Source organism: Nitrospirota bacterium, from assembly GCA_035516965.1.
In the GTDB taxonomy this organism is placed as follows: Bacteria; Nitrospirota; UBA9217; order UBA9217; family UBA9217; genus MHEA01.
Map to the genome: position 1 here is coordinate 1 of DATIZR010000028.1, position 41,745 is coordinate 41,745.

The 41,745-nt window shown below is 59.6% G+C and carries 30 protein-coding genes; 20 read left to right on the top strand and 10 right to left on the bottom strand.

The window, feature by feature from the left end; translation table 11 throughout:
- From VL197_03465 to VL197_03485, 5 genes are all read left to right on the top strand, one after another.
- A partial coding sequence (locus tag VL197_03465) for a hypothetical protein (protein HUJ17029.1) occupies positions 1 to 1,404 on the top strand: 1,404 nt, incomplete at its 5' end.
- 43 nt (positions 1,405 to 1,447) lie between these two features.
- Positions 1,448 to 1,939, top strand: a complete 492-nt coding sequence (locus tag VL197_03470; protein HUJ17030.1) for a hypothetical protein — start codon at positions 1,448 to 1,450, stop codon at positions 1,937 to 1,939.
- A gap of 205 nt (positions 1,940 to 2,144) precedes the next feature.
- Positions 2,145 to 3,224, top strand: coding sequence for a hypothetical protein (locus VL197_03475; protein HUJ17031.1), 1,080 nt, complete (start codon positions 2,145 to 2,147; stop codon positions 3,222 to 3,224).
- 52 nt (positions 3,225 to 3,276) lie between these two features.
- Positions 3,277 to 9,234 (top strand): OmpA family protein, encoded by a 5,958-nt coding sequence (locus tag VL197_03480; GenBank protein HUJ17032.1) that lies wholly within the window; start codon positions 3,277 to 3,279, stop codon positions 9,232 to 9,234.
- A gap of 195 nt (positions 9,235 to 9,429) precedes the next feature.
- Entirely contained in the window at positions 9,430 to 10,722 is a 1,293-nt protein-coding gene (locus VL197_03485) for a diguanylate cyclase (GenBank protein ID HUJ17033.1), read from the top strand.
- A gap of 177 nt (positions 10,723 to 10,899) precedes the next feature.
- Here the strand turns inward: VL197_03485 and ribD are convergent, their stop codons facing one another.
- A complete protein-coding gene (ribD, locus tag VL197_03490; protein HUJ17034.1) occupies positions 10,900 to 12,015 on the bottom strand; it encodes a bifunctional diaminohydroxyphosphoribosylaminopyrimidine deaminase/5-amino-6-(5-phosphoribosylamino)uracil reductase RibD in 1,116 nt (371 codons plus the stop codon).
- A gap of 273 nt (positions 12,016 to 12,288) precedes the next feature.
- On the opposite strand from ribD, the gene VL197_03495 reads away from it, so the two are divergent.
- Positions 12,289 to 12,738, top strand: coding sequence for a YbhB/YbcL family Raf kinase inhibitor-like protein (locus VL197_03495; GenBank protein HUJ17035.1), 450 nt, complete (start codon positions 12,289 to 12,291; stop codon positions 12,736 to 12,738).
- A 202-nt stretch (positions 12,739 to 12,940) separates the two neighbouring features.
- Here VL197_03495 and ppdK read toward each other — a convergent pair whose 3' ends face one another.
- From ppdK to VL197_03530, 7 genes are all read right to left on the bottom strand, one after another.
- On the bottom strand, positions 12,941 to 15,625 hold the full coding sequence (gene ppdK, locus VL197_03500) for a pyruvate, phosphate dikinase (protein ID HUJ17036.1): 2,685 nt from the start codon (positions 15,623 to 15,625) through the stop codon (positions 12,941 to 12,943).
- 135 nt (positions 15,626 to 15,760) lie between these two features.
- Positions 15,761 to 17,839, bottom strand: a complete 2,079-nt coding sequence (gene glyS / locus VL197_03505) for a glycine--tRNA ligase subunit beta (GenBank protein ID HUJ17037.1) — start codon at positions 17,837 to 17,839, stop codon at positions 15,761 to 15,763.
- A 289-nt stretch (positions 17,840 to 18,128) separates the two neighbouring features.
- Positions 18,129 to 18,998, bottom strand: coding sequence for a glycine--tRNA ligase subunit alpha (locus VL197_03510; GenBank protein ID HUJ17038.1), 870 nt, complete (start codon positions 18,996 to 18,998; stop codon positions 18,129 to 18,131).
- Positions 18,999 to 19,161: 163 nt separating this feature from the next.
- Positions 19,162 to 21,366, bottom strand: a complete 2,205-nt coding sequence (locus VL197_03515; protein HUJ17039.1) for a glycoside hydrolase family 57 protein — start codon at positions 21,364 to 21,366, stop codon at positions 19,162 to 19,164.
- Between the two features lie 142 nt (positions 21,367 to 21,508).
- Entirely contained in the window at positions 21,509 to 21,835 is a 327-nt protein-coding gene (locus VL197_03520; protein ID HUJ17040.1) for a septum formation initiator family protein, read from the bottom strand.
- Positions 21,836 to 22,343: 508 nt separating this feature from the next.
- Positions 22,344 to 22,826 (bottom strand): HEPN domain-containing protein, encoded by a 483-nt coding sequence (locus VL197_03525; protein ID HUJ17041.1) that lies wholly within the window; start codon positions 22,824 to 22,826, stop codon positions 22,344 to 22,346.
- Positions 22,816 to 23,382, bottom strand: coding sequence for a nucleotidyltransferase domain-containing protein (locus VL197_03530; protein ID HUJ17042.1), 567 nt, complete (start codon positions 23,380 to 23,382; stop codon positions 22,816 to 22,818). The genes VL197_03525 and VL197_03530 overlap by 11 nt, the downstream gene beginning before the upstream one ends.
- A 530-nt stretch (positions 23,383 to 23,912) precedes the next feature.
- Here VL197_03530 and VL197_03535 point away from each other — a divergent pair.
- The 5 genes from VL197_03535 to VL197_03555 all read left to right on the top strand — a co-directional run bounded on the left by VL197_03535 (position 23,913) and on the right by VL197_03555 (position 32,028).
- Positions 23,913 to 25,172 (top strand): DEAD/DEAH box helicase, encoded by a 1,260-nt coding sequence (locus VL197_03535; protein HUJ17043.1) that lies wholly within the window; start codon positions 23,913 to 23,915, stop codon positions 25,170 to 25,172.
- A 104-nt stretch (positions 25,173 to 25,276) separates the two neighbouring features.
- Complete coding sequence (locus VL197_03540) at positions 25,277 to 26,974, top strand: long-chain fatty acid--CoA ligase (GenBank protein HUJ17044.1); 1,698 nt, start codon at positions 25,277 to 25,279, stop codon at positions 26,972 to 26,974.
- Positions 26,975 to 27,101: 127 nt separating this feature from the next.
- Positions 27,102 to 28,385 (top strand): thiolase family protein, encoded by a 1,284-nt coding sequence (locus tag VL197_03545; GenBank protein HUJ17045.1) that lies wholly within the window; start codon positions 27,102 to 27,104, stop codon positions 28,383 to 28,385.
- Between the two features lie 149 nt (positions 28,386 to 28,534).
- Complete coding sequence (locus tag VL197_03550) at positions 28,535 to 30,670, top strand: 3-hydroxyacyl-CoA dehydrogenase NAD-binding domain-containing protein (GenBank protein ID HUJ17046.1); 2,136 nt, start codon at positions 28,535 to 28,537, stop codon at positions 30,668 to 30,670.
- 14 nt (positions 30,671 to 30,684) lie between these two features.
- A complete protein-coding gene (locus VL197_03555) occupies positions 30,685 to 32,028 on the top strand; it encodes an alpha/beta fold hydrolase (GenBank protein HUJ17047.1) in 1,344 nt (447 codons plus the stop codon).
- Between the two features lie 192 nt (positions 32,029 to 32,220).
- Here VL197_03555 and VL197_03560 read toward each other — a convergent pair whose 3' ends face one another.
- Together VL197_03560 and VL197_03565 are read right to left on the bottom strand one after the other, a co-directional pair.
- Complete coding sequence (locus VL197_03560) at positions 32,221 to 32,808, bottom strand: tetratricopeptide repeat protein (GenBank protein HUJ17048.1); 588 nt, start codon at positions 32,806 to 32,808, stop codon at positions 32,221 to 32,223.
- Between the two features lie 188 nt (positions 32,809 to 32,996).
- Positions 32,997 to 33,740, bottom strand: a complete 744-nt coding sequence (locus VL197_03565; GenBank protein ID HUJ17049.1) for a DUF5714 domain-containing protein — start codon at positions 33,738 to 33,740, stop codon at positions 32,997 to 32,999.
- Between the two features lie 204 nt (positions 33,741 to 33,944).
- On the opposite strand from VL197_03565, the gene VL197_03570 reads away from it, so the two are divergent.
- From VL197_03570 to VL197_03610, 9 genes are all read left to right on the top strand, one after another.
- Positions 33,945 to 34,733 (top strand): SCO family protein, encoded by a 789-nt coding sequence (locus VL197_03570; GenBank protein ID HUJ17050.1) that lies wholly within the window; start codon positions 33,945 to 33,947, stop codon positions 34,731 to 34,733.
- 100 nt (positions 34,734 to 34,833) lie between these two features.
- Positions 34,834 to 36,423 carry a cytochrome c oxidase subunit I gene (gene ctaD / locus VL197_03575; GenBank protein HUJ17051.1) on the top strand — a complete coding sequence of 530 codons (1,590 nt, stop codon included), beginning with the start codon at positions 34,834 to 34,836 and terminating at the stop codon, positions 36,421 to 36,423.
- 53 nt (positions 36,424 to 36,476) lie between these two features.
- A complete protein-coding gene (locus tag VL197_03580; GenBank protein HUJ17052.1) occupies positions 36,477 to 37,088 on the top strand; it encodes a cytochrome c oxidase subunit 3 family protein in 612 nt (203 codons plus the stop codon).
- A 19-nt stretch (positions 37,089 to 37,107) separates the two neighbouring features.
- Positions 37,108 to 37,392, top strand: a complete 285-nt coding sequence (locus VL197_03585) for a cytochrome C oxidase subunit IV family protein (protein HUJ17053.1) — start codon at positions 37,108 to 37,110, stop codon at positions 37,390 to 37,392.
- A 114-nt stretch (positions 37,393 to 37,506) separates the two neighbouring features.
- A complete protein-coding gene (gene coxB / locus VL197_03590) occupies positions 37,507 to 38,463 on the top strand; it encodes a cytochrome c oxidase subunit II (protein HUJ17054.1) in 957 nt (318 codons plus the stop codon).
- Positions 38,460 to 39,335 carry a protoheme IX farnesyltransferase gene (locus VL197_03595; GenBank protein ID HUJ17055.1) on the top strand — a complete coding sequence of 292 codons (876 nt, stop codon included), beginning with the start codon at positions 38,460 to 38,462 and terminating at the stop codon, positions 39,333 to 39,335. Before coxB ends, VL197_03595 begins: the two co-directional genes overlap by 4 nt.
- Complete coding sequence (locus tag VL197_03600) at positions 39,332 to 39,724, top strand: hypothetical protein (GenBank protein HUJ17056.1); 393 nt, start codon at positions 39,332 to 39,334, stop codon at positions 39,722 to 39,724. The genes VL197_03595 and VL197_03600 overlap by 4 nt, the downstream gene beginning before the upstream one ends.
- A gap of 114 nt (positions 39,725 to 39,838) precedes the next feature.
- The gene (locus VL197_03605; protein ID HUJ17057.1) at positions 39,839 to 41,224 is read left to right on the top strand and encodes a cytochrome ubiquinol oxidase subunit I; all 1,386 of its coding nucleotides are present in this window, start codon (positions 39,839 to 39,841) and stop codon (positions 41,222 to 41,224) included.
- 263 nt (positions 41,225 to 41,487) lie between these two features.
- On the top strand, positions 41,488 to 41,745 hold a 258-nt coding region (locus tag VL197_03610), incomplete at its 3' end, for a cytochrome d ubiquinol oxidase subunit II (protein ID HUJ17058.1).

Consider the following 41,745-nt stretch of genomic DNA (forward strand, 5'->3'; position numbering starts at 1 on the left):
GTAACCATCGCGAACGGGACCGCTGCGGGCACGCTGATCAACAACTCAGCAACAATCAGCAACCCGGGAAACATCGGAGGGACGCCTACAGCACCAACGATCACGGTCTCGGTCTCACAGGTACCGTCGACTGGAAACAAATCGCTCTACCTGTATGACAGCACATCCACACCGGCCTACAAACTTTCGCGAACGCCGGTCCCGACGAACCCCGTGCCGGGGAATATTGCACTTGCTTCAGGCGCAACTCAGACATGGACGCTGAGTCCCGTACTCCAGTCCCAGGAGACCCTCGCCACCTCGATCAGCAACACGATTCCCGTCACGCTCTACCTGACGAGCACCGCCGCCACGACCGTCGCGGTTTCCCTGGCATGCTCTTCCGGCGGCACGTCGATCTCGAGCGGCAGCCTCAGCATCGCCGCCCTGGGAACGCAGACGGCCGAGGTATTCAGCCTGTCGCTGAACGGAGTGAATCAGACCTGCCCTACGGGCAGTTCCTGGAAACTCGGCGTAAAGAACAATACGGCGGGAACCGTCAGGGTCTACCCTGCCTATGGTTCCAGCCGATCCCTCATCAACCTGCCGTGCCAGAACGTCATCACGGTCATGAGCGTCAACGCGTACAGCACGGCCTATCCCGGCACAACGGTACCCGCCTACTTCAGCCCCGGCACCACGATCTACACACGCGCGACCGTAAGCGACCCCTTCGGGAGCTACGACATTACCTCGGCAACGGTCACGATCAAGAACACCAATAACACGGTCGTGGTGAACAATGCCGTCATGACCCAGGTGTTCGACTCGGGAGCGGCGACCAAGGTCTTTGAATACGCGTACACCACCCTCCCATCCTCGGGGCCCAACGGGTCGTGGACGTTTACCGTAACCGCGCAGGAAGGCCTGCTCACGGAAATCCCGGTGCCTCCCTCGGACAACAGGACCGGTACGTTCCCCGTGGTAGCCCTGTTCCCGAGCCTCGTGGTCGTGAAATCGGTCGTGGTCAGCTCGGATCCCATCAACGGCACGAGCAACCCCAAGGCCATCCCCGGAGCGGTGATGCTCTATACGATCACCGTCACGAACAGCGGCTCGGGCACTGCGGACAGCAGCTCCATAGCGATGACCGATCCGATACCTGCCAATACCACGATGTACATCGACCCGACTCCTTCCAACTCAGTGACCTTCTCATGCAGTGCCGCGCCCGCTTGCGGGCTGACATGGAACTACGCAACGAATGTAACGTACTCGAACCAGGCCGGCGGCGGACCGCCGTTCACGTATACGCCATCGACCGGCTATGACCCGAACATCAAAGGCGTCCAGATCATCCCGACGGGGGTTCTGAACGGCGGCAACGCCAATTTTACCGTGACCTACAAGGTGCAGGTGAATTGAACACGGTGTCCATATGGAAAAAATACTAAAGGAGGGATACAAGATGAAAACAGTTGTGCAGGCGGCAATAGTAGTTCTACTTCTCATGCCCGCGGCGGCCTTCGCCCAGAAAAGCGCGATCCAGCTGAAATCAGCGGCGGAAGTCGATGTCATGGAGAAGAACGCGAAGGGCGAAATGGAGACGAAGCGGAAGGACGTTTCCCAGGTAAAGGTCATCCCCGGCGACGTCGTCATCTTCACCACGACGTACACGAATACGGGAAAAGATCCGGCAACAGGCGTGGTCGTCACCAACCCCGTTCCCGAGCACATGGTCTACGTGGCAGGGTCAGCGGAGGGAAAGGACTGCCGCATCGAATTCTCGGCGGACAACGGCAAGACCTTCGCTTCCGTGGACAAGCTCACGGTGACCGCGAAGGACGGCAAGGTGCGCAGCGCCGGCGCGGAGGACATCACGAACATCAGATGGACCCTGCTCAAGCCCCTGGCTCCAGGCGCAGCAGGCAGCGCTGCGTTCCGCGCAAGGCTCAAATAAGGGTTGTCTGAAAAATAACAACCGATATTGAAATGGAGGATTACGCCATGGAAAAGAGAACAGAGAACGCGAGGAGGTGGAGGCCCAATCATATTTATGAGAACGATCCCTGAACAATAAAACGAAGGAGGACAGACATGAACGATTTCGAACACAAGGAACGGAATACGAGAACGATTCTCAACTATAAAAAAAGGAGACAGACATGAGAACGATGCATTTGAATAAGCTGGCGATCGTCCTTTGTATAGCAGCCTTCGCCCTCATCATGCCGCAGCTGGCCCAGGCGGCGGGGACGGCAGCCAACACGACGATCAGCAATACCGCGACCGTGAGCTATGTGGTCAGCGGCGTCACCCAGAGCGCAGTGAGCGGGTCCACGTCCTTCAAAGTGGACATCAAGGTCAACCAGACCGTGAAGAATATCACGGGCTCCAACATCGTGGCAGGCCAGACAGGCACGACCGCCGTCATGGTATTTACCGTTACGAACAACGGCAATGCGACCCAGAACTACGCTCTTTCAGCCGTTGCGCTGGGGAATACCATGAACAATATCAGGTTCTACAAGGACAACAACAATAACGGCCTGGTGGATGGCGGTGATACGCTGTATGCCGATGCAACCACCTTCGGCAGTCTCGCCTCCGACGCGACCTACACGGTGCTGCTCGTAGCGGATGCTCCTGCAACCGGCTGGACCCAGACGAACGGGAGCACGGCGCCTTATGCACTGGTTGCTCAGACCACGAACGCCGGCACGACAACGGTAACGACCCAGCCGGGCGGCGCTGCCGGAAGCGGAACGGCCGTTGTGTTTGCCGATGCTGCCGGTACGTCTGACGCCCTTCATGACGGTCAGCACTCAGCGACCGGGACGTATACCGTATCAACGGCAACCATAGCCGTAACGAAGACGTCGGTCGTGTACTCCGATCCGATCAACGGGACCTCGAGCCCCAAGGCGATTCCCGGGGCAGTCCTTACCTACACCGTGCAGGTCTCGAACACGGGCTCCCAGCCGGCGACGAGCGTGGCCATCTCGGACAATCTGAATACGGAAATCACCAACGGGCACATCGCTTTTAATACGGCTTTTCTCGATGGCAGCAACAACTGCGGCGCGGGGTTAGGAGTCGTCGTGAATGCTGTGTGCAAAACGAACACCAACGATGGAGACGGCGTCGACTTCGGCATAACCGGTGCTAATACCGTGACCGTGTCAGGCCTCACCATTCCTGCCAGCAGCAGCGCGACCATCAAGTACCAGGTGGTCATCCAGTAGGAGGCTTAGCGCTCCCTGCCCTTTTCCGGGGCAGGGAGCATGATGTCTATCCATGCGGGGCCGGCTTCTGAAATACAGGGCAGCACTGGCGGCGCTTATAGCCCGAACAGGCGCAGTGCGCCCTGAATCGGGAGCGGCCCCCCGTTTTTCATCCGCACTCATTTTCTTATTCGTCTTTATACTTGCATTTACTTCTCTGCTCCATTCCAACGCCGGCGCAGCAACCCCTGCCGGCACGGTCATCAACAATGTCGCGACGGTCACGTTCATGTATGGGTCCCTGGGCGGCCCGCTAACGGCCAATTCCAACATGACATCGGTTACCACCATCGCGTCACGAACCACGGCAACAATCGAACTCATGCAGTATGCTCCTTCCGCGCCCGGCGCCCAGAATGTCGTGGTCGGGCCGACCGCGTACAGCACCAGCGGTGCGTCAGCCGGCCCCTTTGTCCCTGAGGCGCCGCCGATGGCCGCCGGAGGCGCGCCGATCAATCTCGCAAACCCGCTCCCCCTGGTCCCGGTGACACTGTACCACGCTGGCGAGCCCGTGTTCATCCGCTTGACCGACCATGACCAAAACCTCAACCCCGCAGTTGCGGACACGGTGATCGTCACGATCCGGGACAACGCGACCGGCGACAGCGAGGTGCTCCGGATCACGGAGACAGGTCCGAACACCGGCGTGTTCACCGGATATATCCAGACAGGTCCTGGACCCTCCGCGAGCGGAAACGGCACCCTGAACGTAACTACGGCCTCGATGGTGACCGCCTCCTACACCGACGTCGCCGACAACACGGATGCCCATTCCGCATGGGCGCTGGTCGACCCTCTCGGCCTGGTCTTCGACAGCATGACGGGCCAGCCGGTGAATGGGGCGACAGTCACGATCATCGACTCGGCAACCAATCTGCCGGCGACCGTGTTCGGCGATGACGGTGTTTCATCCTTCCCGTCGAGCGTCATCTCGGGAGGCTCCGCCGCGGACAGCAGCGGCAAGGCGTATGTGTTTACGCCGGGGGGGTTCCGCTTCCCGTTCATCAGGCCCGGCCAGTACCGCCTGACCGTCACGCCGCCCAATGGATACCGGGCGCCGTCGGGCGTTCCCACATCGTTCATCCAGACTTTGCCGGGAGGCCCCTTCGCGATCGTGCCAGGTTCGCGGGGCGACGCATTTATCGTGAATGCGGGCCCGGCCGTCCGCATCGATGTTCCCATCGACCCTGTTTCGGGAGGTCTGTGGCTTATGAAGACAGCCGGCAAGGCCACCGCGGCAACCGGCGATTTCGTCCCCTACACGCTCATTCTGGAGAATACCGTCTCCTCCGCAATCGCGCCTGCTGTGTCCGTTGTTGACCGGCTCGCTCCGGGGTTCCGGTATCAGAAGGGATCGGCCCGTATAAACGGCGTGCTGCTCGCCGACCCTGCTGTCTCCCCCGACGGCCGCGGCCTCACCTTTGCGGTCGGAGACCTCGCTCCGTCAGCCACGGCAACGATCACCTATGTGACCGGGGTCACGGCAGGAGCCAGGCCCGGGACGGCGATCAACATGGCCTCTGCCGTCAGTTCCCTGGGGGCCTCCTCGAATATTGCGACAGCAACGGTCCAGATCGTCGAGGACCTCTTCCATAGCACGGCTACCATTGCCGGCCGCGTGGTCATAGACGGATGCGGCGACCCGGCGCTCCCGGGAGACGGCCTGGCCGGCGTCAGGATCTACCTCGAGGACGGCACGTCGGTCGTGAGCGACAAGAACGGACAGTTCCATTTCCCTGCCGTAAAACCCGGGTCCCACGTGGTGCAGCTCGACACAGTGACCGTCCCGGAAGAGTATGAGGTCGGGCTCTGCGAGGACAACACGGCCTTCTCCAACCGGGCTTTCTCGCAGTTCGTCGACCTCCAGGGCGGCACGCTCTGGCGCGCCGATTTTCATCTTGTACCGAAGCCGGACACCACGGGCGAGATCGGCATCGAGCTCCGCTCGGCCCTGAAGACGGGCGGCACCGGCACGCGCGCCGAGGCCGGCAAGGAAGTCATCTCCTACGCGGTCCCGCTCCATGCGGGTTCAGTGCCGGCACGGGACCTGCGCGTGACCGTCATGCTGCCGGAGGGAGCAACCTACCTTCCAGCGACCAGCGCGCTGAACGCCTCTCCCGTCGACGACCCGCAGATCACGGGGGGGGCGGTCACGTTCAGGATACCCGAGGCAACCGCAGGCTGGGAAGGAACGATCCGGTTCGAAGCGCTGGTCCCGGTCGGGGGCCCCGCCGGAGAACTGACCACGCGGGCCGTGCTCATGGCGGACACGCCAAGGGCCAGGAACGTGCGCACACCTGTCGTGGAAACGACGATCAATCGCGTCATGATCGAACAGCATCAATCCGTGCCCGACATCGTGCTCCGTCCCCGCTTCGCTTCGCTCAGCGCTGCGCTTACGGAGGCGGACAGGAAACAGCTCGACAGCATCGCCAAGAACATGGACCGCATCGTCGTGGAGCGCATCACGGTGACCGGTCACACCGATTCTCTGCCGATCCTCCACGGCGGCAGGAAAAAATTCGCGGACAATTACGTCCTGTCGCGCGCGCGCGCCGAGACTATCGCAGCGTATCTTGCAAAGGCCCTCGGACTCCCGGACGACCGGGTCACGATCATCGGGAAGGGACCCGATGAGCCCGTGGCGACGAACAAGACCACAAAGGGACGCACGCTGAATCGCCGCGTCGAGCTGCAGGTCGAAACGAAACAGATCATCTATACCGCGGAGCTGCATGGCAACAATGACAGCAGCGGCATGAAAGTTGTTGCCACCCGGGGCCTGCCGGCCGGCCGGGCTTGGAAGTCCGCGGCCCCCGGTGTTGACCCGCCCGCGATGGACCCGAAGACGATGCCGGAATACGATGCCGCATGGCTCGAGACCGCACAGCCCGGAACGGCGTGGCTCTGGCCTGCTGAGGGACGTCTTCCCGTGATCGCAAACACAAAGATCGCGATCAAGCATGATCCGGGCTCGCGCGTCAGGCTCCTGCAAAACGGGGCTGAGGTGGAGGGAATCTACTTCGAGGGAACCGCAAGAAAGGCGGACAACACGCTGGCGGTCAGCGTCTGGAAGGGCATCCATCTCTTTGACGGGGACAACCGGTTCGAGGCCGTCCTGCTCGATGCGTCCGGTGCGGAAACGGGCCGCGTAGAGCGTATCATCCATTATTCCGGCCGGCCGGTACGGGCGGAGCTCGTGCCCGAACGCTCCCGCCTGATCGCCGACGGCAGAACTCCGTCGGTGATCGCCGTCCGTCTGTTCGACAAGGACAGCCGTCCTGCGCTGGAGGGAATCCGGGAAGACTACGTGGTGGACCCGCCCTATCTGCCGCAGAAGCGGGTCCAGGAACTCCAACAGTCTCCCCTCACGGCCGCGGCCACGGACCGGTTGAAGTATGAAGTGGGCGAAAACGGCATCGCGCTCATCGAACTCGCCCCCACGACCCAGACCGGCCAGGCGGTCCTGCGGTTGACCTTCGAGAATAGCACCCAGGAACTGCGCGTCTGGCTCAAACCCGAAGTCCGCGACTGGATCCTCGTGGGCCTTGCAGAAGGCACCGCGGGGTACAACCGGGTGACGGGCAACATGGAGACCATGGCCAACTCGGGGGCAGAAGACCGGTACTATAACGACGGCAGGGTGGCGTTCTATGCCAAGGGCCAGATCAAGGGTGAGTGGCTGCTGACGGCGGCCTACGAAAGCTCAGCGGCGAACGCGACGGGCAACCGGAGCATGTACCAGACCATCGATCCCAACAAGTACTACACGCTCTACGGCGATTCCACGGATACGCACTACGACGCGGCGAGCGCCAAACGCATCTACATCAAGCTCGAGCGCGACCAGTTCTACGCGCTCTTCGGCGATTACGACACCGGACTCACGGTCACCGAGCTCTCCCGGTACAGCAGGAACTTCACGGGGTTCAAGTCCGAGTTGAAGAGCGACAAGGCGGACGCCACCGTGTTCGCGAGCGAGACGAACCAGGCCTTCGTCCGGGACGAGATCCCCGGCGACGGAACGTCCGGCCTGTACCGGCTTTCGCGCAGGAACATCGTCATCAACTCGGAAACGATCGTTATCGAGACCCGTGACCGTTTCCACAGTGAGGTGATCCTCTCCACCCAGCAGCTCAGCCGTTATCTTGACTACACGATCGACTACGACTCGGGCACGCTATTCTTCAAGTCGCCGGTCTTCAACCGGGACAGCAACTTTAACCCCATTTACATCGTGGCAGCCTACGAGTCATTCGACGCATCGGACCTGTCCTATAATTATGGAGGCCGGGGCGCGGTCCGGCTCATGGACAACCGCGTCGAAGTTGGCGGCACGTACATCCACGAGGGTCAGGTCGGGGGAGCCTCGGACCTGATCGGGACCGATGCGACCGTGAAATTGAGCGAGACGACAAAAGCCAGGGCCGAGATCGCCGAGACGAGAAACAACGATCCCCTGGCCGGCGGTACGGCCTCCGCGTATCTTACGGAAGTGACCCACCAGTCTGCCCGGTTCGACGGTAAGGTCTACGTGCGCGAGGAGGAGCAGGGCTTCGGCCTGGGACAGCAGAATGTGAGTGAATCCGGAACGCGCAAGATGGGCGTCGATCTCGCCTACCGCTTCACGGAAGCGGCCAGCCTCAGGAGCTCGGCCTTCCGGCAGGAGACCCTGAGCACCGGCGCCGTCCGCGACGTCGGCGAGCTTCAGGGCAGGTACGCCGCCTCGGGCTCGGAATACTTCGCCGGGCTGCGGCATGCCGAGGATTCCTTCAGCACCGGCATGGTCGAGGAGTCGGACCAGATATTCGGAGGGATCCGGTACCGCGCGAATGACCGCCTGACCCTGCGACTCCAGCACGATGAGACGGTTGGCGGCCGCGGCGAGAACGCCGATTACCCCACGCGGACGACCATGGGAGCCGACTACAGGCTGAATACGAGCTCGACCCTCTTCGTCGACGAGGAACTCACCAGGGGCGACGATCGGAGCACGGCGACGACGCGGGTGGGTCTGCGATCCTCGCCCTGGACGGGCGCACAGATCGGTTCGACCATGGAGCAGCAGGCGACCGAATCCGGGACCCGGCTCTTTTCCACCACGGGGCTCAAACAGAGCTGGCAGATCAGCAAGGAATGGAGCGTTGATGCCGGGCTCGACAGGTCGTCTACGATCCATCATTCGGAAACGTTCCTGCCGAACCCCAACGTGCCGCCCGCTTCAGGAGGCGAAGACTTTACGGCCGTGACGCTCGGCGCGGGATACCGCCAGGAACACTGGTCCTGGACCGGCAGGATCGAACACCGCGTCTCGGACCTTGAACGGAGGATCGGAATGTTCACGGGTGCCAACGGCGAGCTGATGCCGGGATGGGGATTGGCCGGAGCGTTCCAGGGATTCCGGACCGACGGAATAACGGGATCCAGCAAAAAGAACGAGGACCTGCGTCTGGGCTTCGCCTACCGCCCGCCCCAGGCCCGATGGATCATCCTCGACCGCCTTGATCTCATTGTTGAAGAGCAGGAGGACTTCGTGTCCGCAGCGTACAACAACCGCCGCGTGGTCAACAACCTGAGTGCAAACTACAAGGTTCCCAACATGGGGCAGGTCTCACTGCAGTACGGAGCAAAGTACGTCGGAGAAACCATAGACAGCCAGGACTTCCATGGCTATACGGACCTGATCGGTCTGGAGGGCCGTTACGACATCACCAAGCGCTTGGATGTGGGTCTCCGCGGCAGCACGCTCCGCTCGTGGAGTGCCGACCAGAAGCAGTATGGAAGCGCCCTCTCGGTGGGCGTGACCTTAAGCACCAACCTGTGGATGAGCATCGGATATAACATGACCGGATATAGGGACCGTGATTTTTCGAAATCCGAGTTCACCGCCGCCGGCCCGTTCATCAAACTGCGGCTCAAGTTCGACCAGGCAACGGTGCGGGAAGCCGCCAAGTGGGCCACCGGACAGTAGTGCAGGATGGATTGCCGTAGTACCCTGAAAATACCCCATCAAATATATTGACAATTAAAGTTTGTTTATGGTATTTTTTATGTGTTTCTATTCGCCCCGTGCGCTTTTGAACAGCCTGCCCCCGTCGCCAACACCGCGTTCTTCCGAAGTGACGATGGGAGTGAGGAATTCGCTGGGGCTTCATGAGCCGATCACATGCAAAAGCAAACTATCCTGCTTATACAATCTACACTGACGCGGGGAAATGACACCCAGCGCCTCCTTGAGGGGAACGGCTACAAGGTTTTCGTGAGCGGTTCTGTCCTTACTGCGCTCACAATAACTCGGCAGGAAGTCATCGATCTGATCCTCCTCGATGTTGCGCTCCCCGACATCGAGGGCCTTGATCTCTGCCATCGGTTCAGGAAGCGGCCTGATACACGCTCCATTCCGATCATCCTGATCACCGCGCGGGGGTATACGCCGGAGCATATGGCAGACAAAGCGTATGGTCCCGACGATTATCTGGCGAAACCGTACACCGGAAGCGAACTCAGGAACCGCATCGCGTGTGTGCTCAACGGAAAGACGGTCGCTGTGGAGCAGGATGTGAAACAGCGCCTGAGACCGATGCCGACCGTTGATGCCACACAACAGGGTTCGAACGGGGCAACAATCCAGTTCCCGGAGCCGCGTCCGGCCCTGATCACCGTGATGCAGCAGACACCCAAGCCGAATCTGAAACTCGTTCCGAATGCGCCGCCGGCCCACCGTTCTCAGCCTGCATCAGCAGCGGCACGGAAACGGGAATTGACACCCGAACAAAACGTGAAGCCCGGCCCCTTTCTTCATGCAGTGCCTCCGGCTGACTTGATGCTGATCTCCAAACAGGGCCCGGAAGACATTCGAAAACCTGAACCGGCGCCCTCTCACGGACGAGGATCGAATCCGGAAAAACAGTCAGAGTTACATCAGGATAATCGGTCGCCTCCGATTCTTTCGTTCGCTGGCACGGGAGATACTGTCGACGATCCCGCGACGGGACTGTTCGGGCGTCCACAATTCGAGGCGATGTTTTCTAAGGAGTTCAAGAGGGCCGTACGCTTTCAACAGCAGATGAGCTGCATGCTGATCAACCTGGACGGTCAGAAGATGATGCGCAGGGCCGACGAAGGCCTGGTTAAGGCGATCATCGGGCTTGTTCAGAAAACGATACGGGAAGTGGATACCGCTGCGTGGTGGTCTGGAGAAGCCTTCATCGTGCTGCTTCCGAACACGATCCGCAACGATGCACTCCAGGCCGCGGCACGGATCCTCGAGGCCGTGGCGAACCACCCGTTTACGTGGCCCGACGCAACGAACGTCACTATGAGCATCGGAGTCGTGGGTCTGCCCGACCATAAGATCGACAGCGAACAAAAGATGATCGATGCTGCCGATGCGGTCTGCCGGCGGGCCCAGGAGCTGATGGTGCCGCCGCCAATCGACATGTCATCCATGAAACGCTGATCGCCCGGGCCTCCTCCCGCCTTGAGAACGAACGCAAATGATCCCCGTCTTCCTGTACCTGGATCCCTTCCTGCAGTCTTTCTCGGTCGAACTCACCGTTGGACATTCATAAAGAATGCTGGGCTATTCACGTGACAACACGGGAACGGCTGTCAGACCCGCATGTCCTGCCGTCCTTTACTCAGCTCTCGTTCCTGGATACCGCGTGTAGCCTTCGATCATCAGGTCGTCGCCGACCTTGCTGCAGGAAAGGTCCCTGAGCCTTACCGCATGAGCAAGCCTCAGGGGCGACGAACCGCCGACCGAGCAGATCGAATCGCTCCCGGTCATGAGTATCGGGGCTACGAACAGGACGACCTTATCCACGATGCCCGCCTTCAACGCCGAAGCATTGACCTCGGACCCGCCTTCGATGAGAATGCTCATGATGCCCATCCTGCCCAGCTTCCGCATGAGATCCCGCAGGTCCACGCGGCCGTTCTTGCTCCTGGCCCGGATAACTTCCGCGCCGGACTTTCGCAGCTTGCCGATCTTGCGTGTCGATCCGGAGAGCGTCGCAAGAACCGTTCTGGCCGGAGACTTCTGGGTCAGCACGCGGGCATTCAGCGGGATGCGGAGCGAGCTGTCGACGATGACGCGGACCGGGTCTTTCCCGCCCGGGACCCTGGTAGTGAGCGATGGATCATCGCTCAGGACGGTATTGATCCCGACCAGAATGGCATCATGAGAATCGCGAAGCTTGTGTCCTTCCTTGCGGGCCTGCTCTCCGGTGATCCATTTCGATTCTCCTGACGAGGTCGCGATCTTGCCATCCAGGGTCTGGGCCAGCTTGAGTGTCACAAAGGGCATGCGCGACGACACATGCTTGACAAAGGCCTCGTTCAGTTTTTTTGCCTCGGACTCAAGCACGCCCGTCGTAACCTGGATGCCCTCTTTCCTGAGCCGCCGGATGCCGTCTCCGGATACGTTCGGATTGGGATCGATCATCGCCACGACGACCCGCTTGATCCCCGTTTCAACAACGAGCGGACAACAGGGGGGCGTTCGCTTGTTCGTATGCGAGCACGGTTCGAGCGTGACATACAAGGTCGAGCCTTTTGCCGAAGAGCCGGCTCTCATGAGCGCGTTCGCCTCGGCATGGGGTTCGCCCGCCTTCCGGTGATAGCCCGAGGCGATCACCCTGCCGTTCTTGACGATTACGGCGCCGACCATGGGATTCGGACTGGTCCGTCCCCTGGCCTTCTCGGCAATCCGGAGCGCCATGCGCATGTATTTTTCGTCGGGAATCATCATGACCTCTCTGAACCGCACACCAGTATACCATAAGCCGGGACGGCTGTAAAAGAGCGGACAGAGAAATGGACTTTGAGATCCCCTCCCTCTGCCCTTGGGATGTACGGTGCGCGAAGGTCGGTGGCTGCCGTAATTCGTTCCGGAGTGTGCTATCATTCAGGTAAGAAGGAAAAAGGAGAACGGGAACCCATGCGGGCGACCGACATCGCATTCGTGCTTCAGCTTCTCGCTGTTCACCTTACGGCAGGCACCCTGCCCACGGAGGGTATCGCAATGGAACCGCTTACGATCACGAGCCCGGCCTTCAGGACCGGAGAGCTCATCCCGTCAAAGTTCACCTGTGACGGCCAGGATGTGAACCCCGCCCTGGCCATAGGCAATGTCCCTGCGGGGACGAAGTCCCTGGCGCTCATCATGGATGATCCTGACGCTCCGAACGGCACCTGGGTCCACTGGGTCCTTTGGAACATTGACCCGGCGATGCGGGAAATCAAGGAGAACAGCGTGCCAGCCGGCGCGAAGCCGGGGACCAATGATTTCCGGAAGACCTCGTACGGCGGCCCCTGTCCTCCTCCGGGAACGCACCGTTATTTCTTCAAAATGTATGCATTGGATACCATGCTGGACCTCGGCTCCGGCGCAACGAAGGCGGCTCTGGAGAAGGCGATGAAGGGCCACGTCCTCGCGCAGGGGGAACTGATGGGCCGGTACAAGCGGAGATAACCGCTTCCCCGGACGCCATTGCCTATCAGGGGCTCGTCCGCTCGTTGAATTCCTTGCGGCCGCAGTTTTTCTCCATTCGCGTCTGTCCGCGTCTGATCCGGTTTTTCGCCGCGCCCCTTCGCCTCCGTGGCACATCCTTTTCATGAACAAAAAAAGGGCGGCTTATTCAGCCGCCCTTCGATCCATTTCCTGCACGCATCGCTTACTTCGATACCGATCCGCCCACTCCCTTTTCCTTGAGCTTGGCATGGGCCGCCGCGAGCCGCGCAATCGGCACGCGGAAGGGGGAGCAACTCACATAGTTGAGCCCGGTCTTGTAGCAGAACTCGACGCTGACCGGATCGCCGCCATGTTCGCCGCAGATGCCGACCTTGAGGTTGGGCCTGGTCTTGCGGCCTTTCTCGACGCCCATTCTGACAAGGACGCCCACGCCTTCCTGGTCCAGGGTCTGGAAGGGGTCCTTCTCGAGGATATTGTTCTCCGTGTAGTAGCCGATGAATTTGCCGGCATCGTCGCGGCTGAAGCCGAAGGTGGTCTGGGTCAGGTCATTCGTGCCGAAAGAGAAGAACTCGGCCTCCTTCGCGATCTCGTCGGCGATGACGGCCGCGCGAGGCAGCTCGATCATGGTGCCGATCAGATACTCTACCCTCACGCCCTTCTTCTCCATCACCTCTTCGGCGGTCTTCTTGATCAGTTCCTTCTGGTTCTGGAGCTCCTTCTTGATGCCCACGAGCGGCACCATGATCTCGGGTACCACCTTCTTGCCCTTCTTGACGACCTCGCAGGCCGCCTCGATGATGGCCCGCGTCTGCATGCGCGTGATCTCCGGAAAGACGATGCCGAGGCGGCAGCCGCGGTGGCCGAGCATGGGGTTCAGCTCATGGAGCGCCTCGACGCGCTGGAGCAGCTTCTCCTTCTTCGTGATCGACGCTTGGGGCGCCTTCTTGGCCTGCATCACCGCGACTTCGACCATGAGGTCCTCGCGCTTCGGCAGGAATTCATGGAGCGGCGGGTCGAGGAGGCGCACGGTGACCGGGTACCCGTCCATGGTCTCGAAGAGGCCCTTGAAATCCGAACGCTGCATGGGCAGGAGCTTGGCCAGCGCCTTCTCGCGCGCTTCCGTGGTATCGGCGAGGATCATCTGCTGCACGATGGGCAGGCGCTCCTCGGCGAAGAACATGTGCTCCGTGCGGCAGAGCCCGATGCCCTCGGCGCCGAACTGGCGTGCCATCTTGGCGTCGCGCGGGATGTCCGCGTTCGCCCGGACGCCCATGGTCCTGATCCCGTCGACCCATTGCATGAGCGTTCCGAAGTCGCCGCTCACCTCGGGGTCCTTGGTCGGCACCTTGCCGAGAATGACGCGGCCCGTGCCGCCGTCGATCGTGATGTAATCGCCCACCTTGACCGTGTGTTTCCCGACGGTGAATCTCTCGGCCTTGAGGTCGACCTTGACGGACTCGCAGCCGGCCACGCAGGGCTTGCCCATGCCGCGGGCCACGACCGCCGCGTGGGAGGTCATGCCGCCGCGTGCCGTCAGGATGCCCTTTGCCGCGTCCATACCGTGAATGTCGTCGGGCGTCGTTTCAGGCCTGACCAGGATGACCGGGCGCTTCTTGGCCCACTTCACGGCCTCGTCTGCAGTGAAGACCGCCGTCCCGGAAGCGGCGCCGGGAGACGCGGGTAGGCCCTTGGCGATCACCGTTATCTTCGCCTTGGGATCGATGATCGGATGGAGCAGCTGGTCCAGCGAGGCGGGCTCGACGCGGAGCACGGCCTCCTCCTTGGAGATGAGGCCCTCGCTCACCATGTCAACAGCGATCTTGATCGCCGCCTGGGCGGTGCGCTTTCCCGTGCGGGTCTGGAGCATGAAGAGCTTGCCTTCCTGCACGGTGAACTCAAAGTCCTGCACATCACGGTAGTGCTTCTCGAGCCGTGACGTGATGTCCCGGAGCTGCCGGTATACCTGGGGCATCTCCTTCTCGAGGTCAGCGATCGGGTGGGGCGTCCGGATGCCGGCCACCACGTCCTCGCCCTGGGCGTTCGTCAGGTACTCGCCGTAGAACTCCTTGGCGCCCGTGGAAGGGTCCCGCGTGAAGCCCACGCCCGTCGCCGACGTATCGCCCATGTTGCCGAACACCATGGCCTGAACGTTCACGGCCGTTCCGAGATTTCCCGGGATGTCGTTCAGCTTGCGGTAGGTGATGGCGCGCGGATTGTTCCATGAGCCGAAGACCGCGTCCCTGGCCATCATGAGCTGCTCCCAGGGATCCTGCGGGAACTCGCGCTTCGTAATCTGCTTCACCTTTGTTTTGAACTTGTCGACGAGCCCCTTCAGGTCCTCGGCGTTCAGATCGATGTCGAGGCTCACCCGCTTCTTTTTCTTGACTTCGTGGATGATGTGCTCGAACTGGTCCTTCTCGATGCCCATCACCACGTTCCCGAACATCTGGATGAACCGGCGGTAGGCGTCCCAGGCAAACCGCTCGTTGCCGGTCCTTCGGATCAGACCCTGGATGGTCTGGTTGTTCAAGCCCAGGTTCAGAACCGTGTCCATCATGCCCGGCATGGAGAACTTCGAGCCCGAGCGTACCGACACCAGCAGCGGGCGGGCGGTGTCGCCGAACAGGAAGCTTCCGCTCAGCGCGTTCTCGACCTTCTTCATGTACTCGCGCATTTCCCCGTCAAGGCCGTTGGGCACCTTCTTGCCCAGCTCATAGAAGAGGTTGCAGACCTCGGTGGTGATCGTAAAGCCCGGAGGCACGGGAACTCCGGCGTTGGTCATCTCCGCGAGGCCGGCGCCTTTCCCGCCGAGCTGGTCTTTCATCGCCCCCGTCCCGTCAGCTTTTCCGCTGCCGAAAAAATATACGTATTTCTTCGCCGTAGCCATGTGACTGTCCCTCCCTGGAAATAGTTAGCAACCGCAGACGAACTCAGCAAGACAGAAAATCAACAAAGCTTCCTGGGAATCCCTTTTGTCGACATCCCTGCTTATCCGTGTTCATCCATGATTACCATAGATGATCTATTTTTCTTCCGTGCTCAACACGAGCCGTGAGAAATCGGCGATCCCCGAGAACAGGCCCGTGATGCCCGCGAGGAGCGCCAGGCGGTTGTTCTTCACGTCAGCGTCCTTGTCCATGACCATCACCGTGTCAAAGAAGGAGTCAACGTGCCTGCGGAGCGATGCGATGTCCGTCAGGGCGCCGCGAAAATCAAGATCCGCCGTCTTCTCCTTCACCTGGTCCCTGATCTGCATGAACGCCTCGTAGAGCGCTTTCTCCGCATCGAGCTTGAGCAGGCTCTTCTTGACGGCGCCCTCGAAGGGCCTGGGAAGAATATTCCCGGCGCGCTTGAGCGCCGTGACGAGGGGCTGATAATCTTCCGACGTCCTGAGCGCATCGAGGGCCCTCACCTTCTCGCGCCCGATTAGAGGGTCGTCAAAATCAACGGATAAGGCGGCATCCACGACGTCTGAGCGGAATCCCTCGGAAGCAAGCAGGCCGGCCAGCCGCTGACGAATGAAGTCGAGCGTGTCCGCCGCGATCTTTACCGCATCCTGTTTTTTCGCGCCATATGCTCTTATCGACTCGCCAACAAGTCCCTTGAGCGACAGCCGGAGTCCGCGATCGAACAGCATGTTCAGGATCGCAACGGACTGTCGGCGCAGCCCATAGGGGTCCATGGACCCGCTCGGTATGAGCCCCGCGGAGAAGCAGCCGGTGATCGTGTCGATCCGGTCGGCAATGCCGACGCAGACGCCTTCCAGCGATGAAGGCAACCGGTCCCCTGCGGAGCGCGGAAGATAATGCTCCAGGATCGCTTCCGCCGTGCGCGGGTCCTCGTCCGAACGCAGCGCATACTCCCTGCCCATCACGCCCTGAAGCTTGGGGAACTCCCCGACAACGCCGGTCAACAGGTCCGCCTTGCAGAGATGAGCAGCCCGCTGGGCGACTGCGTGGTCGGCCTTGAACAGGCGGGCAAGGTACACCGCCAGCGTCATGATGCGCTCCGTCTTGTCATAGAGCGTGCCGAGCTTTTCCTGGTAGGTGACCTTCTTCAGCCCCTCGACGCGGTCCTCGAGCGAATGCTGCAGGTCATGGTCGAAGAAGTATGCCGCATCGGAAAGACGGGCTGCGAGCACGCGTTCGTTCCCGGCACGGACTACCTCCATATCCTCGGCGCGCGTGTTGCTGATCGTGATGAAGCAGGGCAGCAGGCTGCCCTGTCCGTCGATAACGCTGAAATACCGCTGGTGTTCGCGCATCGCGGTGATCAGGACATCCTTCGGCACCCGGAGATAGTCCTTATTGAAGCCCCCCATGACGGCAACGGGATATTCCACGAGATTCGCCACCTCGTCGAGGAGGCCCGGATCGTCGAGCACGGCACCGCCCTTTGATTCTGCGAGCTCCCTGACCTGCTTCATGATGCGCTGTTTTCGCACTTCCGGATCGATCACTATGTAGTTCGGCTCGGTCTGCAGCTGGTAGGACTTGAAATCCTTAACGAGGAACGCGCCCGGGCTCATGAACCGGTGGCCGCGCGAGACGTTGCCGGACTTGATCCCGTTCAGCTGAAAATCTATTATCGAACCGCCCCAGAGGGCAAGGACCCAGTGGATCGGTCGTGCGAACCGGATGTCCTTGTCCATCCAGCGCATGCTCTTGGGGAACGGGATTGAGAGAATGAACCCCGGCAGCGCCTGCCTGAGCCAGTCCGCCGTGTCTCCGCCCTTCTCATCGATCCGTGCGGCCAGGTATTCACCCTTGTCCGTCGTTTTTACGGAAAGGGACTCCACGGGGACGCCGTTCTTCTCGGCAAAGACCTGGGCGGCCCTGGTCGGCCTGCCCTCGGCGTCAAAAGCGATCTTCCGGGGAGGCCCCACGACCTCTCTTGAGACGTCATCCTGCTGCTCACCGAGTTCGGGAGCGTACAGGACGAGACGGCGCGGCGTGCCGTATGCCTTGATCTCTCCGCCCGGAGATACGCGGCCCGAAGCAAGAAGCGCGGCAAAGAGCTCTTTCATCTTCAGGAGGGCCGGCTCGATGAACCGCGACGGGATCTCCTCGGTGCCGATCTCTAATAAGAATTCTTTAGCCAAGATAACTCCAGATCAATAGCTACGGAAACCACGGATGAACACGGCAAGGCGAAAACCGATTTATAATCACAGATGAACACAGGTTAACACAGATTTTAAAAAGACATACGATAAGTCAGGAACAAACGTTATTTATCATTACAGGTCAACACGGATTAACAAAGGAGACGGTATAAAGAACCACTAACATGTCACATCTGATCTATTGCTTTTATCCGTGTTCATCTGTGGTAAAAAAAATTTATGATTCATTTCTTTAACCGTGTTCATCCGTGGTTATACCCGTTCTTTATTTCTTCAGCATCGGGAAGCCCTTCGCCTCCCGGTCGGCCAGGTACGCGTGAGCGCAGAGCCGGGCCAGCTTCCGCACGCGCCCAATGTAGCCCGTTCGCTCGGTCACGCTGATCGCGCCCGCTGCATCGAGCAGGTTGAAGGTATGCGAGCATTTCAAACAGTAGTCATACGCCGGGAACACCACACCCGCCTTGATCAGCTTCTCGCTTTCCTTTTCATAGGACTCAAACTGCCGGAAGAGCATCTCGCGGTCAGAGAGCTCGAAGTTGTATTTGGAGAACTGCACCTCGGTGTCGTGATGCACATCGCCGTACTTCACATTCCTGGTCCATGCGAGGTCGTAGACGTTGTTGACGCCCTGGAGATACATGGCAAGCCGCTCGATGCCGTAGGTAAGCTCGGCAGAGATGGGTTTCAGATCAATGCCGCCGACCTGCTGGAAATAGGTGAACTGCGTGACCTCCATGCCGTTCAGCCAGACCTCCCAGCCGAGCCCCCAGGCGCCGAGGGTCGGCGATTCCCAGTCGTCCTCCACAAAACGGATGTCGTGCTTCATTGGGTTGATCCCGAGCTGCAACAGGCTATCGAGGTAGAGATCCTGGACATTCTCGGGATGGGGCTTCAGGATGACCTGGAACTGGTAGTAGTGCTGCATCCGGTTCGGGTTTTCTCCGTAGCGTCCGTCGGTCGGCCTGCGGGAGGGCTGCACATACGCTGCACTCCAGGGCTCGGGCCCGAGGACTCTCAGAAACGTTGCGGGATGGAAGGTGCCCGCACCAACCTCCGTATCATAGGGCTGGTGGATGACACATCCCCTCGAGGCCCAGTAATTCTGCAGGGTGAGTATAAGATCCTGAAATGTCAAATGATTGCCTCTGTCCGGAATGCCGCGAGAAAATAGAAATGTGCGAAAAAAACAGAGTGTTATTATACAAAAATGCCTGTTCTTGTCAAGAAAATATAATGTTATTTAAAGGACTTATGGGGATGTATCTGGTGAGGAGAAGGCGGGGAAAAACGGAATGGGTCTATACCTGCCACATCATTGCTTCGAAGTCATCGGTCGGAACCTTGAACTGGATGAATCCCCGATACGGCCACTTCTCGACCTCGGAGCCCGAGCGTTCCACGGTGACAAAGATCTGAACATCGTCATTCGGCTTCACCCCCAGCATTTCGAATGGTACAGCCAGCTCGATGATCTCGTTGGCGGCGACGGTGTTGACCTGACCAACTGGCGTCCTTGTCCCGTTTTCTCCCCGATGGAAAGCCGCCGTCACGCGCCGCTCCTGAGGAACGACCCTGATCTCGATATCGTAGCCCTTGGGGTTCAGAAAATTGACGAAGAATGCCAGGTCGGACACCTTCTCGTCCCTGAGGCTCCCGCTGGGATCGAGGCGGATGAACAGGTTCTTCAGGTCGAACCCGTAGTAGATGTGCGTGATGATCGAAGCGCCGCGGTGCATGGCGCCTCCCCCCTGGCTTACATCGTAGAACCCCGCCGGCAGCCATTCGAAATAGTTCGTTACCTGGCCGTCGATGACGGGCGAGATGAAGGCCGTCAGTTCAACCGTCGGCAGCGCATGCCGGTCCTCGCGCAGGATCGATATCTGCAGTTCGTCGGGAATGTCCCTGCCGATGAGGCGATAGACGTTCATGAGATGGGTCCTGAACAGGAGGTCGAACTCCTCATCGTTCTCCGAATAATGATCGTCGCCGTACCACCAGCACCAGTCGCTCCCTTCGGCAATGTATATCTCCTCCCAGGCGCTGGCTGTTTTCACCGGATCGCCGTCCTGCGATGCATACTCGGCGAGGGCCTGTCGCGTCTGGGTCAGAAGGTCCCATGCCCGGTTGTCCTCCTCGTGACCGATCCAGATCCGGTAATTGGCGTTGATCCAGGACCCCGCATGCAGCCGTTCGATCACGTCCTGGGCCGGGTGCTCCTTCAGGTACTCATTGACGCTGACGCACTTGAGCCCTTCCTCGCGGCTCAGCTTCTCGTAGAGATACAGGAAAAAATCCCTGCCATCGTTCTGGTAATACTCCCAGGCGTTCTCGCCGTCGAGGATGATCGAGACCAGGTGCGGCGCGTTGCTGACGCTGCGACGCACGCGGTGCAGACGATCTATGAGATCGTGGACCGCGTTCTTGTAGTCCCATTTCGAGTACACGAAGCCGACCAGGTCCGACAGGGTGTGATCGCGGAAGATGACAGAGACGCGCTGGTCGCCTTTCCCGGCAAGATAGGGCCTGTAGAGCACCTCCGGGTTCTTCATGATTCCGGCAAAGTCCCTCTCGATGTGGACGCCCAGGGAGCGGGCAAGGACCCCCTCATCGGTCCCGATCCATTTGATCCCTGCGCCCGCGATCAACGGCACCACTTCCTCCGCCACGGACCCTTCGGAGGGCCACATCCCGGCCGGCCGGGAACCGAACAGCTTCTCGTGATACTCGATTGCGCGTTCGATCTGGGCGCGGGCGTCCTCGGGATGGGCGAAGCGGTTGACCGGCAGGTGAATATCGGGGGTCGCGATCTTTGCCAGGTCCGTATCATAGAGGAGCGGAAGGATCGGGTGATAAAAGGGCGTCGTCGTAAGTTCGATCCGGCCCATGTCGGCAAGTTTCCGGTACTCTCCGATGATGAGCGCCATAACCTCGCGCTGTTTCTGCACGAGGAGTGCCTTCTCGTTCTCGGTGAAGCCCGAGCCTTTCTGGATCAGGTCTTTCAGCAGCGGGTCGTTCTGCTTGAAGAGCGGGTCGAACCAGGTCAGGTTGAACCAGACTTGGAGATCGCGATAGTCCTGGACCGTGTAGTAGCGGGTCGCGTTCTGAAGGTCGTTGGGAGAAACACTCTGTCCCCGGCGGTCGAGCAGGTCCCAATAGGCCGGATAGGGCCTTATCATGGTGTCCCAGTTCGCCATGAAAGAGTTCTTGAGCAGGAAGAGCTTGTCTTCAGGAGCGAGGTCGGCGGCCGGCTTGAGGGTAAGGAGGAGAAACTTGTCCGTCGCGTTGTTCTCGACGTAGTCCCTGATCTGTTTCAGGAGGGACGGCACCAGATTGAAGGTCTGATGGATGGCCGGGAAATCGGTCAGGAGCGCCGGCATGTCGTAGTAGTCCTTGATCCCGTGTAACCGGACCCAGGGGAGGATGTAGGAGCCGGTGATGTCGTCCTTATAGTACGGCTGGTGCATGTGCCAGACAAAGGCTATGGATAGTGGTTGGTCGGACATAGTAACGAGGGGAACGAAGTATTGAAAGAGAACCGCTGTACCAGCATCAGACAACGTTCCGGGGCCGGCGGCTCCTGGTCAGAAAAACATTCCTTCACGGAGTTCAGTATGAGATGAGATACGGCCTGGCATAATCCGGCAATCAGTTCGATTTGTAATAGTACACTATCTCCCCGGGACGCGCAAGCCCCAGTTTATCCCGCGCGATACGCTCAATGCAGGCCGGGTCGGTTTTCAGGTTCTGGACCTCTCGTTGAAGCTTTGCATTGTCCTGTCTCAGTCGCGCGATATCCCCCGCAAGGGCCTCGTGCTGCGCCTTCATCCGGTAGTACTTGACCAGTCCCATTTCTCCGAAGACAAGGGACACGAGGAGATAGCCAGCCGCGATGACTCCCGCCGCGATCAGGAGTTTTATTCTGATCGCCGACCGGGAGCCCCGCGCCGCCTTTATGTGGTTACGTTTCCGCATGGAATGGAAAGGGTTATGGTCCCTGCTGCAGAGATGCTCTCCAGCTGCCTCCGGACACGCCCCCTGGCAACGGTCTGCAGGTCGAAAAAACAAAACCACGAAGACCTGTTCTTCGTGGCAGAGGTGCGCGGCTTGCGTTCATGGGGAATGATGCCCGCCCGATGGCAGTCCGGATTATTTCTTCTTGGTGGTCTTTTTCGCCTTCTTTGCCGGAGCCTTCTTTGTCGCCATGTGTGGTTCACCCCCTTTCATCATGAGAACGGATGGGATCAACGTATGGTACGATACCCCGACGGAATCAATGAAACGGGTTCATACAGGAGACGATGAAAGGTAAAATTCGCCGGGGGCTTCACACCCCCGGCGGGCCCCCACTGAGGGGACACACTACAAAACTACTTCTTTTTGGTTGCTTTCTTCTTGGTTGCTTTCTTCTTGGCCTTCTTCTTGGCTGCCATTATTTGTCCACCCCCTTTCGGCATACCGCATTCAGACTGAGCGGCCTTATTTATCTTGAAACAAGCTGAGGAACATCGTTCAGCAGTGACATCTGCGAGAATTTTTCTCTGATACGGCCATTCACCAGCGCATTGAATTCTTCCGCATCCTTGATCGCCTGGTTTGCTTCATACCGGGTGATGATCCTGCCCGGTTCTTCCATGAAGTTCTGGTATTTTCTGCGCATCCGGTCGAACTTGTTGATCATGCTTTTGTACTGGTCGCCCAGAAGTATGCCGGAGGCGGTCACCACCGTCTTATGGGTATCCCTGCGGGAGCTTTTTGGCCTGAAACCCTCGGACAGGATCAGCGCCCTTGCGGACCTTGCCATCGCCTGGTACGCAGCGGCGAATGCCCACTCTTCATCCTTGTCCTGGAGGAGCCGGCTCGTGGAGAGATCCCGCTCCGCCCGGGTGACGAGTGAAATCACTTCGGCCACTTCAGCCGTCCGCTCCTCGACGATCCCCATTTCTTTGAGGGTGCTATAGTTCATCTTCTTTGCCTACCAGGAATATTTTCTTGCCTTTCAATATCTCCCGGATGAACGGGTCCCGTGATTCTTTTCGCTTGCGGTATTCCTGCTCGTCAAAGACCAGGTAATCGATTTCCCGCTTCAGCTTTTCCTCCAGCCCCATCACCATGTCGTTCAGTTCCGTGATGTTGGCCTGTCCGATGACCATCAGGTTGATGTTGCTGTCTTCTTTCTCGGTTCCCTTTGCATAGGACCCATAGATGAGCGCCGCCCGGACGCCCTTCAGCCTCGAGAGGGATGCCTTCATCGCGCCCTGGGCCCCCGTCGTCTTGAAGATCAGCCCCTTCATTTCCGAGAAGATCGGCGATCCCTTGTTCACGAAATAGTATTTCTGTACGCCCCGGTTCTCTTTCGCCAAGAGCCCGATCTTCACGAGGTTGTCAAGTTCTCTCTTGATCCCGGCTGCATCCTTGCCGATATGCCGGGCGATTTCCCTCAGGTAGAACTTGTCATCCGGATTGTTAAAGAACAGGCCTAAAAGCTCCGCTCTTGTAGAAGAGAAGAGTTTTGTAAGCACGTTTCGTTCTCCTCGTGGACAAATATACAACGATAGTGTATCTTTTGTCAACATAAAAAAATAAGAAATTATCTTTCGTGTAGTTAGACAATTTGTCAACATGCTCTAATCGCATTTTTTAAATGGTCACAAAAATAAAATTAATATATCCAAAATAACCATTTTTACTTGTTGAGCGCTGTTCTCCGGCGATGACAAAAATTCCGCGCTCTCCGGTGTCCGCACTCAGTGAAGCAGCATGTCCTCGCGATCATTTCGTCAGTTTTCCCCTGCAAACAGGCATGCACGTGTGCAAAACGCGAATACTTCATTCCGGACCGCAGACGCTGAAAATCGTCCAGCGGCAAGAAATCGGAGCACGTCTTCCTCATGCCCATGCTCGTTCCCGGTTGTAATTTGTCATCATCGCCCCCGGCTCCGTTTCCGTTCAAACATTCTCCGCTGATTTCTCTTCCTCTCAACTAGCATCTTATGGTATATTACTACGATCGGATACATTGACATATTGTCCTCACCTCGATTGGAGATGTATGAACTTTAGCGAACTGGACTTACCCTACGAAGTGCGTCAGGGCATTGAGAAGTCGGGATTCACCGCATGCACGCCGGTGCAGGAGGAGGTAATCCCGCGCGCTGTCCGCGGAGAAGATATTGCGGCGCAGGCGCAGACCGGCACGGGCAAGACCGCTGCTTTCCTGATTTCGCTCTTTTCGCGCATGACGCGCAATCCCGTCCAGGATTGCAGTGAATCGCCGCAGGCCCTCATCATCGCTCCAACCCGCGAACTGGCCGACCAGATATTTCATGAGGCGGAACGACTGGGGCAGTTCACCGGCTTCCGATTCCTTGCCGTGTACGGCGGGGTCGACTACCAGAAGCAGATGGATATTCTCCAGAAAGGCGTCGATGTCCTGATAGGGACGCCGGGCAGGCTGATCGATTATTTCAAACAGCACGTCTACAGCCTGAAAAAGACGCGCTACCTCATCATCGACGAGGCCGATCGCATGTTCGACATGGGCTTTATCGACGACCTGCGGTATCTCATCAAGAAGATGCCGCCCTATGCCAAACGGCAGTCCATGCTCTTTTCCGCGACGCTCTCCTACCGCGTCATGGAACTGGCCTATGAGCACATGAACCTGCCTGAGAAGATATCGATCACGCCCGAAAAAGTCACCGTGGAGCGCGTCGAGCAGGTCCTGTACCACGTGGGCAAGCACGAGAAACTGTCGCTGCTGCTCGGGATCCTGAAAAAAGAAGCGCCCGAACGGGCGCTCATCTTCGTAAACACGCGCCGCGCCGCCGACATGGTAGTTGAGCGCCTGAACCGCAATGGCTGGAACGTAGCGGCCATCACGGGCGACATCATCCAGAAGAAGCGGCTCAGGCTGCTTGCGGATTTCAAGGACGGAACGCTGCCGGTCCTCGTGGCCACCGATGTGGCGAGCCGCGGCATCCACGTTGAAGGGGTGACCCACGTGATCAACTACGACCTCCCCCAGGACGCGGAGGACTATGTGCACCGGATCGGCCGCACCGGCCGCGCCGGAGCCAGCGGCAGAGCCGTCAGCCTGGCCGACGAGGAATACGTCTACTCGCTGGAGGAAATAGAAAAGTACATCGGGATGAAGATACCCGTCGAATGGGCCGACGCGAGCCTCTATGTCCGGGAGATCAGAAGAACCCAGGAAGAGAAGGCCCAGAGCGACAAACTGCGCGCCGCCCTTCCGCCGCAGCCGAACCGGAACAGACGACGCTCCCCTCCCCGAGCCAGCCAGCGGTCCTGAGCACAACCGTGCTATACTTGAAGTAAGAGAATCAGGACTTCTTTGGTCCTTCATGGGCCGTGCACCTCTCTGCCGCCGAACTGATTCTTCCGGAGGAGGTGTTTATGACATTCATCATGCAACCCACCGAACGTCCCTGGACCAGGTTTTACGAAGCAGGTGTCGCGTCGAGCCTGACCTATCCCCGTATAACGCTTGGCGGTGCCCTTTCGGAGACCGCGCGGAAATTCCCCGACCAGACAGCGCTCCTCTTCTACGGCAGGAAGCTTTCCTATGCGGAACTCGACCGGCTTGCGAACCGCTTCGCCCGCGCGCTGGCGCGCCTTGGCGTGAAAAAAGGCGACCGGGTAGCGCTCATGCTTCCGAACACGCCGCACATGGTCATCGCCTATTATGGCACGCTCAGGACCGGCGCCGTCGCCGTGCCGACCAACCCGCTCTATCACGAGCATGAACTCGAGGTGCAGCTCCGGGACAGCGGCGCTGAGACGCTCGTCGCGCTCGATCTGTTCTACCCGGTCATCTCCCATGCCCTGCCTCGGACGCCGGTCAAACAGCTGCTCCTGGGCAGTGTGAAGGATTTCCTCCCCTTTCCGAAAAACCTTCTGTACCCGATCAAGGCACGGTTGGACAAACAATGGGTCAGCGTCAGGCGGGCTGGAGGGGTCCTCGATTTTGTCGGGACAATGCAGCGCGAGCCTGATACGCCGTTCGAGGCCGACGTGCAACATGACGATGTCGCGCTGCTGCAGTACACCGGCGGCACAACAGGTATCCCCAAGGGCACGATCCTGACGCACCGTAACCTGATCGTGAACGCAGTCCAGAGCAGGGCATGGCTCACGCTCCGCGACGAGGAGAAGACCGCCATTCTTGCCGTGATCCCCTTCTTTCATGTCTATGGCATGACCACGGCGATGAACCTGGGCGTGCTGATCGGCGCAGAACTGATACTCCTGCCCAAGTTCCATACGAAAGAGGTCATCCGGGTCATCGAGAAGGAGCGCCCGAAGATATTCCCCGGGATCCAGGCCATGTATCTTGCGATCGGCCATTATCCCGGCATCGAGAAGCACGACCTGTCGTCCCTCAAGGTCGCCATTAGCGGCGCGGGGCCGCTCATGCGCGAAGTACAGGAGCGGTTCGAACAGGTCACCGGAGGCAGGATCATCGAAGGCTATGGGCTGTCCGAGGCCTCTCCCGTGACCCATGCCAACCCGCTCTTTGGCAGCAGGAAGGTCGGCAGCATCGGACTCCCCTGGCCGGACACGGATGCGCGCATCGTGGACCTGGAGACCGGAGTGAAAAACCTGCAACCGGGAGAGGTTGGTGAACTGGTGGTCAGAGGCCCGCAGGTGATGCAGGGTTACTGGAACAAGCCGGAAGAAACGGCACAGGCCCTGCGCAACGGCTGGCTCCACACCGGCGACATCGCCAGGATGGACGAGGACGGTTACTTCTACATCGTCGACCGGATCAAGGACATGATCAAGACCGTGGGTGAGAATGTCTATCCCCGCGAGGTGGAGGAGGTCCTGTATACGTACCCGAAGGTGAAGGAAGCAGTCGTGATCGGCGTCCCGCAGGAGTTCCTGGGCGAGGAGATCAAGGCATTCATCGTGCTCAAGGACGGCGTGACCGCGAATGCCGAGGAGATCATCGCATACTGCCGGGAGCAGCTTTCGAAGTTCAAGGTGCCGAAAGAGGTCGAGTTCCGGAAGGAGCTTCCGAAGACGCTCGTGGGCAAGGTCCTGAGACGGGTGCTCAAGGACCAGGAACTGAAGAAAATAGAAAAGGCATAGCACGGGGGACGCGGATATCCGCAGAGAGAGGCTGATCAGAGGAAAGGTGCAGTGAACCGGCTTTGGGATTGTTCGATCGGCGCTCGTCTGTGTTCATCCGCGTCCCCCGCTCGAGCTTGAGGTCAACATGAAAGAAGTGGTCATCATAGACGGTTTCCGCACCCCTTACGCCAAGGCCGGCACGGCATTCAAGGATGTCCACCCGGTCGACCTGGGAGCAGCAGTTGCGAAGGAGGTTATAGCCAGGACCGGCATCGACTCTGCGCTGATCGACGAGGTGATCGTCGGGAATGCCGGCATGCCCGCCGACGCTGCGAACATAGCCCGCGTCATCGCGCTCCGCGCCGGCATCCCCGAACGGACCCCCGCCTACAGCGTCCAGCGGAACTGCGCTTCCGGGATGCAGGCCGTGGCAAGCGCGTACGCCCAGATCCTGGCCGGCATGAGCGGGATCGTGCTGGCAGGCGGCGTGGAATCCATGTCTTCCTACGATTATTACATGTCCCGCAGGCTCCGGGACGCGATCACCGCCGTGCGGCGCGGCAGGACGGCGGGCTCGCGGATCAAGGCAGTCCTCTCCCTCAGGCCGAAGGATTTTCTGCCGGTCATAGGCCTCATCCAGGGGTTGACCGACCCGATCTCCGGGCTGATCATGGGTGAGACCGCGGAAGTCCTCGTCCGCGACTTCGGCATCACGCGCACGGAGCAGGATGAGTATGCCCTCACGAGCCATCAGCGGTGGACGGCCGCGAACGCCGCGGGGAAATTCAGGAACGAGGTGGTCCCGTTCTACGTGCCGCCGAAATTCGAAGCGGTTGAGGAGGACATCGGCCCGCGAAAGAACCAGACCCGGGAGGCGCTCGCGAAGCTGCCCCCCTACTTCGACAAGCGGACCGGGACCGTCACGGCGGGCAATTCATCGCCGATCACCGACGGCGCGGCAGCGGCGATCGTCATGATCGCCGACAGGGCGGCAGCGCTGGGATACAGGCCCCTCGGTCATATCAGGGCCGTGGCGTTCGCGGGCTTCGACCCTTCGCGCATGGGCATCAGCCCGCTCTATGCCACGCACAAGGTGTTGAAGCTCGCCGGAATGACCATGAAGGACATCGAGCTGATCGAACTGAACGAGGCCTTCGCCGCGCAGGTGATCGCTGTCGAGCGGGCGGCCGTGTCGCGGGAGTATTTCGCACGCCATCTGCCGGGCGAAGAGCCGATCGGCGAGTTCCGCCGCGACATCATGAACGTGAACGGCGGCGCCATCGCGGTAGGGCATCCGGTGGGCTCGTCGGGGCTCAGGATCATCATCACGCTCCTCAAGGAGATGGAGCGCCGGGGCCTCGGGACCGGCCTTGCCACACTCTGCATCGGCGGCGGCCAGGGCGGAGCCATGATCTTGGAGAGAAAGTAAGTGCAAACCGAGAACGGAATCCAACCGCGAAGCCGCCAAGAATGCGAAGGAAATCTAAGATGCTTTTATTCCCCTTCTTGGCGACCTTCCCGCCTTCGCGGGGAGGCTTCGGGGTTCAATGTTTGTATGATATATAAGGAATAGGGTACATGTCAGCCTTCAGCTATGAAATAGACAAAGACGGCATCGCGGTGCTCTCGTTCGACCTTCCCGGCGAAAAAGTGAATAAGCTGATGATGGCGGTCATGGACGAACTGGACCGGCTGCTCGATGAGCTCGCGCACAAGGACGGGGTCCGGGCCATGGTTATCCGGAGCGGCAAGGACGGGCACTTTATCGTCGGCGCCGACATCGCCGAGATCAGGGACATCAGGGATAGCGCGTCAGGCGAAGAACTCGCCCGGAGAGGCCAGGCGGTGTTCGCGAAGCTCGAAGCCCTGACCTTTCCGACCGTTGCCGCGGTGCACGGCCCCTGCATGGGCGGCGGACTGGAGCTCGCCCTCGCCTGCACGTACCGGGTCATCAGCAATGACCAGAGAACCGCCCTCGCCCTTCCCGAAGTGAAGCTCGGCATCATCCCCGGCTTCGGCGGGACGCAGCGGCTGCCGAGGCTGGTCGGGATCGCGAATGCCCTCGACATGATCCTGACGGGCAAGCCAACGCACGCACGGAAGGCAAGGCAGATCGGGCTTGCCGACGAGGTGACCTATAAGGAGATGCTGCTGGAGCGCTCGCTCTCCCTGGCACGGAAGGCTATGGGCTTGCCGAGGCCGTCTGGAGTACGGTCAAGGCAACGGATGTTCGCCGGATTAACTGAAGGAAATCCCCTGACAAGGGCCATCATCTTCCGGACCGCCGAGAAGAACGTTCTCGCTGAGACGCGGGGCAACTACCCCGCCCCGCTCGCAGCGCTCGACGCCGTCCGATACGGATTCTCGCATACGCGGGAAGAAGGCTACCGCCATGAAGCCGAACTGCTCGGCAGGCTGGCCCCGACCGGGGTCTCGAAAAACCTGATCTCCGTCTTTTACCTGAACGAACTGCTCAAGAAGGATCACCATCCCGTCCTTCCGGACATCACCCATGCGGTCGTCATCGGCGCGGGTGTGATGGGCGGCGGCATCGCCCAACTCCTCGCGGAAAAAGGGCTCTCCGTCCGGATGAAGGATATTGATACCCGGGCGCTCGCGGCGGGGTTCAGGGAGGCCTGGGGGATATTCGGAAAACGCCGGGACAAGGGGATATTGACGCCGATCCAGGCACGGGACGGTTTCGACCGCATCACGGCCACGATCGATTATACGGGGTTCCGGAACGCCGGGATCGCGATCGAGGCTGTCGTCGAGAACATGGACGTCAAGAAAGCGGTGCTCCGCGAACTTGAAGCTGCTGCGGGCGAGTCCCTGATATATGCTTCGAACACCTCTTCTCTCGCCATCTCCGAGCTTGCCACGGCATCGAGTCATCCGGACAGGGTCGTGGGCATGCACTTCTTCAACCCCGTCGAAAAAATGCCCCTCGTCGAGATCGTTCGCGGCAGACAGACTTCCGACGAGACCATCAGTGCGATCGCAACGCTCTCCCGGCGGCTCGGCAAGCTGCCCGTGATCTTGAACGACGGCCCGGGCTTCCTGGTGAACCGCATCCTGATGCCTTACCTCGGCGAAGCAGTCGTCATGCTGGAGCAGGGCGGCAGGATCGAAGAGATCGATGGCGCGCTCCTGCGGTTCGGCATGCCCATGGGCGCTTTTATCCTGCTCGACGAGATCGGGATCGATATCGCTTACAAGGTCTCCGAGATCCTGCACCAGGGGTTGGGCGAGCGGGCAAAGCCATCGGGCCTTCTGGCGCGGTTATATAAGGAAGGCCGTCTCGGAAAGAAGAGCGGCAGGGGATTTTATCAGTACCGGGGCGGTAAACGCGGGAACCCTGACGGCTCCCTTTCGGGCGGGCTCCCGGGTCCGTCTGAGATCGGCACGATCGGGCCCGAAGATATCGTTGACCGGGCAGTCCTGCTCATGGTAAAAGAAGCTGTCCTCTGCCTCGAAGATAGGATCATCAGCCGCCCCAATCTGCTCGACGCCGCGCTCGTCTTCGGGATCGGCTTCCCGCCGTTCCGGGGAGGGCTGCTCAGGTATGCGGATACGCTCGGTGCGGCGAACATTGTGTCTAAACTCGAGGGATTCGTCAACCGGTTCGGCGAGCGTTTCATTCCGCCGGCATCTCTCCGGGAAATGGCAAAGACCGGGCAGGGATTTTATTCCAACGAACGGAGCCCCGCCTGAACAAGACCATGACCATGCTCCAGAGAACCCGCCATGCCGCGCGTGCGGCGCTCCTGATCCTTACGCTCTTGTCCCTCTCCCTGATTGCGGGCTGCGACTATGTCGGTTTCTATTCGCGCCAGACGGCCTGGCGTGCCATGTACGAGAACCAGCCGCGCATGTCCTTCATCCAGCGCTTTGCCCCCGGCGATTCGATCCTCGTGAGCGGCAGTATTGCAAACGTGGAAGAGTGGCGAGGCCCGCTCCTGCTTGCTGCGGTCAGCAGCCAGTACCGGGAGAACGAGATCGTGGCGCTCACCACGGTCCGCAATCCCCGGGACGGATATACCCTGTTCCTGCCCAAGGGGGATTACGCGCTCTTCCTGTTCGCCGACCTGAACGGGAACGGGCTGTTCGAACGCAATGAACTCGTGGGCCAGGCTTCGGTCATCGTGGATTCGGCCGGCAGCAGGGCCGACGGCGTGCTCACACCCCCCCCGATCGTTGTGGACTATACCCAGCCGGGGAAGACCGTCTTCCGCATGCGCGTCCGAGTGCAGGCCGCGAGCTACGTCTATCCCTCCCTGGATGATGACTTCTTCGACCCCCGTTTCGGGAACGAAGGGCTCTACAACCCCGCGTCGCTCATGGCGCATACGCAAGGGTTCCTGTTCGGCCTCGAAGACTATGACGTGAATAAAACCACGGTCCTCTTCGTGCACGGCATCGGGGGAACGCCCCGCGACTGGAAGTTCTATGCGGAAGGCCTGGACCGGCGCCGGTTCCAGCCCTTTTTTTTGTACTATCCTTCGGGCATGCCTCTGGACAAGATCAGTTCCCTGCTCGCGCAGGTGATCTCGTCCCTCGACAGGAGCAGCCGGAAAAGCAGCCACCGGATCGTGCTTGCGGCGCACAGCATGGGCGGTCTCATAGCGCTCTCGGCCATCCAGAAGCTTGCCGCGGAGGGGCTGCCCTCTTCCCTCGCGCTGTATTGTTCCCTCTCGACCCCCTACGACGGGAGCGAATCGGCGCGGAAAGGCGTGGAGACCGCCCCGCTCGTGGTTCCCGTATGGCAGGACATAGCCATGGGCAGCGAGTTCCTGAAAAAACAGCAGTCACAGCCCTTTCCCCAGCACCTCCCGTTCTACCTGTTCTTCACTTATAATGATCCGTCCGCGTTCAAGCTCGGGGAGAGCGGCGACGGGTCGGTCACACTCCGGTCCCAGCTCACCCCGGCCATGCAGGGCGCGGCAACCAAAATAATGGGATTTAATGAAAGCCACGAAGGTTTGCTGAACAGCAAGGCCGGGCGCGACGCATTTCTGCAGCTGTTGGACAGAGTGCCCCTCCCGGAAACCGGGACCGGCACGCATCAGTAATTCCTGCGAGGGGACTTGATTTCCCGCGATGAAAGGCAGCAGCCTGACGCCGCACGCAGTCATGAGTGTATTCTTTTGGGTGAACGGTTATTGCGAACGGATTGAGGGGGAGGGGGAATGTCTGGCGCGGGATGGAATGACAGGGATGGCAGCTGTCGCAAAGTCTCCGGCACGGGTGAGCAGCCATGATACCTACGAAGCGCTCTTTTTCCTCCGGATCATCTGCACGGCCTTGCCCCCGTCCCGTTTGAGCCAGAACACACAGAAGACCGCCGAGGCGATCACGACGGTGGCAAGGGCATTGTCCCCTCGCTTGATCATCATCGAGGCGCCGGCGATCATGATGACCATGAACCCGAGCGGTATGAAGACCCTCGACAAGACCTCCCGGAGCAGCTGCATTTTCCTGAAGCACGTCCTTGCCTCTTCCTTCCTGCCCATTTTCTCATAGAGGTTTCCCAGATTGAACCACAGCTGATTGTTCTGGCTGTCGTGTTTCGCGGTGCGTTCGTAATATGCGATAGCCCGCCGGGGGTCGATCTCTTCGAGCTGCGAGGCCAGGCGGAACCAGAGCGTGAACCGGTTCCCCGACTTGGCGTAATGCTCCTCTGCCTGGCCGGCCCTGCCCGTTTCCTCGAGAATGACCGCCTTCAGGAACTGGCCCCGCTCGAAATCGGGGTGGGCCGCGAGCAGTTCATCGACGGCTTTCTCGGCTGCAGGATATTCTTTCTTCTCGTAATAGGCGATGGTCAGTTGGAACTGCTTGGCGATGGCCTGCATGGAGCCCTCCTGGCGCAATGTTGCACGGGCCGGCGTGCCCGCTGACTGAACATACAATAAGTTCCGGGAAAAGGCAAGGAAAGAGACGGCAAAAAGAGACGGCAAAGACAAGGTGTTGGTACGATCGATCAGGGCAGTGAATCCCCCGGGGATTCTTCCGTCCGACCGGACGGCCGCTACACGGGCCTTCAGGACCCGCACGCGGTTGCGGGAAGATGGATGGAATCGGTGAAGACGTCCTTCGTTTCTTTCTGGTAGTAGGGGCACTTCTGTTCGCGGCATCCATGGGGGTGCTTTCCGCTGTGCCTGCAGACGAGCCCGGACCTTGAGACCGGGAGCACGATGCCGAAGCGGTCCGCGAAGATCGTGACCGCGGTGTCGAGAGCGGCGCGGACATAGGCCTTGCAGCAGCTCGGCCCCGTGAGGTCTGCGATGGCCCGGGAAACACTGATCACGGCGTCCATCACGATCCTCTGTTCCGCATCGGAGCCGCACCGGCTCTTGAGGAAGACCGAGAAGCAGGCGCCTATTGCCGGCGATATCCCGCAGATGCCGGTGAGCCCGCAGTAGCCGCCCACGGCCTGTTTCGCCGTCCTGGTGAAGATCTCCCTTATCTCCTCATCCGTGATCCTGGCATAGGGAGAATTCCTGAGGGCGGCGGACAGGGCGCCCGCGGCAATAAAGGCGTGCTCGCACCCCAGCATGGGAAGGGCGGGATGGTTCAGCATCAGCTCGGCGATCCTGACCGGGTCCTTTTCACGGGTGCTGAAGACGGCGTCCTCGATCATCTGCATTGCATCCATGCTGTGGCAGGCATCGCAGATGAAATGTCCCTCGGGACATCTGATGTGGCCTTCCGATGTCTTCCGGCAATAGGTGCAGACAAGGGGCTCGCTCCTGTCGAGATACAGGAGCGTCGAGCCGCAGATCATGCAATTTTCTGTAGTCTGCTTCCGTTTCATGGAGCCATTATACCCATAACCATGTCAAGAGACAAGCCGGATCCCTGTTCGCAATGATTCTGTGGCTGTTTCTGTGGCTGTTGCTTGACATTTTCCCCTTTTACGCATATCTTAAGGAAGAATCCGCCTTGCTGGGAACCCTCTTGGGAGCCTCATGCCTTCCGGTGATCGCCGATGAAAAAGTTCTGCTTCCTGCTCATCTTCGCGCTGGTGCCTACAGGCGTTTTCGCCCATGGCTCGAGCGCGTCGAAAGCCGACATCTCCCTGGACGAAAAGCCGGGACAGTATGTATCCGGCGATGCTTCGTTCGTCGACGAGAACGGGCGCAGCCTCAGCCTCCGGGATCGCATCGACAAACCGACGATCATCGCCCCGGTATACCTCGGCTGCAGGCATGAATGCCCCATGCTCCTGGGAGGCCTGGCACAGGCCCTCGGCAAGATGGAGCTGCTGAAGCCCGGCAGGGACTTCCAGGTGATGACGCTCAGCTTCGACGAAAAGGACACCCCCGCCGTTGCCCGGGACGCGAAGAAGAATTACCTGAAGGCCATCGGGCGCCCCTTCCCCGGCGAGGCCTGGTCCTTCCTGACCGGCAGGGAGACCGACATCCGGAAGTTCACCGACTCCGTCGGCTTCCGATTTCAGCGGGACAGCGAGCATGATTTCTCCCATCCCGTGGCGCTCATCGTGATCGCTCCAGGAGGAAAGATCGTGCGCTACCTCGAAGGCGTCTCCTTCCTGCCCTTCGAGGTCACCATGGCGCTGACCGAGGCCTCGGAAGGCAGGGTCGGGTCCTCCGCGCGCAAGGCGCTGCTGTACTGCTTCAGCTACGATCCGCTCAAGAAGTCCTATGTGTTCAACATCCTGAAAGTGACCGGGACCGCCATGGTCCTGTTCGTCGGATCGTTCCTTGTGTATCTGATACATACAACAAGGAAGAAACGCGGCGCGCTGAAGGGGTAGCCGCCAACGTTCGCTTACGGGACTTCATCGAGCGTTCTTACCCGGCGCAGACCGCGGAGCCAACGGCTACCCTTGCAAGTGCAAGAGGAGATCAAACACGATGACGGAAGCAAGCTTCTATCAGACTCCCGGCAAGTACCCCGGCATCTTCGGCTGGCTGTTCACCACAGACCACAAGCGGATCGGCCTTTTGTATCTCGCTTCGTCGCTCTCCTTCTTCGCCGTCGGCGTGTCGCTGGGGCTCACCATGCGCCTTGAGCTCATCCGCTCGGGCATGCACTTCTACAGTGCACAGACCTACAACGCCATCTTCACCCTGCACGGGGTGATCATGATCTTCCTTTTCATCATCCCCGGCATCCCGTCGTCACTCGGCAACTTCGTGATGCCGCTCCAGATTGGCGCCCGGGACGTGGCGTTCCCGAAGATCAACATCCTTTCGTGGTGGCTCTTCATCATCGGCGGGGCCTGCGCAGTCACGTCCCTCTTTACCGGCGGTGGACCTCCGGACACGGGCTGGACCTTCTACGTTCCCTACAGCATCCGGACGGGCACGAACATCTCGCTGGCCGTGTTCGGCGTATTCTTGATCGGCCTGTCGTCCACGCTCACGGGCATGAACTTCCTGACCACGATCCACCGGCTCCGGGCGCCCGGCATGACGTGGAGGCGCATGACCCTGTTCACCTGGTCCATCTACGCAACGTCCTGGATCCAGCTGCTGGCCACGCCGGTCCTGGCCATCACGCTGCTCCTGATCATCCTCGAGCGCTTCTTCGGAGTGGGCTTCTTCGACCCGGCAAAAGGCGGCGACCCGATCCTCTTCCAGCACATGTTCTGGATCTACTCGCACCCGGCGGTCTACATCATGATCCTGCCCGCCATGGGCGCGGTCACCGACATCATCCCCGTATTTGCCCGCAGGAACATCTTCGGGTACTCGTTCATTGCCGCGTCAAGCCTGGCCATTGCGTTCGTGGGCTACCTCGTCTGGGGCCACCACATGTTCACGAGCGGCATGAGCGACACTTCCCGGGTCATCTTCTCGTTCCTCACCTTCATCGTTGCCGTACCCAGCGGGGTCAAGATCTTCAACTGGATCGCGAGTCTCTACAAAGGCTCGATCAGGATGAATGCGCCGCTTCTCTACACGCTCGCATTCATCTTCCTGTTCTCCATCGGCGGCCTGACCGGCCTGGTGCAGGGAGCCCTTGCCACGAGCCTGCACGTCCACGGCACCTATTTCATCGTGGGCCACTTCCATTATGTAATGTTCGGCGGGGCCGCGTTCGGCTTTTTCGCGGGCCTCCACTACTGGTTTCCCAAAATCACCGGCAGGCTGTACGAGGAGCACTTGGCAAAGCTGGCCTGCTTTTTCCTGTTCATCGGCTTCAACATGCTCTACTTTTCCATGTTCGTCCTCGGCTGGGAAGGCATGCCGCGGCGCTACTACGACTACCTCCCGAAATTCAACGGGCCGAACCTGGTTTCCACCATCGGTTCCTGGATCCTGGCCATGGGCCTCATCATCATGTTCTATAACCTGATCCGCTCGATCTTCGCCGGCAAAGAGGCCGGGGACAACCCCTGGGAAGCGGCGTCGCTGGAATGGCAGACGTCGTCGCCGCCGCCCACGGAAAACTTCGCTGAGCAGCCCGTGGTCACAAAGGGGCCGTACACGTTTACCTGACGGGGCTCCCGGTTTACGCATGTATTGAACATCGTCTCACCATACGACATCCTATGACTGAACTTGCCCATTCCCAACACCGAGACTACGCCGGCGCCAAGCTCGGCATGTGGTTCTTCCTGTTCACGGAGATCCTGCTCTTCGGCGGCATGTTCCTTGTCTACGCCGAATACCGCCAGCTGAACACGGCGGATTTCCACGAAGCGGGCCGCGAGATGAACGTCCTCATCGGGGCCATCAATACCATCATTCTCCTGACCAGCAGCCTTACCATGGTCCTGGCGATCTCGGCGATCAAGAGAGGAAAGAAAGCCGCTTCGCTCCTGCTCCAGGCGGCCACCGTCCTGCTGGGCATCGGGTTCCTGGTGAACAAATATTTCGAGTGGAGCGATCATATCCGACACGGCTTCTACCCGGACTCCCCGCAGCTCCTGGCCATGAGCCACGGCAAGATCCTCTTCTTCGGTTTGTACTACGTCATGACGGGCATTCACGCACTGCACGTCATTATCGGCATGAGCGTCATTACGTTCATCCTGGTGCTGACGCTTCGCGGCGCCGTGACAAGCGCCGATTACGTGAAACTGGAGAACGCGGGGCTCTTCTGGCACCTCGTCGATGTCATCTGGATCTACCTGTTCCCGCTGTTCTATCTGATCCTGTAAAGTCTTTTTCCGGGGGCGCATGGAAGAGAGTAAGAATCATATCGCCGGCACAAAAACCTACATCTTCGTCTGGATCGCCCTGCTATGCCTCACGGGTCTCACCATCAAGGCCGCGCAGATGAAGATGGGCGAATGGAGCATGGTCGCCAACATCGCGATCGCTTCGGCAAAAGCGAGCCTCGTGCTCTTGTTCTTCATGCACCTGAAGTACGAGCGGCGGCTGTTCAAGCTGCTGCTCTTCGTGCCGCTGTTGACGATCACGGTCATCATCGGGCTGACGTTCTTCGATATCTGGTACCGATGAGGCGATTTTGGATGAAGAGTTACTATTTACTAATTTGACCCTGAAGTATCGTGAATTTTTTTTGATGCTCATTCCTAAATTTTAATTTCTAATTCTTGACTGCAAAAGGTGTCTATGGTGACCGGCTGGCCGAATCTTTCCAATCCTGCTGACGACACGTTCTTCTTTATCCTCGGCATTTCCCTGACCCTGCTGGCCCTGAACACGGGCGTCATGATCTATTTCGTGATCCGCTACAGCAGGAAGCGCCATCCGCAGGCTGAGGAGGTGAAGGAGAACACTCCGCTCGAGATCATCTGGACCGTGATACCCACCCTCCTCGTCCTTGCAATCTTTTACGTGGGCTGGAAGGGCTTCGTGTACATGCGCACGGCCCCACCCGACGCCATGGTCGTCAAGGTCATTGCCCGGCAGTGGTCTTGGACCTTCGACTACGCCAATGGCAAGGAGACCAATGTGCTGAAGGTTCCCGTCGGGAAGCCGATCAAGCTCCTGATCACCTCGGCCGACGTGCTCCACAGCCTCTTCATCCCCGCGTACCACATCAAGGAAGACGCCGTGCCGGGCAGGGAGACGCACCTCTGGTTCCTCCCTGACGAGCCCGGCTCCTATGACCTCTTCTGCACCGAGTACTGCGGCGTCGGACACTCGGACATGATCACGAAGGTCGAGGTCATGCAACAGAAGGACTTTGATCAATGGTATACGGGAGAACAAGAGGCCGCCCCGTCTGAAAAGAAGAAGCCCGGAGCAAGGACGCCCGAAAAGAAAGAAGCGGCGGTGAAAGGCGTTGAACTGATCCAGGTCAAGGGCTGCGTCGCGTGCCATACCACGGACGGATCGCCGAAGATCGGCCCCACCTTCAAGGGCGTCTTCGGCAAAAAAGAAATCGTGATCCACGATGGAAAAGAGCGGGAGATCGTCGTGGACGAAGCATTCATCAAGCAGACGCTCATGCACCCGGAAATAGACCGGGTCAAGGGCTTTCCTCCGATCATGCCGTCTCAACACGGGCTGTTGACTGACAAAGAGATGGATGCGATCGTCGATTACCTCAAGAGCCTGAAATGAGAAGGGTTGCATTCTTTCGCGCTGTTGCGGGTCTCTCCCGTCCGCGGATAGCATTGGTGAGCGCCTGCTCTGCGTTTGCCGGTCATGTGCTTGCGCCCGGCCGGTCCCTGCTGCATGGCGCCGGGTGCGTTCTTGCCGTGCTCATCCTCGCGGCTGGCGCCTCAGCCCTGAACCAGTTCCAGGAGCGTTCTGTCGACGCCCGGATGGAGCGGACGAGAAGCCGCCCGCTTCCCGCGGGCCTCATGACACCCGCACACGCCCTGGGTGCGGCGATCATCCTCAACGTCGCGGGACTGTTCCTGCTCTTCGTCTCAGGCGGAACAACCCCCTTCCTTCTGGGCATTCTGGCGCTCCTCTGGTACAACGGCATCTACACGCTGCTCAAACGCGTCACCGCCTTTGCCGCGGTGCCGGGCGCCGTCGTCGGCATGATCCCTCCGGCCATCGGGTGGACGGCGGCCGGCGGATCGCCTGCTGATCCGCGCCTCTTCGCGATTTGCTTCCTGTTCTTCATGTGGCAGGTCCCCCATTTCTGGCTCCAGGTCCTGCACCACGGTCAGGAGTATGAGCGGGCCGGGCTGCCGTCGCTCAGCGGGGTGCTGCGGCCGGAGCAGATCGGCCGCGTGACGTTCATCTGGATCTGTGCCGCTGCTGCGTCGGGACTCCTGCTTCCCCTCTTTGGCGCGCTGCAGTCTCCGGGCCTCTCCCTGCTGCTGGTTCCCGCGGCCCTCGTCATGAGCGTCAGGGCCCTCGGCCTCGTGACTTCCCGGTCGCCGGAACGGGCGCTGCCCGTGTTCAAAATGATCAATGCCTATATTCTGTTCGTCCTTTTTCTCCTGTCGATCGAGGGACTCTCGCTCTTCCTGCCATGAAAGACGATGCACCGAAAGCTCACGAACTCAAGGAGCTCCTGATCGAGCTCTCCCCCCTGATCGAGGAATACACATCGCAGACCTGCCCGGCGTGCGGGGACGTCTGCTGCAAACAGAAGCGCTCCCTGCCCGAGCCGGAGGATGTTCGTTTTGCCTCGGCTCTCGGCATGCCGCTTCCGGACCGCGATCCTTTGCGACCGCCTGACGGTCCCTGCCAGTTCATGGGCCCCCGCGGCTGCGTCACCGAGCGGTGGCTCCGGCCCTGGCGGTGCACGTGGTATTTCTGCGATCCGCTGCTCCGCGCGCTGGATGAGGGGCCACGGAAGAAAGCCCGGGCGGTCTCCGCCCTCGTTCAGCGCATCGTGGATATCCGCGCAGGATGGCCATGATCCCCGCCGCTTCCCGGATCAGGAGCGCCTTTTGCGAGCGGGCTATTTCCCTTCCGGGCGCTCCCCGTGCTATGATATAGGATATGACCACATCGAACAGCGAGGGACTTTAGCATGGATACGGTCCTGCTCTCACGAATCCAGTTCGCGGTCACGACCCTGTTCCACATACTCTTTCCCACCTTGACCATTGGCCTGTCCGTCTTTCTCGTGGTCGTAGAGGGTCTCTGGCTCAGGACCCGGGAAGAGCTCTACTACCGCATGTACCGGTACTGGGTGAGCTTCTTTGCCGTCAATTTCGGCGTGGGCGTCGTTACGGGCATTGTCCTTGAATTTGAATTCGGCACCAACTTCTCCCGCTTCTCCCAGGCCGCCGGAAACGTCATCTCCCCGCTCCTCGCCTTCGAAGTGATGACCGCTTTCTTTCTGGAATCGGGCTTTCTCGGCATCATGCTGTTCGGATGGAAGCGGGTGAGCCGCCAGATGCATTTTTTCGCGACCTGCCTCGTGGCCCTGGGAACGATCATTTCCTCCTTCTGGATCCTTGCCGCAAATTCCTGGATGCAGACCCCGGCGGGCTTTACCGTGATGAACGGAAAGTTCGTGGTCACTGATTTTCAAGCGGCCATCTTCAATCCCTCCACGGGTACGCGCATGTTCCATATGACCATGGCCGGCCTCGAGACCTCTGCTTTCGTGGTTGCCGGCGTCAGCGCCTATTACCTGCTCATGGGGCGGCATGCCGCGTTATTCCGGCGCTCCCTGTCCCTCGCGCTTATGATGGCCGCCCTGTTCGCTCCGCTCCAGATGCTGCTTGGGGACCGGAGCGGCCTGAAGGTATTTCAACATCAGCCGGCAAAACTCGCTGCCCTGGAAGCCCATTGGGAGACGAACATCGGGAACGGAGCGCCCTTTGCCATCATGGCCCTTCCCGACCCGCGTGAGGAGAGAAACCTTTTCGAGCTGGCAATACCGCGCGGCCTCAGCCTGCTGACCACGCATTCCCTGGACGGCCGCGTGCCCGGCCTGAAGGAATTCCCGCGCGAGAACCGGCCGAACGTCTTGCTCCTGTTCGTGATGTTCCGCGTCATGATCGCGATCGGCACGCTCCTGCTCCTGGTCATAATCTGGGCGTTCTTTCTCTGGAGAAAGGGGATCCTCTTCGAATACCGGCCGTTCCTCTGGACACTTTTGATCATCCATCCTCTCGGGTTTCTTGCCGTCGAAAGCGGGTGGATCACGACAGAGGCAGGACGTCAGCCCTGGCTCGTCTACAACCTGATGAGGACAACAGAGGGCATCTCGCCCGTGCCCCCGGGCAATGTCCTCTGGTCGCTCAGCCTCTTTCTGGTCATCTTTGCGGCCATCGGGTCCATCTATTCCTATTACGTCATGAAGATGATCAGGCAGGGTCCCGATCTGTTCAGCCCGATCCCTGCAGCTCAATTACCAACAGACATGCGGCCGCTCAAGGAGCATGAGGGTACGAAGAAGGTTTAATAAGAGGCAAGGACGAAAGAGAGGGACCCTAATATGCGAAGAGCGCCAAGGATCACTGAAACCGAATGTTTAGGATTTTGACACTGATACCGGCTGATTTATTTATGATTGACTCGGATAAGATCTTGCCGTATCAGTGAAAATCATATTTCTATCCGATTTTGATCTGTGTCTTCATTATTTTTTGTACGAGAGTTTCCAGCTCCTGACTGTTTTCAACTTGTGTACGAAAGAACCAATTTTTTTTAGAATGGGAATCAAGCATGGACATCGTCGACATCTGGATAGCCTTGCTCGGCCTGACCATCATTCTCTATGTGGTCCTGGACGGGTTCGGGCTCGGGATCGCGCTCCTGTTCCCGGTCATGAAGAGCGAGGATGAGCGTGATCGATTGATCGAGAGCATTGCTCCGGTCTGGGACGCGAACCAGACATGGCTCGTCTTCGGCGGGGGCGGGCTCTTTGTGGCCTTTCCCCTGCTCTACGGCGTTCTGTCGAGCGCCCTGTACATACCGCTCTTT

Excerpts from the sequence above, each read along its gene's own strand:
- VL197_03470 (HUJ17030.1), top strand. The coding sequence starts at position 1,448 with ATGAAAACAGTTGTGCAGGCGGCAATAGTAGTTCTACTTCTCATGCCC.
- VL197_03475 (HUJ17031.1), top strand. The coding sequence starts at position 2,145 with ATGAGAACGATGCATTTGAATAAGCTGGCGATCGTCCTTTGTATAGCA.
- VL197_03480 (HUJ17032.1), top strand. The coding sequence starts at position 3,277 with ATGCGGGGCCGGCTTCTGAAATACAGGGCAGCACTGGCGGCGCTTATA.
- VL197_03485 (HUJ17033.1), top strand. The coding sequence starts at position 9,430 with ATGCAAAAGCAAACTATCCTGCTTATACAATCTACACTGACGCGGGGA.
- ribD (HUJ17034.1), bottom strand. The coding sequence starts at position 12,015 with ATGATGATTCCCGACGAAAAATACATGCGCATGGCGCTCCGGATTGCC.
- VL197_03495 (HUJ17035.1), top strand. The coding sequence starts at position 12,289 with ATGGAACCGCTTACGATCACGAGCCCGGCCTTCAGGACCGGAGAGCTC.
- ppdK (HUJ17036.1), bottom strand. The coding sequence starts at position 15,625 with ATGGCTACGGCGAAGAAATACGTATATTTTTTCGGCAGCGGAAAAGCT.
- VL197_03515 (HUJ17039.1), bottom strand. The coding sequence starts at position 21,366 with ATGTCCGACCAACCACTATCCATAGCCTTTGTCTGGCACATGCACCAG.
- VL197_03520 (HUJ17040.1), bottom strand. The coding sequence starts at position 21,835 with ATGCGGAAACGTAACCACATAAAGGCGGCGCGGGGCTCCCGGTCGGCG.
- VL197_03525 (HUJ17041.1), bottom strand. The coding sequence starts at position 22,826 with ATGAACTATAGCACCCTCAAAGAAATGGGGATCGTCGAGGAGCGGACG.
- VL197_03535 (HUJ17043.1), top strand. The coding sequence starts at position 23,913 with ATGAACTTTAGCGAACTGGACTTACCCTACGAAGTGCGTCAGGGCATT.
- VL197_03540 (HUJ17044.1), top strand. The coding sequence starts at position 25,277 with ATGACATTCATCATGCAACCCACCGAACGTCCCTGGACCAGGTTTTAC.
- VL197_03545 (HUJ17045.1), top strand. The coding sequence starts at position 27,102 with ATGAAAGAAGTGGTCATCATAGACGGTTTCCGCACCCCTTACGCCAAG.
- VL197_03550 (HUJ17046.1), top strand. The coding sequence starts at position 28,535 with ATGTCAGCCTTCAGCTATGAAATAGACAAAGACGGCATCGCGGTGCTC.
- VL197_03555 (HUJ17047.1), top strand. The coding sequence starts at position 30,685 with ATGCTCCAGAGAACCCGCCATGCCGCGCGTGCGGCGCTCCTGATCCTT.
- VL197_03560 (HUJ17048.1), bottom strand. The coding sequence starts at position 32,808 with ATGCAGGCCATCGCCAAGCAGTTCCAACTGACCATCGCCTATTACGAG.
- VL197_03565 (HUJ17049.1), bottom strand. The coding sequence starts at position 33,740 with ATGATCTGCGGCTCGACGCTCCTGTATCTCGACAGGAGCGAGCCCCTT.
- VL197_03570 (HUJ17050.1), top strand. The coding sequence starts at position 33,945 with ATGAAAAAGTTCTGCTTCCTGCTCATCTTCGCGCTGGTGCCTACAGGC.
- ctaD (HUJ17051.1), top strand. The coding sequence starts at position 34,834 with ATGACGGAAGCAAGCTTCTATCAGACTCCCGGCAAGTACCCCGGCATC.
- VL197_03580 (HUJ17052.1), top strand. The coding sequence starts at position 36,477 with ATGACTGAACTTGCCCATTCCCAACACCGAGACTACGCCGGCGCCAAG.
- VL197_03585 (HUJ17053.1), top strand. The coding sequence starts at position 37,108 with ATGGAAGAGAGTAAGAATCATATCGCCGGCACAAAAACCTACATCTTC.
- coxB (HUJ17054.1), top strand. The coding sequence starts at position 37,507 with ATGGTGACCGGCTGGCCGAATCTTTCCAATCCTGCTGACGACACGTTC.
- VL197_03595 (HUJ17055.1), top strand. The coding sequence starts at position 38,460 with ATGAGAAGGGTTGCATTCTTTCGCGCTGTTGCGGGTCTCTCCCGTCCG.
- VL197_03600 (HUJ17056.1), top strand. The coding sequence starts at position 39,332 with ATGAAAGACGATGCACCGAAAGCTCACGAACTCAAGGAGCTCCTGATC.
- VL197_03605 (HUJ17057.1), top strand. The coding sequence starts at position 39,839 with ATGGATACGGTCCTGCTCTCACGAATCCAGTTCGCGGTCACGACCCTG.